Annotated in this window: 42 protein-coding genes and 1 tRNA gene; 5 read left to right on the top strand and 38 right to left on the bottom strand. The window is 70.5% G+C overall.

The window, feature by feature from the left end; all coding sequences use genetic code 11:
• Positions 1-1,450: Ig-like domain-containing protein (locus KY469_18670; protein ID MBW3665123.1), on the top strand; the 1,450-nt coding region annotated here is incomplete at its 5' end.
• Positions 1,451-1,465: 15 nt separating this feature from the next.
• On the opposite strand, the gene KY469_18665 is transcribed toward KY469_18670, so the two are convergent.
• The 10 genes from KY469_18665 to KY469_18620 all read right to left on the bottom strand — a co-directional run bounded on the left by KY469_18665 (position 1,466) and on the right by KY469_18620 (position 13,348).
• A tRNA-Ser gene (locus tag KY469_18665) sits at positions 1,466-1,557 on the bottom strand.
• A 57-nt stretch (positions 1,558-1,614) separates the two neighbouring features.
• Positions 1,615-3,054, bottom strand: a complete 1,440-nt coding sequence (locus KY469_18660) for a right-handed parallel beta-helix repeat-containing protein (protein ID MBW3665122.1) — start codon at positions 3,052-3,054, stop codon at positions 1,615-1,617.
• Positions 3,054-3,932 (bottom strand): carbohydrate ABC transporter permease, encoded by an 879-nt coding sequence (locus KY469_18655; GenBank protein ID MBW3665121.1) that lies wholly within the window; start codon positions 3,930-3,932, stop codon positions 3,054-3,056. Before KY469_18655 ends, KY469_18660 begins: the two co-directional genes overlap by 1 nt.
• A 16-nt stretch (positions 3,933-3,948) precedes the next feature.
• Positions 3,949-5,211: an ABC transporter permease subunit gene (locus KY469_18650; protein ID MBW3665120.1), complete on the bottom strand. Its 1,263-nt coding sequence runs from the start codon at positions 5,209-5,211 to the stop codon at positions 3,949-3,951.
• 104 nt (positions 5,212-5,315) lie between these two features.
• The gene (locus KY469_18645) at positions 5,316-6,704 is read right to left on the bottom strand and encodes an ABC transporter substrate-binding protein (protein ID MBW3665119.1); all 1,389 of its coding nucleotides are present in this window, start codon (positions 6,702-6,704) and stop codon (positions 5,316-5,318) included.
• A 61-nt stretch (positions 6,705-6,765) separates the two neighbouring features.
• Positions 6,766-7,971 carry a sn-glycerol-3-phosphate ABC transporter ATP-binding protein UgpC gene (gene ugpC / locus KY469_18640; protein MBW3665118.1) on the bottom strand — a complete coding sequence of 402 codons (1,206 nt, stop codon included), beginning with the start codon at positions 7,969-7,971 and terminating at the stop codon, positions 6,766-6,768.
• Between the two features lie 130 nt (positions 7,972-8,101).
• Positions 8,102-9,358, bottom strand: coding sequence for a hypothetical protein (locus tag KY469_18635; GenBank protein MBW3665117.1), 1,257 nt, complete (start codon positions 9,356-9,358; stop codon positions 8,102-8,104).
• Between the two features lie 96 nt (positions 9,359-9,454).
• Positions 9,455-11,092 (bottom strand): AMP-binding protein, encoded by a 1,638-nt coding sequence (locus KY469_18630; protein MBW3665116.1) that lies wholly within the window; start codon positions 11,090-11,092, stop codon positions 9,455-9,457.
• Between the two features lie 31 nt (positions 11,093-11,123).
• Positions 11,124-12,560, bottom strand: a complete 1,437-nt coding sequence (locus tag KY469_18625) for an aldehyde dehydrogenase (GenBank protein ID MBW3665115.1) — start codon at positions 12,558-12,560, stop codon at positions 11,124-11,126.
• Positions 12,561-12,571: 11 nt separating this feature from the next.
• Complete coding sequence (locus KY469_18620; GenBank protein ID MBW3665114.1) at positions 12,572-13,348, bottom strand: carotenoid biosynthesis protein; 777 nt, start codon at positions 13,346-13,348, stop codon at positions 12,572-12,574.
• Between the two features lie 200 nt (positions 13,349-13,548).
• Here KY469_18620 and KY469_18615 point away from each other — a divergent pair, with 200 nt between their 5' ends.
• Positions 13,549-14,535 (top strand): DUF2786 domain-containing protein, encoded by a 987-nt coding sequence (locus KY469_18615; protein ID MBW3665113.1) that lies wholly within the window; start codon positions 13,549-13,551, stop codon positions 14,533-14,535.
• Here KY469_18615 and KY469_18610 read toward each other — a convergent pair.
• The gene (locus KY469_18610; protein ID MBW3665112.1) at positions 14,528-14,998 is read right to left on the bottom strand and encodes a hypothetical protein; all 471 of its coding nucleotides are present in this window, start codon (positions 14,996-14,998) and stop codon (positions 14,528-14,530) included. The genes KY469_18615 and KY469_18610 overlap by 8 nt on opposite strands.
• Before the next feature lie 21 nt (positions 14,999-15,019).
• Between KY469_18610 and KY469_18605 the strand changes: the two genes are divergently transcribed.
• Positions 15,020-15,520 carry a hypothetical protein gene (locus KY469_18605; GenBank protein ID MBW3665111.1) on the top strand — a complete coding sequence of 167 codons (501 nt, stop codon included), beginning with the start codon at positions 15,020-15,022 and terminating at the stop codon, positions 15,518-15,520.
• A gap of 47 nt (positions 15,521-15,567) precedes the next feature.
• On the opposite strand, the gene KY469_18600 is transcribed toward KY469_18605, so the two are convergent.
• From KY469_18600 to KY469_18505, 20 genes are all read right to left on the bottom strand, one after another.
• Positions 15,568-16,782, bottom strand: coding sequence for an MCE family protein (locus KY469_18600; protein MBW3665110.1), 1,215 nt, complete (start codon positions 16,780-16,782; stop codon positions 15,568-15,570).
• Positions 16,779-17,870 carry an MCE family protein gene (locus KY469_18595; protein MBW3665109.1) on the bottom strand — a complete coding sequence of 364 codons (1,092 nt, stop codon included), beginning with the start codon at positions 17,868-17,870 and terminating at the stop codon, positions 16,779-16,781. Before KY469_18595 ends, KY469_18600 begins: the two co-directional genes overlap by 4 nt.
• On the bottom strand, positions 17,867-19,078 hold the full coding sequence (locus KY469_18590) for an MCE family protein (GenBank protein ID MBW3665108.1): 1,212 nt from the start codon (positions 19,076-19,078) through the stop codon (positions 17,867-17,869). Before KY469_18590 ends, KY469_18595 begins: the two co-directional genes overlap by 4 nt.
• On the bottom strand, positions 19,075-20,181 hold the full coding sequence (locus KY469_18585; protein ID MBW3665107.1) for an MCE family protein: 1,107 nt from the start codon (positions 20,179-20,181) through the stop codon (positions 19,075-19,077). The genes KY469_18590 and KY469_18585 overlap by 4 nt, the downstream gene beginning before the upstream one ends.
• Positions 20,178-21,356, bottom strand: a complete 1,179-nt coding sequence (locus KY469_18580; GenBank protein ID MBW3665106.1) for an MCE family protein — start codon at positions 21,354-21,356, stop codon at positions 20,178-20,180. Before KY469_18580 ends, KY469_18585 begins: the two co-directional genes overlap by 4 nt.
• Positions 21,353-22,429, bottom strand: a complete 1,077-nt coding sequence (locus tag KY469_18575; protein ID MBW3665105.1) for an MCE family protein — start codon at positions 22,427-22,429, stop codon at positions 21,353-21,355. Before KY469_18575 ends, KY469_18580 begins: the two co-directional genes overlap by 4 nt.
• The gene (locus KY469_18570) at positions 22,426-23,271 is read right to left on the bottom strand and encodes an ABC transporter permease (GenBank protein ID MBW3665104.1); all 846 of its coding nucleotides are present in this window, start codon (positions 23,269-23,271) and stop codon (positions 22,426-22,428) included. The genes KY469_18575 and KY469_18570 overlap by 4 nt, the downstream gene beginning before the upstream one ends.
• A complete protein-coding gene (locus KY469_18565; GenBank protein ID MBW3665103.1) occupies positions 23,271-24,173 on the bottom strand; it encodes an ABC transporter permease in 903 nt (300 codons plus the stop codon). The genes KY469_18570 and KY469_18565 overlap by 1 nt, the downstream gene beginning before the upstream one ends.
• A 204-nt stretch (positions 24,174-24,377) precedes the next feature.
• On the bottom strand, positions 24,378-25,973 hold the full coding sequence (locus tag KY469_18560; protein MBW3665102.1) for a peptide chain release factor 3: 1,596 nt from the start codon (positions 25,971-25,973) through the stop codon (positions 24,378-24,380).
• A 91-nt stretch (positions 25,974-26,064) separates the two neighbouring features.
• Positions 26,065-26,778: a spermidine synthase gene (locus KY469_18555; GenBank protein MBW3665101.1), complete on the bottom strand. Its 714-nt coding sequence runs from the start codon at positions 26,776-26,778 to the stop codon at positions 26,065-26,067.
• An 84-nt stretch (positions 26,779-26,862) separates the two neighbouring features.
• Positions 26,863-27,927, bottom strand: coding sequence for a hypothetical protein (locus tag KY469_18550; GenBank protein ID MBW3665100.1), 1,065 nt, complete (start codon positions 27,925-27,927; stop codon positions 26,863-26,865).
• 200 nt (positions 27,928-28,127) lie between these two features.
• The gene (locus KY469_18545) at positions 28,128-28,532 is read right to left on the bottom strand and encodes a MerR family transcriptional regulator (GenBank protein ID MBW3665099.1); all 405 of its coding nucleotides are present in this window, start codon (positions 28,530-28,532) and stop codon (positions 28,128-28,130) included.
• A gap of 76 nt (positions 28,533-28,608) precedes the next feature.
• Positions 28,609-29,529: a class I SAM-dependent methyltransferase gene (locus KY469_18540; GenBank protein ID MBW3665098.1), complete on the bottom strand. Its 921-nt coding sequence runs from the start codon at positions 29,527-29,529 to the stop codon at positions 28,609-28,611.
• A gap of 623 nt (positions 29,530-30,152) precedes the next feature.
• A complete protein-coding gene (locus KY469_18535) occupies positions 30,153-30,341 on the bottom strand; it encodes a hypothetical protein (protein ID MBW3665097.1) in 189 nt (62 codons plus the stop codon).
• A 209-nt stretch (positions 30,342-30,550) separates the two neighbouring features.
• Positions 30,551-30,802, bottom strand: coding sequence for a hypothetical protein (locus KY469_18530; GenBank protein MBW3665096.1), 252 nt, complete (start codon positions 30,800-30,802; stop codon positions 30,551-30,553).
• A gap of 128 nt (positions 30,803-30,930) precedes the next feature.
• Positions 30,931-31,149, bottom strand: coding sequence for a hypothetical protein (locus KY469_18525; protein MBW3665095.1), 219 nt, complete (start codon positions 31,147-31,149; stop codon positions 30,931-30,933).
• 34 nt (positions 31,150-31,183) lie between these two features.
• A complete protein-coding gene (locus tag KY469_18520; protein ID MBW3665094.1) occupies positions 31,184-31,933 on the bottom strand; it encodes an SARP family transcriptional regulator in 750 nt (249 codons plus the stop codon).
• Positions 31,934-32,045: 112 nt separating this feature from the next.
• The gene (locus tag KY469_18515) at positions 32,046-32,264 is read right to left on the bottom strand and encodes a hypothetical protein (GenBank protein MBW3665093.1); all 219 of its coding nucleotides are present in this window, start codon (positions 32,262-32,264) and stop codon (positions 32,046-32,048) included.
• Positions 32,265-32,324: 60 nt separating this feature from the next.
• A complete protein-coding gene (locus tag KY469_18510) occupies positions 32,325-32,516 on the bottom strand; it encodes a hypothetical protein (protein MBW3665092.1) in 192 nt (63 codons plus the stop codon).
• 147 nt (positions 32,517-32,663) lie between these two features.
• Entirely contained in the window at positions 32,664-36,239 is a 3,576-nt protein-coding gene (locus KY469_18505) for a DUF4157 domain-containing protein (protein ID MBW3665091.1), read from the bottom strand.
• 169 nt (positions 36,240-36,408) lie between these two features.
• On the opposite strand from KY469_18505, the gene KY469_18500 reads away from it, so the two are divergent.
• The gene (locus KY469_18500; protein MBW3665090.1) at positions 36,409-36,909 is read left to right on the top strand and encodes a hypothetical protein; all 501 of its coding nucleotides are present in this window, start codon (positions 36,409-36,411) and stop codon (positions 36,907-36,909) included.
• Here the strand turns inward: KY469_18500 and KY469_18495 are convergent.
• From KY469_18495 to KY469_18465, 7 genes are all read right to left on the bottom strand, one after another.
• Positions 36,898-37,938, bottom strand: a complete 1,041-nt coding sequence (locus KY469_18495) for an ABC transporter ATP-binding protein (protein ID MBW3665089.1) — start codon at positions 37,936-37,938, stop codon at positions 36,898-36,900. The genes KY469_18500 and KY469_18495 overlap by 12 nt on opposite strands.
• Positions 37,935-38,972 (bottom strand): ABC transporter ATP-binding protein, encoded by a 1,038-nt coding sequence (locus KY469_18490; GenBank protein MBW3665088.1) that lies wholly within the window; start codon positions 38,970-38,972, stop codon positions 37,935-37,937. Before KY469_18490 ends, KY469_18495 begins: the two co-directional genes overlap by 4 nt.
• Before the next feature lie 3 nt (positions 38,973-38,975).
• Positions 38,976-39,902, bottom strand: a complete 927-nt coding sequence (locus KY469_18485; GenBank protein ID MBW3665087.1) for an ABC transporter permease — start codon at positions 39,900-39,902, stop codon at positions 38,976-38,978.
• On the bottom strand, positions 39,899-40,843 hold the full coding sequence (locus tag KY469_18480; GenBank protein MBW3665086.1) for an ABC transporter permease: 945 nt from the start codon (positions 40,841-40,843) through the stop codon (positions 39,899-39,901). The genes KY469_18485 and KY469_18480 overlap by 4 nt, the downstream gene beginning before the upstream one ends.
• 4 nt (positions 40,844-40,847) lie before the next feature.
• Complete coding sequence (locus tag KY469_18475) at positions 40,848-42,371, bottom strand: ABC transporter substrate-binding protein (protein MBW3665085.1); 1,524 nt, start codon at positions 42,369-42,371, stop codon at positions 40,848-40,850.
• A gap of 221 nt (positions 42,372-42,592) precedes the next feature.
• Complete coding sequence (locus KY469_18470; protein MBW3665084.1) at positions 42,593-43,153, bottom strand: nucleotidyl transferase AbiEii/AbiGii toxin family protein; 561 nt, start codon at positions 43,151-43,153, stop codon at positions 42,593-42,595.
• Positions 43,150-43,380, bottom strand: a complete 231-nt coding sequence (locus tag KY469_18465) for a hypothetical protein (protein MBW3665083.1) — start codon at positions 43,378-43,380, stop codon at positions 43,150-43,152. Before KY469_18465 ends, KY469_18470 begins: the two co-directional genes overlap by 4 nt.
• 43 nt (positions 43,381-43,423) lie before the next feature.
• Here KY469_18465 and KY469_18460 point away from each other — a divergent pair.
• Positions 43,424-43,636, top strand: a 213-nt coding sequence (locus KY469_18460; protein ID MBW3665082.1) for a hypothetical protein, incomplete at its 3' end; no start/stop codon positions are given.

Genomic DNA, 43,636 nt, shown 5'->3' with positions numbered 1-43,636 from the left:
CACGGCGTGCACCAACGAGGACACCACCGAGCCGTCCTCCTGCGCGGCCGCGACCGGGCCGTCGGACACCGCGACCAAGACCTGGACCGCAGGACCGCCGACGATGCTGTCGCTGGCGCCCGAGACGTCGACCAACACGGTGGGCAGCGACCACACGGTGACGGCGACCGTGACCGACGGCTTCGGTAACCCCGTGCCGGACGCGACGGTGCGCTTCGAGGTCGACAGCGATGGTGATCCCACGCCGGTGTCGGGCACCGACACGACCGACGCCAACGGGCAGGCGACGTTCACGTTCACCAACGGCGTCGCCGGCGACGACACGATCACGGCCTGCACGAACAGCGACGGGTCCGAGCCCACGTCGTGTGAGACGGCGACCGGCCCGAACGACAGCGCCACGAAGACGTGGACGACAGCCACCGCGCCAGCGTCGATCACGCTGGAGCCCAGCACGGACGTCAACGGTGTGGCGGAGGACCACACGGTCACCGCCACCGTTCTCGACGCCGACGACCAGCCGGTTCAGGGAGCGGTCGTGCGCTTCGAGGTGACCGGCGATGGCTCGCCGGATCCGGCCGACGGCACGGCCGTGACCGACGCCGACGGTACCGCCACGTTCACGTTCACCAACGACACGCCGGGCCAGAACACCATCACCGCGTGTACGACCGCAGACGGCTCGGATCCCGGGTCGTGCGGTACCGCCGACCCGCAGCTGACAGCCACGGCTACCAAGACGTGGGAGCAGCGCGCCGCGACCGTGATCCTCGAACCCGACGCCGACGCCAACGCCGTGGGCACGGCTCACACGGTCACCGCCACCGTCCTCGACGGTGCCGGCCAACCCATGGAGGACGTCCACGTACGCTTCGACGTGTTCCGCGACCCGCCTGAGGGGTCTGCCCCCACCGGTACCGATCGGACGGACAGCAACGGGCAAGCCACGTTCACCTACACCGGCCCGACGGAGCCAGCCGATGACGTGATCTGGGCCTGCGTCCGGGAAGGCGCAACAGCAACTACCTTGCGCCCCTCCCATTGCACCGTGGACGACGCTGGCCAGCAGGCGCGCGAGGGCTTCATCACCGACACGGCCAACAAGGCCTGGGAGGTCCCTGCGCCCCAGACCTTGACCGTGACGCCGGCGAGCGACACGAACACGATCGGAACTCCCCACACCGTCACGGCCACGGTCCGCGATCAGTTCGGCAACCCCTTCGAGGGGGCGAACGTCCTCTTCGAGGTCACCGGAGACCCCGCCCCCGATCCGGACTCTGGCTCCGACACCACCGATGCCAACGGCGAGGCCACGTTCACGTTCACGAACCCCTTGCCTGGGCAGAACACCATCACCGCGTGCACGAACAGTGACGGGTCCCTGCCTGCGTCGTGCGGGGCCGCCACCGGGCCGTCAGGGACCGCCACCAAGACCTGGACCGTGACCTGACGCCACGATCACCGCTGGCGGAGGGTGAGGGATTCGAACCCTCGAGGGGCGTGAACCCCTACACGCTTTCCAAGCGTGCGCACTAGGCCTGACTATGCGAACCCTCCAGGAGGACCCGAGGCCCTCGAACCCCTCGCGGGGCGCGGCGAGGGTACCGAGTCACCTCACGCGGGCACCGGCTCGAGCGAGCGGTGAGCCCGCGAGAACGCCCCGAGCGCGCGGAGGACGATGACCAGCGCGATGACCTGGCCGGCCCAGACCGCGGTGTTGATGCCGAAGTGGAACCACACCAACCCGAGGTCGTCGCCGATGATCCCGGGCGCGACCTTGATCCCCAGCGCCTCGTGCTGGAACACCTTCGCGACGTGTTCGGCGAGGTGCCACGTTTGGATGGCCGTCGCGCCCGCGAACCATGACCACGCCCCGCCGCGGAGCAGACCGTCGCGTTCACGGACGATCAACCCGAGCATGAACATCATCACCGCGAGGTTGTAGGACAGGTGGACCCACTCGGTGTTGAAGGCCTGGCCGAGCAACCCCGCCCGTACCTCCGCATCCGCGACGTGGATCTGCCACACCTGCACGGCGTGCTCCGACATGTGCATCGTCTGGACCGCGAGTCCGGCCCCGAGCAGCGCCAATGCCCCGCCCTCGGCGACCGGTGCACCGCGGTGTCCGTCGCCGCGCCAGCGCCGGAGGCCGAAAGTGACCGCGAGCAGCACCGCCCCGGCCGCCGCGAGTGCGATCGGCAGGCCCGGGAGGACGCCGCCCCACCCCGGGGGCCAGATGCTGAGCGGGAAGCGTTCCACCTCCACCGACCCGTGGCGGAGCGTGATCGGCGTGGGCGCGGCGACGTCGGTGAAGGCGTTGCCGGTGTGACGCACGGTGGAGTAGTACCAGGTCACCGATCCGTAGCCGGCCTGGTTGGCGACGCCTGAGTCGTCGGACGCCACCCCGGCCACGGTGTTGTCGCGGAACTCGCAGTGCGACATGTCGCCGCAGAACAGCCCCGCCCCGACGACCTCGTGGATGCGGTTGCCGGCCGCGATCCCCTCGCTCATCTCGAGGATCGCGATCGCACGCACCCCGGTCGCCGTGACCTCGTTGCGCAGGAACTGCACCCGCGCGCTGTGAGCGACGATCCCCTCCTTGCCGCCCACGACCGAGCAGCCTTCCACGATGGTGTGCGGCCGCCCCGTCTGGTTGCGGATCTCGATGCCCTGTGCCAGCGGGTGACCCATCCCGGCGATGTGGCAACCCGTGATCGTCGCCGAAGCGTCGACGACCTCGATGCCGTGCATCCCGGCGCCACGGATCGTGACGTCATCGATCACCACGCCATCGACGTCGCGAACGAGCACGCCGGTGTCGCCACCGATGATCGACAGACCCTCGAGCCTCACGTCATCAGCAGCCACGATCACGGGCCCGCGCAGGAGCGCCCCGTCCTCGGCTCGGACGACCTGGCCGGACGTGTCCAAGGTGAGCGGACCGTGCGTGCCAGCGGACAGCACGAGCGGGTCGGTGCCACCTTGGGCGGCCCAGACCGACGCGACGCCTGTGACGACGACCGCAGCTGCGATGAGCAGCCAGCGGTGCCTCATCACTTCTGGGAGCCGGCCAGCAGGCCCTGCACGAAGTAGCGCTGGAACGCGAAGAACACGATCAGCGGCACGGTCATCGACAGGAACGCGGCCGGCGCGATGATGTTGATGTTCGAGCCGAACTGCCGTGTCTGCTGCTGGATGAACACCGTGAGCGGGGCGGCGTCCGAGCCGGCGAACACCAGGGCCACGAGCAGGTCGTTCCACGTCCACAGGAACTGGAAGATGGTCAGCGCCGCGATCGCCGGCAGCCCCAGCGGCAGCACGACGCGGAAGAACAGCCGGATCTCGGTAGCGCCGTCCAGCCGCGCGGCCTCGAGCAGTTCACGGGGGATGCCGCTGAAGAAGTTGCGCAGCAGGAAGATCGCGAAGGGCAGCCCGAAGCCCACGTGGAACAGCACCACTCCGGTGATGGTGCCGAACAGGCCGACGTTGCTGTATAGCTGCGCGATCGGGATCAGGGCGATCTGCAGCGGCACCACCAGCAGGCCCACGACCACCAGGAAGAGCGGATCGCGGAGCTTGAACTCGACGAACGTGAACGCGTACGCGGCCAGCGCCGCGAGGATGACCACGAGGACCGTGGTGGGGACCGTGATGTAGGCCGTGTTGAGGAACGAATCGATGATGGCGGGGTTGTCGAGGATGCTGCGGTAGGCGTCGGCGGTGAGCTGCGCCGGTGCGGTGAAGATGGTCCACCACCCGGTGTCCGCGTTGGCCGCCTCGGTCCGGAACGACGCGACGAAGAGTCCCAGCGTCGGCACCAGCCAGAAGATGCCGATGGCGATCAGGACCGTCGATACCGCGCCGCGCTGGAGGAACTCGACCAACCTCGAGGAGGTCGACGCGGGTCGTCCGGTCATCGTCGTGGCCGACATCAGCTCACCCTCTCCATCATCCCTCCTCCAACCGGAAGCGGCGCAGGTTGAACAGCATCGCGGGGATCACCAGGAGCAGCAGGAAGATCGCCATCGCGCTGCCGAAGCCGCGGTCGCCCACCTGGAACGCCTCACGCCACATCTGGAGTGCCAGCACGGTGGCCTCGTCCTGCACCGACCCCGGCGCGATGACGAGCACGAGGTCGAAGATCTTCAGCACGTTGATCATCAGCGTGACCAGGACGACCGTCAGCACGGGCCAGAGCTGGGGCACCATGATCCGTCGGAAGACCTGCCACTCGTTGGCGCCGTCGACGCGCGCCGATTCCAGCGTCTCCCGGGGGATGGCTGCCAGTCCCGCGCTGATGAGCACCATCGCGAAGCCGGCCCACATCCACACGAAAGCGGCGATGATCGCCGGCGTCACCAGGGTCGGACCGAGCCAGGTGTACCCCGCGGCGCCGGCACGGAAGTTGGACGCGGCGAGGCGGACCGTGTAATCGGCCCCCGGGTCGAGCCCGCTGAGGGTGAAGTTGCCGGCCTCGTCGGTGTCGGCCGTGGCGACGACGCGGCCCTCGCTCACGGCTTCGACGGTCGTACCCGGCAACGCCAGCTCGGTGGGATCGATCACGCCGGCTTCACCACCACCCCCGCGCGTGAAGTCGAGCCACACCGTGCCCGTTATGACGTCGTTGCCGGCGCCAGGAGGTGCGGCGGCTTCGACCGCATCGTCGGGGACACGGTCGGGGCGCAGCCGTGCCAGCCCGAGTTCGACCGTCGAACCCGCGGGCACGGTCTCGGTGGTGGCGAGCGCCCCCTCGCTGGTGCTCTGCAACTCGACGCCGCCCTGCGACGGCGCCGCACCGGCGTACTGGCCCGTGGACTCCCACAGGCCCCTGACCGATGTCACGACCGCGTTGGCGAGTCCGACGTCGGGGTTGTCCTGGTAGACGAGGCGGAAGATGACACCGACCGCGAGGAACGAGATCGCCATCGGCATGAAGATGATGATCTTGAACGCTCGCTCGAACGACACCCGCTCGGCGAGCACCGCGAAGACGAGCCCGAACGCGGTGACGATGCTCGGGGCGACGAGGACCCAGATGATGTTGTTCTTCAGCGCCGTCAGGGTGACGTCGTCGGTGAACATCTCCTTGTAGTTGTCCACCCCGATGAACGCGGCGTCGGCGCCCGCCCCGTAGAGGCTGCGGACGACCGAGAAGAAGATGGGGTAGACGACCCACACCCCGAGCAGGAACAGTGCGGGGAGTAGGAAGATCGCGGTGGTCCCGAACCGGCGCCAGTCGACGCCGGCCCGGGATGCACCGTCGGTGCGCGTCGGCGTGTCCGCTCCCGCCACGACCCGCTCCTTGCCTCAGGCGATCAGGCGTAGGCCGCCGCGGCCGCGTCCTCCATCTGCTGCTGGATGTCCGCGAACGAGGCCGGGTCGGCTAGGTAGTCCTGGAACAGTTTGAACAGGCCCTGGCCGACGGTGCCGCCGAACTCGCTGGGTACCGAATCCGACAGGTCGAAGCGGAACACCTCGGCGGAGGTGAGCTGCTCGGCGAGCTGCCGGCTGACCTCGTCGGGGTACAGCGAGGTGTCGACGTTCTGGTTCGGCGAGGCGAACCCGCCCTCGGCAGCCCAGATCTCGGCCGCTTCCGCTGTCGCCAGGTAGCACAGCAGCGCCTGGGTGGCCTCGTCATCGGTGAAGCCCACCGCTACGTCACCACCGCCCACGACCGAGGGCGGCGAGCCGTCGATCGTCGGGAACGGGAAGAACAGCGCGTCCTCGCCGACCGCCGCATCCGTCTGGTCGCTGATGACACCGGCGACGAAGTCACCCTCGTAGACCATCGCCGCGACCGGGCTGGCGCCGAACACCTGCGTCACCGAATCGGGGAACGCCACCTGCAGCGCGCCCGCGTTGCCCTGGGCGACGAACCCTTCGGGCTCGAACAGCTGGTTCAGCGTCTCGAAGGCCGAGGTCACGCTGGCATCGGTCCACGGGATCTCGTGGGCGACGAGCTGATCGTAGGCGTCCGGCCCGGCGACGTTGAGGTAGACGTTCTCGAACCAGTCGGTGAGCGTCCAGCCGTCCGCGCCACCGACCGAGATCGGGGCGATGCCGAACTGCTGGAGGGTGCCGGCGATCTCGACCCACCCGGCGAAGTCGCTGGGCGGCTCGACTCCCGCGTCGGAGAAGAGCGAGGTGTTGTACCAGACGGTCGACTTGTTGGCGGCCTTGAACCACACGCCGTAGAGGGTCCCATCCACGCTACCGAGGTCGGACCACACGTCGGCGAAGTTGGCTGCGACCTGCGACGACGCCTCGTCGCCGAGCGCGATGAGCGAGCCGTCTGCTGCCAGGCTCTGCATGAGGGCTGGCTGAGGCAGGACCGCGACGTTCGGCGGCTGTCCTCCCTCGACGCGCGGGCCGAGGAACGCGTTGATGTCGTCACCCGTCGACGTGAAACTGACGTCCACGCCGGTCGCCTCGGTGAAGCCGCCAAGCACGAGCTCGAAGTTGGTCTGCTCCGCGCCGCTCCAGACGCCCACGGCCTCGAGGGATCCCGACAGCCCCTCGGTCGGGCACTCCCCGGCGGCCTGACCGTCGTCGCCGGTGGTGGTGTCGGCACCACCCGTCGTGTCGTCGTCGTCACCACCGCACGCGGTCGCGGCCAGCGCGATCGCCGCGAGGGCGGCCGAGAGCTTGAGGGCACGTGAGCGCCCGGACCTGGTTCGCATCGGTGTTCCCTTCTCCACTCGCATCCGGCGCGACGGGTCACACGGAGCCGTCACTCGTTCCTACCTGATCTAGTCCCAGCCTGATCTAGTCCCAGACGGCGTCGCCGCTGTCAAGGTCGAAGAAGTGCAGGCGCTCGGTGTCCACCGCGACCCGGACCTCACCGTCCTCCGTGACGGCGCTATCGGGGTGGAACCGCGCGACGAAGATGGTTCGCTTCCCGCTCAGATCGGTCTCGACCATGGTGCCGGTCCCTCCGGCATCCTCGGCGAGTTCCTTCGTGTCCTCGGTCAGCACCGGCGGGGCGTCGATCCCGAAGTGGACGAGGACGTCGGAGCCGAGCGCCTCACGCAACTCGGCCTTCGACCTCAGCGTCCGCCCCTCGGGCACGTTGCCAGCCAGGGCCGCGTCGTCCATGTCCTCGGGACGGATCCCGAGCACGACGCTCGCCCCGTCGTAGTCGCGTAGCGCGGGGCGCTTCCCGAGGACCTCGTCGCCCACGACAAGTTCCTGGTCGCCGAACGTGACCGACGCCTTGTTGCCCTTGAACGACAGCGCGGCCTCGATCATGTTCATCGCGGGCGAGCCGATGAACCCGCCCACGAACAGGTTCACGGGCTGGTCGTACAGCTGCTGAGGCGGCGCCACCTGCTGGAGCAGACCCTTGCGCATCACGGCGACGCGGTCGCCCATCGTCATCGCTTCGACCTGGTCGTGGGTGACGTAGAGGGTGGTGGTTCCCAGGTCTCGCTGCAGCCGGGAGATCTCGGCGCGCATCTGCACCCGCAGCTTGGCGTCGAGGTTCGACAGCGGCTCGTCCATCAGGAACGCCTGGGGCTCGCGCACGATGGCGCGTCCCATCGCGACGCGTTGCCGCTGCCCACCGGACAGCGCCTTGGGGCGGCGGTGCAGCAGCTCCTCGAGGCCCAGGATCTCGGCGGCGTCCTTCACCCGCCGGTCGATCTCGTCCTGCGGCGTCTTGCGCAGCTTGAGGCCGAAGCCGATGTTGTCCTTGACGCTGAGGTGGGGGTAGAGGGCGTAGTTCTGGAACACCATCGCGATGTCACGGTCCTTCGGGGCGACGTCGTTGACGACCCGATCGCCGATGGACAGCTTCCCGCCCGAGATCTCCTCCAGGCCCGCGACCATCCGCAGGGCGGTGGTCTTGCCGCACCCCGACGGGCCCACCAGCACCACGAACTCGCCGTCCTGGATGTGCAGATCGAGGTCGGCCACGGCCTTGGTGCCATCGGGGTAGATCTTGGTGATGCCCTCGAGCTTGACGTCCGCCACTCGCCCGCTCCCGTCTCCGGCTCCCGTCTGCACGGCAGCTACGACCGTGGTCGCACCCTAGGGCGGTCGGCGCAGCGACGCCACCCCTACCACTGGAGCTTCCACGGAGAGGGCGAGGCGAACGGACCGGTCAGGTCGGGCAGTCCTCGGGGCGCGGTGCGTCGAGGACGAACGAGTCCTCGAACTCGGGTCCGAGGGAGAGCGGGACGCGGCACGGATCCCACGGATCGGTACCTCGCCCCGACTCGAGGTGCTCGACCTCGTCGAACGTCACGCGGAACAGCGAGTACGCCACGTTGTCCGAGGTGTCGCTCTCGAGGATGTAGCCGTCCGGGTCGGCGGTCATGCGCACGACGTACAGGCCGTCCTGGTTGAGCGCGAAGTCGATGTAGTTGCCGGGTCGGTCCCACTCGTAGTAGTCGGCCCAGCCGGGAAGCAGCCCGAAGCTGCCCGTGGGCCAGACCGGGTAGAAGCTGGTCCAGTCACGCAGCAGCTCGTTGCGGTGGGCGAAGCCCTTCCGCTGAGGCTCCCCCGCTGGGGCGAGTTCGCCGGTCTGCTCGTCGACCACCTTCAACAGCTCCATCCCGATGGCGTGGTCGTGGTGGTAGTGCAGGTGGCTGTGGTGGTAGTAGGCGTTGCCGGCATCCCGTGTCATCCGCCCGCCGTCGGAGTAGCGCACGTGCTGGATCAGCGGCCGGTCGCTGAACGCTTGGCCCGGTCCCACCTCCAGCTCGAGCGGGCCCAACCCGACGTTGGCGACGCCGTAGCTGACCCGGATGCAACGCACCGCGAGGTAGAGGGCCACCTCCTCCGGGTGGCACGCGACCCGCCCGGCCGGGAGGTCGAGACCGACCGACTCGCCCCCTTGGAGACCGTTGGTGACGGGGTAGCGGAACGAGAAGTCCCACGGCGGTAGCGGTCGCAGGTTCGGCGGCACGAGCGTGCGCTCGTCGGGCAGCAGGTCATCGGCGTCGAGTCCGACGCGGACGCGGTAGCGCGGCTCGGTGACGTCCTGCGCACGGACGGCGATCATGTAGGTGCCCAGCGTCGGAGTGGGATCGATCACCTCCGCCGAGTACAGGTCCACACCCGGCGACGCGCTACCGACGAACGCACCGTCCGGGTCGAACAGCGAGATCTGCCACACCTGCCCGATGAGCGGACGGTCGATCGCCGCACGCAGGCGGTAGCCCGGCTCGGTCAGCGTGACGCGGTACGACCAGCAGCCGGAGCCACAATCGGGCGGGGCGTCGGGTGGGCCCGTCCAGAAGGCGGCGGAGACGTCATCGTCGAAGGTGACGTGCCGGTCGTCGACCGCGACGTGATCGGCAGCGAGCACGGCGGCAGCCAGACCCGCCCCGACGACCAGGGCCAGGTGACGCCGCATCCCGTTCCACATGTCGGAGGTCTACGACATCACCGGGCCCTTCTCCTGCCCCAGGCGTGACGCCGCGCGTGCGGCGCTCGAGGTGTGGTCGCCGACCTAGCGCTGGCGCGTCGCCCGCACCCGGCGCAGCTCCTCGCGCTCGGTCGCGGTCATGCGCTGGAGCGCTCCGCGGCGGTCGGGGCGCCAGTAGACGGGATCGTCGGCGTCCCAGCCGCTCCGACGCAGAGCGGACCGGTCGATCTTGTTCGTGGCGGTCATCGGCATCTCGGCGACGACGCGGACGTAGCGCGGCGACCACTTCGTGCCCATGTCCCGCTGTTGGTCCAGGAACGCGTCGAACGACGGGGGGTCGAAGGTCGTGGGGTCGTCGACCTCGAGGATCGCGAGGACCTGGTCGTCGACCGTGCGCTCGTCGGGAACGCCGACGACGGCCACGGCGGAGGCGTGGGGGTAGCGGCTCAGGACCCGCTCAACCGGTGCAGCGGCGAAGTTCTCGCCGTCCACCCTGAGCCAATCGTTGGTCCGCCCCGCGAAGAAGAACACGCCGTCCTCGTCGCGGTAGGCGAGGTCGCCGGTCCAGTACCAGCCGTTGCGCGTTCGTGACGCCTCCGCCTCGGGGTTGTTGTAGTAGCCCTCGAAGCGCTCCAGGACGTTGCGACCCACGAGCTCGCCGATGGCCTCGTCGGGGTTGAGCATCCGGCCGTGCTCGTCGAACCGGGCACGGGGGCACTCCCTGAGCGTGTCGGGATCGACGACGGCCGCATCGGTCCCCTCGAGCGGCGTGCCGAGAGCACCCTCAGGCAGCCCCGGCTGGGGAGCCAGGATCACCGCGTTCTCGGACGAGCCGTAGCCGCTGACCGCGTAGCAGTCGAAGCGCTCCTGCAGCGCCGCCATGTCGTCGGGCGAGGACTCGGGCGTGAGCACGACGCCGAGGCGGTTGTCCGCGTCCTCCGGCGTCTCGGGAACCGCGAGGATGTAGCTCAGCGCACGCCCCACCGTCGAGAAGAACGTGACGCCGTGCGCGCGGACGTCGGCCATGAACTCGGAGGCGGAGAAGCGGCGCTTCATCACCAGCGTCGCGCCCGACCCGATGGCCGGGAGCACGGTCGACACCAGCGCGTTGCCGTGGAACATCGGCATCGCGCAGTACAGGACGTCGTCGGGCGAGAACCACATGCGCCGGGCGGTCGCCGCGGCGCGGCCCTGCGTCATGCGGACCGCCTTCGGGGCACCCGTCGAACCCGAGGTGAACAGCAGAAGGAGCAGGTCCTCGATCGTGACCGGGACCGGGGCGGCGGGGTCCGTCCCCGCCATCGCCTCCTGCCACGCTGCGTCCTCGACATCCCGGACAGCGTCGTGCGCGAGGCCGAGGTCGAGCCCGTCGAGCAGCGGGGCGTGGTCGGGCGAGGTGAGAACCAGCGCGCAATCCGTGTGGCGGATGTCGCGTTCGAGCTCCGCACCTCGTCGCGTAGGGTTGAGGCCGACGAGCACCGCGCCCGATAGCGCCGCGCCTCCGAGCAGGAACAGGAACTCGGGGACGTTGTCGAGCAGCACCCCGAAGTGGCGGGGCGCTCCGCCCGGGAGGAGCTCGGTCAGCAGGGTGGCGCGGCGCTGCATCTGGGTGACGACCTCGTCCCAGGTCCAGCTCGCACCTTCGAACCGCAGCCCCTCGGCGTTCTCGCCCGCGCGCTGGTCGATCAGGCCCGCGACCGTGTCGGCGCGGTTGTCGAGCACGCCCCGCCCGACGAGGTCGCCGGTGATGTCCTCAGCGGGCAACCGACTGCACCTCCAGGTACTCCTCGATCCCCTCGCGGCCGTACTCGCGGCCGATGCCGCTGGCCTTGAACCCGCCGAACGGCGAGCGGAAGTCCGGCGCGTACTTGTTGATCCCCACCGTCCCGGTGCGGATGCGGCGCGCGACCTCGAGACCGTGGGCCTCGTCCGCGGTCCACACCGACCCGGCCAGGCCGTACTCGGAGTCGTTGGCGATCGCGACCGCATCGTCCTCGTCGTCGTAGGGGATGACCACCAGGACCGGCCCGAAGATCTCCTCACGCGCGATGCGCATGCGGTTGTCGACGTCGACGAACACGGTCGGATGCACGTAGCAGCCGTGCTCGAGCCCGTCGGGGACATCCGGTCCGCCGGTGGCGATGGTGGCGCCCTCGTCGAGGCCGAGCCGGATGTAGCCGCGCACGCGCTCCTGCTGGCGGCGCGAGACCATCGGACCGACCTCCGTCGCCTCATCGGTGGGATCGCCGACCACGAGGCTCTGCGTTGCGGCGGCGATGGCCTCGGTCACCTCGGTGTAGCGCGAGCGGGGCGCCAGGACGCGGGTCTGAGCAGCGCAAGCCTGGCCGCTGTTGACGAAGCAGGCGAACCGCAGCGCGGGCAGCACCGCGTCGAGCTCGACGTCCTCGAGGACGATCGCGGCGGACTTGCCGCCCAGCTCCAGGCTGACCCGCTTGAGCTGCTCGCCGCAGATCGCGCCGATGCGCCGCCCCACCGCGGTCGAGCCGGTGAAGGCCACCTTGTCGACGTCGGGGTGGCGTACGAGGTGCTCGCCCACGTCGCCCCCTGCCGGGATGACGCTGACGACGCCTTCGGGTAGCTCGGCCTCCTCGAGCCAGCGCGCCATCAGCAGCCCGTCGATAGGGGACTCCGCCGCGGGCTTGACGACCACCGTGCAGCCCGCGACGAGCGCCGGGGCGAGCTTGGAGAGGATGGTGATCTGCGGGATGTTCCACGGGGCGATCGCGGCCACGACTCCGACCGGCTCGCGCCGGACCAGCGCGGGGGTGCCGATGATGCTGTCGCGGTCCTCCTCCCACGTCACCTCGTCAGCGACCTGGAGCGTCGTGTCGATCAGCGCCCATCCCGCCCACGCCTGACCGATGCGCGAGAACGCGATCGGCGAGCCGATCTCGGCGGTGATGAGGTCGGCCATCTCCTGCTGTCCCGCGAGGTAGCGGTCCGCGAAGCTGCGCAGCAGCGCCACGCGTTCCTTGGGGTGCAGGCGCGGCCAGGGCCCGTGGTCGAACGCCTCCCTCGCGGCGGCGACGGCAGCGTCGACGTCCTCGGTCGCGGCGTGGGGCGTGCGGCCGACGGGGCGACCGTCGTGGGGCGAGACCACGTCGATCGTCGCGTCGGTCGCCGGGGTGGTCCAGCGTCCGCCGATGTAGAGCTGGTCCCAGGTGTCCACGGCGTCCTCCGTCAGCCCGCATCCTGCCCGACGGCGCGGGCAGGGCGCGCCGCGCGCAGGTTGCTCCACGTCACCGCGGTCACCGCCGCAGCGGGCACCCACATCAGCAGCGCCGCCCCGCCCAGCTCGGTCTCGTCGAGCACGATCGCGGTGATGCCGAGCCACAGCAGTTGCGCGTGGTAGGTGACCAGCGCGATCACGTGGGGGTGATCGATCCAGCTGGCGACGGGGCGGTCCTCCTGGTCGCGGCCGAGCCACGTCAGCATCCCGACCAGGATCGCGGAGGTGAGCGTGAACCCGAGCTGGCTCGCCAGCGGCAGGCCGAACCAGAAGCCTGGCCCGTCGTAGGCGAACACCTCGCCGAGGAACCAGCGGTCGCCGAGCCGGGCGATAGGGTCGAACAGCCAGATGGCCCAGACGGCGAGCATCACGCCGAGCAGGTACTCGTGCCAGACCTTCCGTCCGCGCGTGCGCCACGGCCCACTCGCCAGAAGGCGCCCGCTCGCGTAGGCGAAGTAGCCCATGAACGCGTACGACAGCGCCACCATGAGCGGGGCGTCGCCGATGAACAGCTCCTCGCCCCGCAGCTCGGGGGCGAACTCGTAGCTGGTGTAGGGGATGCCGAGGTGCACCGACCCGTTCTCGGCCAGCGCCCCGACTCCCACCGCGAGCCCGAGGTAGAGCAGCGTCCGTCGCCAGCCGAGGTCGCGGACCGCGCGCCACACGAAGACCGCGCCGAGCAGCGTGACGTACCAGCGCCCCACGAAGGTGCCCACGACCTCGGTCACGCCTCGACTCCGATGAACCTGACGCCCGTGTCAGGTCACGCAGTCAACGCCACCGCGCCACACCCCGTCAACCTCGGCGCCGCGTTCCAGGTAGGCGGAACGACTCGTAGGCTGCGCCCCGAGCCGATGCCGAGGTCCCCGTGCCGCCACCGCCCGGTCCCGGTGCTCCCGACGAGCGCCGCGCCGCCGCCGCGGCGTTGATGGAACGGCAGGACTTCGCTCGACGACCTCGAGGCCGCCCGATGGTGGGACCCCTACCGCCCTTACCTCGTGCAGCTCGACGACTCTTGGGAGGTGACCGTTCTCACGGCGGTGCGGTCCTCGCGGTGCTCGAGCGTCTGCCGTCGCTCCCTCGGCTCGTCGATCCACCATCCGCGTGGAGCCGGACGTCGCCGGTCGCACTCGGATCGATGCCGACGAGCGTGCTCGCGAAGGTCCGGGCGCTGCTGGCCAAGGCCGAGGCGACCACCTTCGAGGCCGAAGCCGATGCGTTCACGGCCAAGGCCCAGGAGCTGATGGCCCGCCACCGCATCGACCGTGCGGTGCTCGCCGACGGTGGCCGCGACGAGGAGCGACCCGTCGGACGCCGCGTGGGCGTCGACGATCCCTACACCGACGCGAAGGCGGCGCTCCTCCACGGCATCGCGGACGCGAACGGCTGCTCCGCCGTGTGGTCCAAGGAGCTGGGATTCGCGACCGTGTTCGGCTTCGACGGCGAGCTCGACGCGGTCGACGAGCTGTACACCTCGCTGCTGGTCCAGGCGACCGCGGCGTTGCGTCGCGCGGGGCCCAAGCGCGACCGTGACGGCCGCAGCCGTACCCGCCGGTTCCGGCGCTCCTTCCTGGTCGCGTTCGCGGTGCGCATCGCCCAGCGGCTGCGGGCCACGGTCGAAGCGACCGTGACCGCTGCCGGCGCGGACACCTCGACCGCCCTCGTGCCCCTGCTCGCCGCCCGCGAAGAAGCCACGCGGGCGGCCGCCGCGGCGGCGTTCCCCGAGATGCGCGCGTTCGCCCCATCCGCGACCGACGCCGAGGGTTGGCACGCCGGCACCGTGTGCGCGGACCTCGCCGACGTGTCGCTCGCGGCGCCGCTCGAAGGCGAGGATCCCGCCGCGGTTCTGTCGGTCATCGCCGAGCAGAGCGGCACACCGACGGATCCTCACCCTCACAAGGCTCCGTTCAGGTGACCGCGACGGCGTCGACGCGCCAGCCGTCGGGGGTATCCACCAACGTCAGCTCGACACGAAGCTGGCGGGTCTGGGGTCCATCGACCTCGTTGGACCGCACCGTCTGCTCCACGACCGTGAAGGTCCGCGCCCGCGTGTCCTCGAGGGTCGCCAGCAGCGGCCCTACCGCGACCTCGCCCCGCGCGACCGACTCGGTCTCGATCAGCGCGGTGCGCAGCTCCGCCGCGCCGAACGTCTCGGCGTAGTCGTCGGCGAACGATCCCGTGGCCAGCGCGAGCACGGCGTCACGTTGCTCGTCGAGAGCGGCGTGGTCGTAGCTGGTGAGCGCGAGCACGAACCGTTCCGACACCGCCGCGACCTCGTCGCGCCGCTCGACCTCGCTGGGTGGCTGTCGTAGCAGGAGCACGCCGAGGAGCGCAGCCACGACCGCCAGGACACCGGAGATGGTCCAGAGCACGAGCACGCGACGGGTTACGGTGCGGCGGTGATCGCCCGCCTCGTCCGCCACCCCCTCGCCGCCGCCGCGGTGATCCTCGTCCTCGCCGGCGTCGTCACCGTCGAGGCCGTCGCCCTGGTCAGCGGGCCGGCCGAGCTTCCCGACGCCCCGCCCGCCAGCGTCGACCTCGTCGAGGAGTTCGCCGTCGCCGTCACGACCTTCGACTTCCGGCGGGTGGAGGACGACGTCACCCGGATCCTGTCGTTCGGGGACGCCGGTTTCGTCGACGAGTTCCGCGCCGCCATGGGGCCCGACTTCATCGACGACGTCCGCTCCGCCCGCCGCGTCAGCCTCGGGGAGATCACCGCAGGCCCCACCGTCCAGCGCGTCCTCGATGACCGCATCGTCTTCCTGGTCGTGGTCACCCAACAGGTCGCCTCCCTCAACGAGGACGAAGAACCGGGCGAGCCTCAGCTGGTCCGGGTCGGGATGCTGGTGACGGTCTCGGGTGACCCGTCACCGAAGGTCACCAGCGTCCAGGTCCTCTAGGAGGCCTGTGCGCAACTGTGGCGCACAGCCCTCCTAGCGCGACCACGCTAGTCACGGGTCGGGCAGTGGCGTCGGGCGGGGTCGTCCGCGCAGGCGGTGGCGAGGTCGTGGATCACCTCGGCGAGCAGGTTGTCGGCGTCACGCTCGCCGAGGGCGAGCGCGGCGGACTCCTCGGGACTCAGCAGGAACGAGGGGTTGGAGTCGCGGAAGTCCAACTCGACGCGACGGATCACCTCGGGCAGGTAGATCTTATCCAGGCGCAGCCCGTGCCCGGTCATCGGCAGGCTGTAGGTGGGGAAGTAGGGGATGTTCAGTCCCTGCGTCGACGACCACGCCGCGTTGTCATCGAAGGTCTTGCCGATCAGGGCCACCATGTCGGGCGTGTGGATCAGGATCTCGTGCACCTTGGTCGGCCGGACCGCGAGGGTGTGGGTGCTGGCGTCGAGGCCGGCGAGCAGCCCGTCGATGTCGTCCTCGATGGCGGCGAGCAGATCCGATCCGGAGGCACCGAGCCGTGCCGCCGCGGACAAGCCATCCCCGAGCGCCTGGCGGTGCTCCGCGAGGACGGTGGCCAGGTCGGCCCCGCCAGCGAGCGCACGCTCCAGGGCGTCGCGGTGGCTGCGCAGCGTGGCGGTGAGCCCAGCAGCCGAGGACAGCAGGTGGGCGTACTCGTCGCGTCGTGACTCGAGGACCGACCCGAGATCGCCCACACCCTCGAAGATGGTCCGCAGCTCGCCCTCCCGGTCCGCCAGCTCCGCACCCGCGTCGGCGACGACCTGCAGGTCGTCGGGGTCGATCGCCCCGAAGAGCCGGTCGGCGCGGCGCAGCAGGTCGCCCAGCTCCGGGGGTACCGAGGTCCGGTCGGCGGGGATGTGGGTCCCGGCCAGCTCGTCGCGTGCCACCGTCGGCGCGCCCGGCTCCACCGGCGATAGGTCCACGTAGGGCTCGCCGAGCGAGGTCTTCTGCCGCACGTCGGCGCGCAGGTCCCGGGCGACCGGACCGTCGGGTGCGACCGCCAGGGTGAGCTCAACCCCGTCGTCGGCGACGGTGGCCTGCTCGACCGAGCCGATGCGCACGCCGAGGTAGGTGACCTCGGCGCCGGGTAGCGCCCCGCCCGTCTCCGGCAGCGCAACGGTCACGGTGACGGGGTCGTCGCTGAAGGGTCCGACCTCCACGAGGTCGACCGCCATCCATCCGACCGCGACGACACCGAGCGCGACCACGACGGCGAGGTTGACCAGGCTCCTCCAGCGCAGCTTCACGGCCGACCTCCCGGTGAGGGCGACTCGGTCGGCGGGCCGGGGCTCGGTGAGTGCAGCGGGCGGGGCGGGTCGTCGAACGGGACGGCCCACTGCCCACCCATGTCGCGGCCGGTGCTGCCCTCCTCGGGGTCACAGTGGCCCGGCCCGTAGTCGATGCTGGCGGCCTCCGGGATGAGAACGAACGCCTGGTTGAGGTAGTGGCCGTCAACGATGCAGGCCCAGGACGCGTTGAAGTCGTACAGGGCCTGCGTGCCGCGAGCGATCTCGGGGAGGGTCTCAACCGCCTCGCCCAAGACCTGACGCAGCTGTGTCCCGAACGTCAGCAGAGCTGCCTCGTTGTGCTCGAGCACCTCGGAGACAGCGCTGGTCATCGCGCTCAGCTCGGTCGTGAAGCGCGCGAGGTCGTCACCGTGGCTGGCCAGCGTGTCAAGCCCGCCGACGGCGCGGTCTACCGCGTCGGCGAGGCGTTGGGTCCGCGGGGCGTAGGCGACGGCGAGGTCAGCGAGACGATCGATCGTCGCATCGAGGTCGGCGCCGACCTCGAGGTAGGCCCGTGCCGCCTCTCCGCCGCGGTCGATGAGCCGGCCCAAGGCGTCGGGGTCGGATCCGAACGCCTCGTCCGCCGCGTGGAGCATCCGGTTCAGGGTGTCGGTCCCCAGCGACGACGCGAACACCGAGCCCGACGAGACGATGGTCTCGAGGTCGCTGGCCCGACGGGTGCGCTCGAGCGGGATGGTCGTACCGGCCTGGAGCTGGCCCTCTCCCTCAGGGACCAGCTCCACGAACCGGTCACCGAGCAGGCTGGCCTGGCGGATGGTGGCGTGCGACGCGGCGGGGAGATCGATCCCGGCGTCAACGTGGAAGGTGACCCGCGCCGCGAGGCCGTCGAGCGCGACCTCGTCGACGGCCCCAACCACGACGTCGTTGATGCGCACGTCGTGACGCGGGACGAGCTCGGACGCGTCGGCGAAAAGCGCGTGGTAGGTCGTCGTGGGCTCGCGGCTCGATGACCACCACACGGTGGCAGCGATCGCCACGATCGTCATCAGCGCGCCCGCGATGAGCCGACGCAGCGTCGTCACGCTCATGGTGACTCCTTCCCGTCGTAGGGGTCGTCGTCGCCCGGGGCGTGATCACGGTCCGCGTCCTCCTCGAGGGTCTCGGCGCCGTCGGGGCCGATGCGCAGCGACGGCAGCAGCGGACCCGGGCCGGTCGGCCCGGTGAGGTCGAGCTCCCACGGCACCAGCGGGCGGGCCGGCGAGTCCTCGGTGTGGTAGATGCGGGGCAGCGGCTCCCACTCCGGCGACCCCGGCCCCGAGTTGGGCGGTGGGCCGTAGGGTTGGAACAGGATCCCGCGCGGCTTGTTGACCACGTACCAGCGGTCGCCCTCGTTCTGGATGGCTCGGATGAAGCCGTACGAGAAGAACGGGAGCTCGTCGACGACCACACCGAAGTCGTCCCGGTGCGCGTCGAGGACGTGGCCGACCCGGGCGAAGCGCTCGACGATGTCGGTGAGGACGTCGCCGTTGCGTTCGATGAACTGCGCGAGCTCGCCGAGCGTGGAGTCGAGCCCCTCGATCGCCGCCCCGAGCGCTCCCTCCTGGGCGAGCAGCGCTTCGGAGACGACCGCGGTGCCCTCGGCGAGCTGGACCAGCTGCCGGTCGCGATCGGCCAGCACGGTCACGATCCGGTCGAGGGCGACCAACGTGTGGTCGAGCTCCTCGGCGCGAGACGACACGACCTGGCTGACGCGCGCGAGGTCCTCGACGCCCCGCGCGATGACGTCGCTGCGTCCCCGCAGCGCGTCGGCGAACTCGCCGACCAGCCTCGCCATCGCGTCGGCGTCGATCTCGCCGGCCACTCGGTCGACCTCGGTGAGCACCTCGGACAGCTCGAGGGGCACCGCGACGGCGTCCCCCGACAGCGTCGCGCCATCCTCGAGCCGCGGCCCCTCACCCGTCCACGCGGGCCCGATCTCGACGTAGCGCTCGCCGATCAGCGACGCCAGGCCGACCGTGGCACGGGCATCAGCGGCCAGTGCCACATCGTGCAGCGTCAGCCGGACGCGGACGTGGTCGGGGCGCGTCTGCAGCTCGCTGACCTCGCCGGCGGCCACACCGTCGACCCGGACCTCGTCGCCTACGTAGAGCCCGATGGCGCGTGGCAGCTCGAGCACGACCTCGAGGCGGTCGGGGCGCAGCGGGTCGGCCCCGTCGGCGCCCTGCGTCAGGAGCAGCAGGGACGCGACCGCGGCGGCCACGAGGGTCGCGATCAGACGAGGGTTCAGCGCGCTCATCCGGGGTAGTCCTCCGGTGGCGGCGGCCCTTCGGGGTCGTGCCACTCCAGGCGCGTGCCCCCGACCTCCGTGTCCGGCGTGACGCCGGGGTCGTCCAGCCAGAAGTTCGGCAACCCGCCCTCGTCGCCGACGAGGACCGGCTGGGAGGGGTAGGGGAACGGGACGATGCCGACGAAGAACACGTTGATCCACGGTCCGTCGTCGGTCAGGTCGGTGAAGCGGCGCGCGAGGACGGGTAGCTGGTCGAGCGCGAGGTCGATGCGGCCACGCTGCTCGTCGAGCACGGTCACGACCGTGCGCAGGTCACCGAGCGCGGTGGCGAGCGCGTCCTCGTTCTCGTCCAGGAGCGGGGTGAGGTGCTCGTCGAGACCGCGGATGCCCTCCACCAGACCCTCGAGGTCGGCCCGCCGTTCCTCGAGCGCCCCGAACACCACCGCGAGGTCCTCGACGCTGCCGGCGAGCTCGTCGCGTCGGCTGTCCACGGCCGCCAGCAGCTGCTCCGAGGTCTCCATCAGCCGGTCGAGGTCCTGGGACCGCTCGGCGAGGACCTCGGCGAGCGCCCCGATGTCCTCGATGAGCGCACCCAGCTGGTCGCCGTGGCCCTCGAGCCCGCTCGCGAACGCGGACACGAAGCGGTTGATGGCGTCCGTGTCGATGGGTTGCGCGCTGCGGCCGAGGGTCTGCAGCAGCTGGTCGATGTCCACCGGGGTCTCGGTCCGGCTCAACGGCACGAGGCCGCCGTCGGCGAGCCGCGGCCCCTGTGCAGGGTCGGAGATGGCCACGTACTTGGCGCCCAGCAGGCTCCGGAGGCGGATCGACGCCGTCGCCGCCTGCGAGATGCCGACGTCGGAGTCGATGGACATCGCGACCTGCACCGTGCCGGCCTCGGGGATGCGCTCGATCGCCTCGACCTGTCCCACGCGGACACCCGCGACCCGCACCGGCGAGCCCACCGTGAGGCCCGCGCCGTCCGTGAACTCGGCGGTCAGGTCCCAGCGCGACTCGAACAGGCGCAGACCGCCGAAGCTGACCGTGATCGCCGTCAGCACGGCGGTGACGAGCAGGCCGATGGCGCCCGCGCGGCGCAGGTCGAGGTCGGTCACCGCTGCCCCCTCAACGGGTGGAGCAGCAGCTCGAGGCCGGACGATCCCTCGGGATCGTCACCACCGGGGTTGAGCGTGAGGGGGCCGACCTGAAGCCTCGGGACATCCGGCGCGGGGATGCGCGGCTGGCCGAGCAGGGGCTCGGGCGCGTCGGTGTCGTCGGGGCCAGCATCGCCGTAGTCGGGGCCGACGCGCGGCTCGGGCGTGAAGGTGTTGATGACGCCGAAGCCGCGGCCGTACACCTGGATCCAGTCGCCGTGGTTCGTCGCCCGGATCAGTCCCGCCGACGTCCAGGCCAGGGTGCGCAGTCCCTCCGACAGAGCGTGCTCCTCGCCAGCGAGCGTCCCGGCGACCTGTCCGACCTGGTCGACCACGACCGGGAGGTCCTCCCGGTTGGCCTCCAGCACGGTCGCGAACGTGTCGGAGAAGCGCCCCGCCTCGGCGATGGCGCGGCCGAGGTCCTCGCGTTGGCCGCCGATGTCCTTCGCCACCTCGGCGAGTGAGTCGAGCGCCGCCTCGATCTCGTCGTCGCGCTCGGCCAGCCCGTCCATCACCTCCGCGAAGCCGCTCACGATGTCGCCGATTCGGTCCGCGCGGCCTGCGAGCTGGTCGAGCAGCAACGAGGAGGCCTCGATCGCCTCGCCGACCTCGCGTTCGCGCCCCTCGAGCACGCCCGCGAGCGTTGCCGTCACCCGGTTGAGCGCCTCGGTGTCGAGGCTGCCGAGGACGGGCTCGGCCTCGTTGAGCAGCTCCGACAGGTCAGCGGTCTCGCCGGTGCGTTCGATCGGTACGTGGTCACCCGCGGCGAGACGCGGGCCGTCGGGAACGGCGTCGTCCGGTGGCACCACGTCCACGAAGCGCTGGCCGAGGACGCTCCGCCAGCGCAGCCGCAGCGTGGCGTCATCGGGGACAGCATGCGCCTCGTCGATCGCGAGCATGACCCGTGCCTTGCCCTCGTGGACGCGCACGTCGCTGACCCGACCGATCGCGACCCCGGCGAGGCGCACGGCGTCGCCGGGGAGCAGTCCGGTCGCGTCGCGCAGGTCCATCGTGATCGGGTACGTGGAAGCGAACATCCCGCCGGGCCCGCCGAGCTGCCCCACGCTGACGGCGACCCACGCGAGGCAGCCGAGGCCGACGATGGTCAGGAGGGCCAGACGGATCGCGAGCCTCACGGGGCGCCTCCGCCCGGCTGGTCCTCCGGCGGCGGCGTCTTGATGACCACGTGTGGCCCCGCCTCACGTCCGCCGTCGTCGTCGCCGCCGTGTCCGTCGAGGTGGGGCAGAACCACGAAGGTGTGCGCGACCTGGGCGTACAGGTGGTCGATGAAGGTGGCGCTGACCAGTCCCTCGAGGTAGACGGGGAAGGCGCGCAGGTACGCGGCTATGCGTCCCGGATGCTGTGTGACGATGTCGAGCACGACGAGGCCGTCGCGGACGGTCCGCGCGAGGCGCGGGTCCTCGACGAGCGTGCGCGCGTCGGCGAGCAGGTCGGCGTTGCGCTGCAACGCCACGGTGAGGTCGGTCTGGTGCTCGTCGATGGTCGCGAGCACCTGGGAGAAGCCCTCGGCCATGATGGTGACGTCCTCGGCGCGCTCCGCGAAGGTCGTCGCCACGTCGGGCAGATCGTCCAGAAGGCGGTGCAGGTCGTCGCGCGATGAGGCGGTGACGTCGGCGGCCGCCCCGAGCCCCGCTGTGGCGGACCGCAGCGAGGTGCCGTCTCCCAGGCCGTACGCGACCGCGTTCAGCGCTCCACCCAGAGCGGCGGCGTCGATCGAGCCGATGAGGGTGCCGATCTCGTCGAGCACCTCCTCGAGCTCGGCGACCGGCTCGGTGCGTTCGCGCGGGATGAGCGCCCCGTCGGCGAGCACGGGCTCACCGGGCGCGGCCGCATCGAGCTCGATGTACTTGTCGCCGAGCAGCGTCTTGGGCACGACGCGCGCCCCGCTGTCCGCGGCGATGCTCGTGCCGGGATCGAGCACCAGCTCGTAGCGGGCGGACAGGTCGCTGGGGTCCACCCGGATGGCCCGGATCTCGCCGACGGGCACGCCGCGGACGCGCACCTCGTCGCCCGCGCGGACGTTGAGGCCAGCGCGGTCGAAGTCGGCATGCACGATGGGGCCGAGCGGGTTCGCCGTCAGGGTGCGCACCAGGAAGACCGCGATGGCGACCGCGACGAGCCCGGCGCTCACGCGTAGGACGCGGCCGGGCTCGGCTGCTGCCGCCGTCAGGTCGGGTCCGCCGCTCATCCTGACAACCTCACCGAGCTGGTCCCGCTGAAGAACAGCACGGACAGGAAGAAATTCGTGACGAAGATCAGCGTGACCGACAGGCGGACGGCGCGGCCGACGCCCCGGCCGACGTCCTCGGGTCCGCCGCGGGCGTAGAAGCCGTAGTAGCAGTGGATGAACGTGACCAGGGTGATGAAGACGAGCACCTTGGCGAGGCTGAACAGCACGTCCTGGCGCGGCAGGTACAGCTCGAAGTACTGGTCGTAGATCCCCGGCGAGACGTCGAACAGGTGCACCGCAGTCAACCGTGTCGTCAGCAGTTGGATGTACACGCCGATGGCGTACAGGGGCAGCACCGTGATGTACGCGGCCAGCAGCCGCGTCGAGACGAGGTAGCGCAGGCTGCGTAACCCCATGACCTCGAGCGCGTCGATCTCCTCCGAGATGCGCTGCGCCCCGAGCTCTGCGGTGAACTGCGCCCCGATCTGCGCCGCGAAGATCATCCCGGCACCCAGCGGGGCGACCTCGCGGATGTTGGCGTAGGCCGCCACGAACCCGATCAGCGCCTCGGCGCCGATCAGCTCGAGGCCCTCGGTCGCCTCGAGCGCGACCTGGATGCCGAGGACCGCGGTCATGAAGATCATCACCATGACCGCACCCGCCCCGAGCAGGAACGCCCCCGTGCCGACCGCGATGGCGTTGACCTGCTCGACGATCTGGGCGCGGTGACGCAGAGCCGGCACGACCTGGCTGAGGGCCCGGACCGAGAAGAGCACGAACGAGGCGGTGATCCGCACGGGGAGGAGGGCCGGGCCGAGGACCTCCCGCAGCGACGCTGGCGCTCTCTCGGAGGTCGACATCAGCGGAAGGGGTTGGTGACGATGGACAGGTACCCGAAGGTCAGGATCATGTTGACCACGACCAGGGACAGCAGCGTGAACACGACGCTACGGTTCACCGCCAGCCCGACGCCCGCCGGGCCGCCCTCGGCGTAGAGGCCCTTCCACGCGGCCACGATCGCCGCGACGAGGCCGAACACGAACGCCTTGACGAGGGCGAGGTACAGGTCGGAGAGCTGGGCCAGCGTCGAGAACCCGTCGAGGTACGCGCCGGCGTTGGAGCCCTTGAGGACCACGGCGTAGAAGAACCCGCCGACGAGACCGCCGGCGATGACGATGCCGGTCAGCAGCATCGTCGCGATGCTCGCCCCGAGCACCCGCGGGACCACCAGCAACCCGATCGGGTCCACGCCCATGACCTGGAGCGCGTCGATCTCCTCGCGGACCTTGCGGCTGCCGAGGTCCGCGGTGATCGCGGTCCCCCCAGCGGCCGCCATCATGAAGGTCGTGCCGAGCGGCCCCGCCTCACGCACGATGGCCAGCACCATCGCCGCCCCCTGCGCCGACTCGGCGCCGATCTGGCGGGTGACGTTGTAGACCTGCAGGCCGATGACCAGCCCGAACGACAGCGTCAGCAGCACGGCGGGCAGCAGCGTCACCGACGCGATGAACCACGTCTGCTCGGCGACGGCCCGCAGGCGCCAGGGCCGGCGGGGGATGCGCACCGTGACGTCGGCGGCGAGAGCGAACAGCTGACCGGACGACTCGAGGAACCGTCCGGCCCGTTCGGCGCCTGCGCTGACGACGCTCACGCTCGCATCGCCGACGGCCCGAGACCGTCGCGCCTCGTCACCGGTGCGGAAGGGTCTGAAGGTTGTCTCCCCACACCGCCTCGCTCTCAGGTCGCAGCGAGGGCCGCCCATCGCGCCCGTCCCGCGCTCGCCCGTCTCCGTTCGGGCCGGCTGCGGCCCGGCCCCTCTCGTACCGCGAGCCTCGCCGTTCGCTACCACCCGCGTGTTCCGGTGCTCGGCCCGGAAGGTTGGCCATCGTTCGACCTAGGCCGAAGGGACGAGAGGTCGGAACGCGCCGAGGTGACCCGGGTCGTGGCGCCCTCACGGGGCCCCGGATCAGGAGGTGACGATGGTGTCGAAGGTGAGCTCGGGATGGTCGGCCTCGACCTGCTGGAGTTGCCAGCGGTCACGGAAGAGCGCCATCGGCGTACCGTCCGCGCGCCGGTAGATCCCAACGTCGCGCATCCGCGTCAGGGCCTCGACCGAGTCCTCGTCGGTGCGGCGAGCTTCTCGGTACGCGGCGGGGCGCAGCCGCAGCGGGGCGTTGAACTCGTGCTGCATCCGGAACTCCGCCACGTCGAACTGCAGCGCGCCGACCGCGGCCAGGATCGGCTCGACGTCGCCGAGGTCCTCGTCGCGCAGCACCTGGACCACACCCTCCTGGTCGAGCTGCTCGAGCCCGCGGCGGAACTGCTTGACCCGCGACCGGTCGACGGGCGTAGCCAGGCGGAAATGCTCGGGGGTGAACGTGGGCAGCGGTGGGAAGACGACTGGCTCGGCTTCGTACAGCGAGTCGCCGATCGCCAGATCCGCCGCGTTGACCAGACCGACCACGTCGCCAGGGAAGGCCTCCTCGACGGTGATGCGTTCCTGGCCGAACACCTGGTGGGCGTACTTGGCGGCCTGCCGCTTGCCCGTCCGCGCGCACTCCAGCGTCGTGCCCCGCTCGAAGCGCCCTGAGCACACCCGAACGAACGCGATCCGGTCGCGGTGGCGCGGGTCCATGTTGGCCTGGACCTTGAACACGAACCCCGAGAACGGAGCATCGAGCGCACGGCGACGCCCCTCGACATCGGCGCGTGGCTCGGGCGGCGGAGCCAACCGCTCGATCGCGTCGAGCAGCACAGGCACGCCGAAATTCGACAGCGCCGAACCGAAGAACACCGGCGTCGACTCGCCCGCCAAGAACCGCTTGCGGTCGTGGTCCTTGCCCAGAGCCGCCAGCAGCTCGAGTTCGTCGTCGGCCTGGCGCGCACCGGGGACGTCCGCGGGCCACTCCGCGAGCTCGTGGGCCGCCCGGGTCGATCCGTGCGCCACCGTCGTGTAGCGGTGGAAGGTCTGATCGCGTCGGTCCACGACGCCCAGGAACTCGTTGCCCGGCTTGACCGGCCAGGTCACGGGGTGCGCATCGATGCCCAGCGTGGCCTCGATGTCGTCGAGGATCGCCAGCGGCTCGGGTGACGGGCGGTCCATCTTGTTCACGAACGTGATGACCGGCGTCCCGCGCTGCCGGCACACCGCGAACAGCTTCTCGGTCTGGGCCTCCACCCCTCCCGCCGCGTCCAGCACCATCACCGCAGCATCGACCCCGGACAGCACCCGGTAGGTGTCCTCCGAGAAGTCACGGTGCCCTGGCGTGTCCAGCAGGTTGAACACCACGCCTTCGTGGTCGAAGCGCAACACGGCCGACGAGATCGAGATCCCCCGCTGCTTCTCCAGCTCCATCCAGTCCGACCGTGCCGTGCGCGCGACCTTGCGCGAGCGCACGGCCCCGGCCTCCTCGACCGCCCCGGCGTACAGCAGGAACTTCTCGGTGAGCGTGGTCTTGCCAGCGTCGGGGTGCGAGATGATCGCGAACGTCCGGCGCCGACCGGCCTCGGCCAGCACGCGCGCGTCGGACATCATCGGACTCCAGTTCGGATGAGAGGACATCGCAGCCGCCGAACAGGCCGCGAGCGGCCCGATGGCAGATCTGCCGTCACGCGAGGGTACGGCACCCACCGGCGCCGGGGGCGGCGTGCCGCTACCGCCGAGCCACGTACACCGTGCTGGCGGACTCGCTCGCGGTGTAGAAGTTGGGGAAGCGCACCACGTGCGCCTCGACGTCCGCGAACGCCGCCGTCAGGCGCCGCTCGAAGTCCTCGTCAGGCGGGTCGTCGGACCACAGCCCGAAGGCTCCACCTGGGCGGAGGTGGCGGGTCAGCCGCTTCAGCCCGGCCACCGTGTAGAAGCCGGCATGGCTCGGCGCCAGGACGTTGCGGGGGGTGTGGTCGATGTCCAACAGGACGGCGTCGACGAGCGGAGCAGGTCCGTCGGCACCCAGAAGGCGGTCGTCGTCCACCATCGTGAAGAAGTCGCCGTGGACCACGCGGACCCGTGGATCCGACGTCAGCACCTGGGCGTCGGGCAGCAGTCCGCGATCGTGCCAGGCGATGACCTCCGCCAGCGCCTCGATGACCGTCAACGACCGCACGCGGTCGTCCTCCAGCACCGCCCGAGCGGTGTAGCCCAACCCCAGGCCACCGACGACAACATCGAGATCCGTGCCGGACACCGCCTGGAGCGTCAGATGCGCCAGTGCCTCCTCGGCGACCGTGAACAGGCTCGACATCAGGAACTCGTCGTCGAGCTTGACCTCGTACACGTCCACCTGCCGTGACGCCTCCCACCGCCGCCGCAGACTGATCACTCCCATCGGTGTCTCGGCCCAGGCCAGCTCCTCGATCGGCGGGGGCATCTCCCTGGCTCCTGGCGACGGCGACGGACGCACGTCTGGCGATGCAAGCATGGCGTGGCGTCCGCCGACACACCGCATCCGGCGTCAGGAGTGCCGGACGGGGCCGACCCACGCGGCGATCAGCGCGAGGAGCGCCGCCACCGCGGGTCCGCCACCGGTCGTCGGCAGCGTTCCGGGGTCAGGCTCCCGTGACGGGCCGTCGGTTGCATCGGAGGCCGGATCCAGGCGCAGCACCTCGCCGCTGCCGTTGGCAGTGATGTAGAGCACGTCTGCCCCGTCGATGGTGAGATCGTCGAGACCCTTGATCACGGGGGTGCCGACGGTCGTGAGGTTGGCGACGAGTTCGATGGCGGTGGGGTCGTCGAGCCGGACGCGGTGCACTGGCGCCAGCGGGTCGAAGGTGGTCGACGCGTACAGCCACTCCTGCGCCGCGTCGATCGCCAGCCCGTTCGTATCGCGGATCTCAGCCCACCGCTGCGGCTCGCGGGGTGGGTCCGGCGGGACCATCGTGACGGCCGCATCGACCCCGATGGTGCGGCTGGTGAACGCCCGCCCGTCCGCCGCGAACACCAAGCCGTTGGGCATCGTGAGGCCATCAGCCCACGTCTCGCGCGCCCCGCTGCCCAACTCGATCCTCTGGATGGTCCCGTCGGTGCTACCGAGCAAGCCGGCCTGGAGGCTGTCGCCGGTGTTGGCGAACAGCACGCCAGCGATGACCCGCAGCCCACCGGGAGCGGGCACCCCCTCGAACGCGACCTCGACCGACCCGTCCGGCAGCAGCCGCTCGATCCGGCCCCGGTCGGTCGACGACAGCAGCATCCCACCGCGCCGGTCCGGTTCGAGGTTCTCGATCCGGCCGAGCCCATCCACCAGGCCGCGCACCTCCCAACCGACGCACGCGTTCGGGAGCGATCCGGTGAGCCGACCCCTCGTCCCACTCGTCCTGCTCGTGGCTGGCCTCACGGCGGTGGTGCCACTGGCGGTGCCGGCCTTGGCCTCCGAGGTCGTGGTCATCGAGTGCTCTCGGGGCGCGGCGACCTCGTCAGCGGCGGCGACGCCCTGGTGCAGCTGACGGCACCCGACGGGGCGTCGGTCGAGGACCTGGTGGTCACCGACGACGGCCGTGACGTCACCGACGGAACGCCGCAAGGCGCGGGGGGTCGGCCCCGACCCTAACAAGGCGGGGCGCCGCGCACCGTCGCGGTCCGTGCCCCGCTCTGCTCGGTCATCACCGACAGGACCGGTACACCGACCTGCGGGGCGCAGCGGGGAGGCAGGCCCAAATGTGTCGTCTGACCGGGTCGCCCATGATGCGGACGGGTGGGGCAGCCGATGACCGGCATCGGCCCTCAGCCGACCTGCTGTCGGTCACGAGCGTCGAGGTCGGCCTCGAGCTGGTTCGCCAACTGCTCGGCGGCACGCAACTGCGCGCGCAGCTCGTGGCAGCGTTCCCGAGCGTCTTCGGCGTAGCGACGCAGCTGTGCGAGCGCGCGCTTGCTGATGCCGTCGTCGGCTTGCAGCCGGCGGCGCAGGTCGAGCAGCTCGCGCATCTGATCGAGGCTGAACCCCAGCGGCTTGAGTTGCTTGATCAGCTCCAGCTGGGCGATGTCGGACTCGGTGTACAGGCGGAAGCCACCGGGGCTGCGGTCCGAGGGGGGGACCAGGCCGACTTCCTCGTAGTAGCGCATGGTGCGCAGGGACAGACCAACACGCTCGGCGACGTCGCCGATCTGGAAGATGTCCCGCTCGCCCACGTGGTTTTGGTCCGATCGCCAGCCCTTCAGGGTACGGGGGCCCAGCTGGGTGCGGGCAGGAGTCAGCACCGTACCGTTACGTCAGTGTTGCTTCATGTCCGTCCGGCAAAGGCTTGGTCACTCGGGCGATCAGGCCGGTGCCTGCGGGCTCCGATGCCACCGAGTGTGGACGCAGGACGATCGTGCCGAGCTGGTCGGCGGTGGGGGCGCTCGGGATGGTCCGGGTGCGCCGTACCAGGCGCCGTACCAGGGCCTCGACCGGCCCAGCGGCGATCGTGGCCCACAGGTGGTTGGCGACCCACTCGGCCAGCAGGCGGCCTCGTCGAGCGGTGAAGGGCCCACCGTCGAGATGCCAGATCTCCACATGCTGGCCCGTGGCCCGACGCAGCAGCTGGTGCAGGCTCGCGGCGTCCAGGCAACCGACGTGGGGCCGGTAACCCGAATCACCGAACGGATAGGCCGACTCGTCCGGGGTCGAGATCACCAGCTGACCGCCGGGACGCACGCGTGCGAACAACGTGGCGACGAAGCGGTGCTGGTCACCACGGGCGAGGTGCTCGACGACCTCCAGCGCGGTCACGAGATCAGCGGTTGGGGCCCGATCGATCCTCTCCAGCACCTGCGCGTCCGGGGCGGTGCGCGCCGCGATGGTGCGCATGAGCGGGTCCGTGTCGACGGCGGCCAGCGAGGCGTCGAGGCGGTCGGCGATCCAGGCCGCCAGCGCCCCGATCCCACAGCCGACATCGAGGTAGCGGTGCACACCCGTCGCGCCGGCCCCGAACCACGCGGCCACCAGGTAGTTGGCGACGTGGCGCTCCAGGTTGCGTCGCGAGCGCCAAGGGACGGGGTCGCCGCCGTGGGTGGCGGCCACGCGCCGGGCGCGGGCACGGGCCGCGCGCTCGACGTAGCCGAGGCTCTGGCCGACGGCAGCCGCCAGGTCGACCGGCGTGATCGAGCGCGGGTCATGCAGTCGTGCTGAGGCGGTCTGGACTGCCACGCCGCTCCTCGAGATGGGTACGCGCTCGGGCGCGACGCGCCGAGCCGATCATTGACGCACCCTACCCTCACGTGACGGTAGGGTTCCCCGGCGACTCGTCCAATCGTCCATCATCCGTTCGCACGACGCCCCGGGAAGTCCGGATAGGTCACCGACACTTCCACCGGTACATCGCGTCGTGGCCCCGAACGTTCTCCCGGAGCTCCCAGGCTCGGCCCAAGAGCAGGAACAGGGACCCGGCGTCAACCACGAGCCTCCAAGCAGTCGAGGATCTGCGTGACTGGCGCGGGGAACGCATAGTTCATCGATGGAGTCCAGGACCTCCTGACGTGTGACCTGTGACGAACGTCGCCCGGTCCGTGCCAGCCACTCCTCGACCAAGGGGCGTGCCACGAGCCGGGTTGCGTGGCGGCGCAGCAGCTCAGGGACGCTGATCCCGGCGTCCTCTGCTCGCCGCGCCAGCGCGGCGTAGACGTCCTCATCGAGATCACGGATCTGCACCGTCGGCATGAGACCCTACTGAGCATGCAGACACGCATCATGTCATGCAGGTTCGCATGTTCCCCCGTCGACGCCGATGCCGCACACCAGAGCAGGTCGATGGTGGTGCGTGGGCAGTACGTTCACCCGCGTCGGCCGGCGAGGTGCCGGACGGTCTCGTCGTAGATGCGCTGGATCAGCCCGTCCAGATCGGCCGCGACCTCGTCCAGGCGCAGCGACAGCTCGGGGTGCGCGGCGTGTTCCTGGCGGATGTCACTGACCTGGCGAGACAGTGCCGCCAGCCGCACCAGCAGGTCGCGTGGCAGCTGCACACTGCACGGGCGAACGACCGACGGTGCCGCCGGACGCTCCTCGAGGACGACCAGGGGCCTGGTCGCCGACGACGGCGCCAGGAGGGCGCCGGGCTCGCCGGGACGGTTGTCTGCGGACCGGTCTGTCACGGTTCGTGCCCTCGGCGTAGGTCGGTGCGGGAGGTCGGTGAGCGAGGTCGGTTGCGTACGCGGTTGACCACGCGGGGCGATCAGACGATCTCCGGCTCACGGGTCGAGATGGTCTCGATCTCGTGCACCACCTCGCTGCTGGCGATGTTCGCCCGGCGGCGTGAGGGACTGAGACTGCTCCAGAAGGCCACCGAGACCAGCAGCCCGACGATACCGACCACCATCAGGATCACGCCGGTCATGGCGAGGTCGATGCCCTCGACCGAGGTCTCCAGCGCGAACCGCAGGATGGCCCCGACGGCGATCAGGAAGATGCTCACACCGATGCGCATAGCACGCTCTCTGTGGACCTGCGAGCGGTCGTGGGACCGGCTGGCTCTCAGCGGCAGGTTCCGTTCCGATGGTGACGCGGTCACGTGACCACGGCGTGACGGTCGCGTGACGCCGTCCGGCCGACCGGTCACCCGCCCCCGTTGCCGCTCGCAGCGCCGACAGCTCGGCCGGTCTCCAGGAAGGTGCGCACGGCGGCCAAGACCAGGTCGATATCGGTGAGCGTCAGGGGGCGGCGGAACCCGCGCGACAGGTCGTAGGTCTGGCGGACATCGACCCGGAGCGGCTCGGTCGAGCCCTCCTCGGTCCACACCCGCAGCACCATGAGGCCGGTCTGCTGTTGTGTCATGCTGCCAGCGTGCCCGACGCCCGTGACGCCAGCGTCACCGACCCTGGTCGAGCAGAGCCCGCAACCGGGGTGTGGGCTCGAGCCCGAGCTCACGCATCAGGAGCTGGCGGTACCGCGCGAACTCCCGGATCGCGTCCGAGACGTTGCCTTCGGCCATGTGCACGCGGATCAGGGCCGCACGAGGGCTCTCCCGGAGCGGGTCGGCGTCGATGGCCGCCTGTGCGGCGGAGGACGCCTGCCCGAACGAGCCCTCGTTCCGCAGGTCGTCGGCCAGCGTCTCCAGTGCGTGGAGGCGCTGGAGGCGCCAGGCTTCGGCCTCCACGATCACCCAGTCCTCGTACCAGTCGGGGAGGATGTCGGACGAGAGCGCATCGACCTCAGCCGAGGACGAGCGGTCGACGGTCAACGACTCGTGGGGGCCCGCCAGACGACGTGCGAGCGCTTCGGCCTCCCACAGGTCCACCGTGATCCGGCCGGCGATCGCGAGCTGCGAGGCGGTGACGGCCAGCGCCGACCGCGCACCCTCGTCGAGGCGCGTCAGCGTGGAGCGCAGGCTGGAACTGGCCTGCTCCTGGCCGACGTCAGGCCACAGGGCACCGGCGGCGAGCGTGCGCCGCACCGGGCGCTTGCGCAGGGCGAGGAACGCGAGCAGCCGCTGCGGACCCTCCGCGATGGCGACGTCGACGCGTCCGTCCGAGAGGCCGAACCCTCCGAGCAACGAGATCCGCGGACCAGGGGAGCTCCGAGACTCGGCTCCGGCTGCGCGTTCGTCTCGCGCGTCCATGCCGTCTCCTCTTCCCCGGGGGGTCGATGGTGACACATCGTCGGCGCGAGGGCGGCCTCGAACGCGGCGCACAGCGCATCACCGGTCTGTTCGGAGCCGACCCGAAGTTGCGTCAGCGGAAGGGGTCCGTGACGCGGACTCCGGCGAAGTCCATCCCGTCCTGGAGGTCCTCCGTCAGAAGTACCGCACAGGCCGCGTCTCTCGCAGCCTCGACGACGGTGGCATCCCAGTACGAGATCTGCCATCGGCGGGCGGTCGCGAACGCATCCTGCATGAGTCGCACCGTCACATCGCGGACGTCGAACCGAAGCCACGCGTCGATGAGAGCCACCGCCTGGTCAGACGTGAGGCGCTCTGCCCGTGCCGGATGTGTTGCCTGGACGCGTTGGTGTCAACGAAGCGCATCGCGCCGATGGATCTCGTCGCGTGTCAGCCGGTCACCGGCCCGGAACGCCTGGATGGAGGCCAGTGTCTGCCTCTCCAGTCGCTTCCGCCGTTCGAACTCGGTCTGCTCGCCTGCGAACTGTGTCAGGAACTCGCGGACGGCAGCCGACACGGACGTGCCGACCTCGGCGGCTCGGATCCGCGCTCGTCGGTAGACCTCGTCATCGTCTTAGCTTCCCACGGCGGCATCGGGGATCGCCTACCCAGAGCGTCTCCTTTTGGAGACCGGCGCCACGGACGTGACTCGCCTCGGTGAGTACCAGAAACCCTGGGCGCACGGCCTGGGTCAGTGGGCGTGGCTCTCGATCTGCCCGGAGTTCCGCTCGAGGATGTAGCGCGCCAGCACCGCCTTGTGTTCGTTGGCCCAGTTCGTCAGGGTGCCGCGCCACCACGTGGAGTCGTAGGGGTGACCGAAGATCCGATCGATCTGCATCTCGAGGCGCCGGGCGGGATCGCCCTCGGCCTCGGTGAGGGCGTCACGGCGGGCCACCTCGTCGGCGCCCATCGACTGGCAGGAACCCCGCTGCTCCGGCCCCTTCGAGGGATCGCAGTCGCTGAGCCGGACCGCGCCGGCCTGCGCGCGTTTCCCGTCGGGTAGGACGATCTCGCGGCTCGGACCGCGGAACCGGTTCACCTGATCGATCTGCTCGCGGTAGTGGGCTGGCGTCACGGGCGCGTGCGTGTGGGCCGTGTGTTGCTCGGGTGTCTCGCCCGGGCACGGCGGTCCCGCGTGCGCCATGTGCTGCGCCGGCGTCTCACCTGCGGGCGTTCCCGCGTGGGCGGCGTGCTGCACCAGCGTCTCGCCCGGATGGACGGACGCCGCGTGGGCGGCATGGTCCGCGGCGGTCTCGCCGGGGGTGCACACCCCGGCGTGCTGGGCGTGACGCTCCGGGGTCTCGCCGGGCTGGTGCATCCCGGCGTGGACGTTGTGCTGTGCGCTGGTCTCACCCGGCTCACAGTCCGGTGTGAGGCTGCTCCGCACGATCTGCTCGATGCGGGACAGGTCGCCCGAGAGGAGGCGGGTGAGCTCGTCGTCGCCCTGGGTCTGGAGCCAGCGCCGAACCCGCGCGATCTCGGCGAGCAGCTGCGCCGAAGGCGCCGCCTCGCGCAGCAGCGCGACCAGGCCGCGGACGACGGGGCCGACGACGGGGCGCTGGGTCTGGAGGTTCCAGAGCGCGTCGGCCGCCTCGACGAGCGCCTGCACCGGCAGCGCGATCTCGCCGTGCCCCATGGCCAGCACGCGCTGGCCGGCCTGCCGGGTCTGGAGGAAGTGCGTGCGTCGCTGCCGGGCGAGGTCGCTCTCGCCTTCCCGCTCCTCGGCCCGTTCGACGGCGGGTTCGCCGGGCCGCTCGCGCTCCTCACGCAGCTCACCGACGTCGCCGCCGAGGCCGGCAGCTGGCCCGGTCTGACCTCGAGCCGCCCACGCTTGCTGGAGCGCCTGGACCAGCAGCGTGTCCGCTTGGTTGGCCGCCGCGAAGGCGGCCCCGAAGAACGGCGACGACGCGTGGTCCTTGGCCAGCTGGGAGTGCGACGGGCCCGGTTTGGCCCACTCTGGCAGGTTGTCGAACTGCTGGATCCGCTCGTTCAGCTCGCTGAAGTTCTCGCCGGTCTCCATGAGCCGTCGCTGCTCGACGCGGTCGAGGCCGCGGAGGAGCTGCTGGAAGCCCGCCCCCTGGAGGTAGGGGATGATCTCGCCGAGCGGGCGCTTCTCGATCAGGGCGATCGCCCGCTCCGCCTCCGGGCCGCTCGAGACGCGGCGGATGGCGTTCGCCATGTCCTCGCGCAGTTTTGGTAGGACCTCGTTACGGAGCCGTTCGACCTTCTTGAAGACGGGGCTCTCGCGCTCCGCTGCGTGAGGCGCGACCTCGCCGAGCGCCTCCATGAACTTGCCGACGGCGGTCTGCCAGGCGGCCTGGCCGAGCTGGCGGTACTTCTTCTTGAGGGCCTCCTCGGCCTTGACGAGCTGCGGCATGATGATGTCGCGCACGCGGTCCGGCAGCCCCTCCACGAACTGCTTCACCCCGTTCCACGCGGTCCCGATCGCGCCCCTGCCCTTGAGCACGAACTCGGCGACATCTACCAGCGTGGCGTTGCCGAGGACGCGGTTGACGATCGTCGTGGCCGCCCGACGCAGACCGTCCTTCCACGCGTCCCCGGCCCAGCCGACCGCCGACTGCGCTGCCCCGCCGACCAGGCGGGCGCCTCCGGCCAAGATGTCGCCCAGGCGTCCGGCACCGCCGAGCGAGCGCGCCCCCCGCTCGAGATCGTGAGCCACATCCTCGACCCTCCGGGTGATGGCCGCGTTGCTGGCGATGGCCTCCACCGACTGGATGACGATCTCGCCGAGGCTGCCCTCCTGCGCCGAGGTCTCAGCACGCCGCAGCAGCTCGATGGCGAGATCGAAGTACGCGGTGTCGGAGCCTCCGGGCGCGAACGGGTTGTGCTGGTCCAGGAAGTTGCGCGCCTCGTGCCGGATGGAGATGAGCGTGTCATGGCCGGGGTCACCCAGGCTGCCCGAGAACGTCCCGGTCGTGAGGATCGGTCGGGTGTCACCGGCAGCGGTCTGGACCTCGCCGGCGTAGGTCTCGATGGCCGGCAGACCGGCATCGCGCCGCCGCTTCACCTCGCGGGCGGCCTCGGCCTCCGGGCCGGGCCCGGCCAGGTCGAGGACCACCTTATCCTCCTCGATGAGCTTGCCCACGGCCATCTCCACCCAGTTCGAGTGCGCGAAGAGGTCCTGCACGGTGTGGGAGAGGTTGCCGAGATGGGCCAGGCCCGTCGGCGTGCGGCCCGCCGCGAGGGCCGCACGGGCCTGTTCGAGGATGTAGTCCTTCGAGCTGTAGATGTAGGCGGGCGTCCCAGAGGCGTCGAGACGCATCAGGTTGGCGATGTTGGCCGATGAGAGGTCCTCGGACTCGGTCGGCGAGCCTTTGTGCTCGGGTCCGCCTTCGAGTGGCAGCCGGCCCCGGCCCTCGATTTTCAGCGCCTTGCCGATCACGTCGTCGTTCGTCGTGCCCGCGGGGGCGTCGATGTGCTCGCGGCGGCTGTACTGCCCGAGGTCCTCGGGCGTCACACCGCGGCCGAACTTCATCTGCGCCATGACGTTGAGCAGCGTCATGATGTTCTGGGGGCCGAGGTACTTCCGGGCGGGCGGCACCATGAGCTGCGACACATCCCGGCACCAGTTGGCGAAGTAAGCCTCCTGTTGCTCCTCGTCGCTGAAGCCGGCGAGCTCCATGGCGTTCGTGAGCGTGGCCTGGTGCCACCGCGCCTCGAAGTAGTGGGGCCCCCGGGCGGATTTCAGGTCCGGCACAGGCCCACCGTCGAGCGCGGCCTCGGCCGCCTCGTCGGCTTCGCGTTCCGCGGCGGCCCGCTGCACGCGCGGCCCCGGTCGCGTCTGCTGGACGACGTGCGCCGCCTCGTGGGCGAGGATGACCTGGCCCCCGGTGGTCTCCGGCCCGGGCGCGCCCGGGGCGAGATGGATGTCGAAGCCCTCCGTGCGCGCGAGCGCGTCCGGGTTCTCCGCGATCGGAGAATCGCGGTGGACCCGGACAGCGGTTGCCGCTTCGCCGAGGACACGATGCGCGCCATCCGCCGTCACGGGCAGCGGCTCACCGCGCGGCGATCGCGCGTTGCGCTGCACCCACTCCGCGGCGGCTCGGTTCCCCGCCCGGCGCTGGAGAGCCAGCACGACCTCTGGCGGCGACTGGGGCGCTCGCGCCGCCGGAGCGACGTCCACAGGCGGCAGATCGAGCCCATCGAGGCCGGGCCCGTGCCTCTCCACGACGTCGTCGCGCGTCTGCGGTCGTGCTGCCGCCTCCCGCGGCGTCCCGAACTCGTCGTGCGTGCGGAGTTGGGACATGGCCGCATCCTACGAACGGTGGGCCGTGACGGCCCGGCTCCACAGCCAGACCTGCGGGTCGGCCACGTTGCACCGAAGGGCAACCGCAGCGCCTGACCTGGGACTTGGAAGCGGAGGGAGAGGGATCCGAACCCTCGAGACCCTTGCGGGCCTACCCGCTTTCGAGACGATGAGCGCAGATCACGGGGTCCTTCGGAGCCCTTCAACGCTGACCGAGGTGCTCGCCGGTCGGCGGGTGCTCGCCAGTGCCGTCGATCCGGGTGACGTGCGCCTGGCCGGCGCCGCCGACCTCTTCACCAGGGTCGCACAGGCCTGCAGCCTCACGAAGATCGTTGCGGTGCGCGCTCGATGGGTGGCTGCAACAGCCTCTGCCAACTCCTCTGATGGTGTCATGTATCCGAGGGTTCTGCGGGGTCGTCCGGGAACCGCGATCGCGGGCCTGGAGGACCACTACTTCTACGCCGACCACTGCGCGGGGTTCCTGCGCAGCTTCGGGTTCGATTCCGCGGGAGGTGCGGGGGCCGGGGCGATCACCGACGAGCGCGACTGGACCGAGCAGGTCGGGCCGATCGAGGGGGTGACGTCGTTCGGGCTCGGACCCGACGGCGAGCTGTACCTGACCCAGCGGGGCGCTGGCGGCCGGGTGCGGCGGTTGGGGTCAGCCGGTTGACGCGGAGGCCGTCCCGGCGTCGGGGTGGGCCGACGGCTCGACCTCCTGGCCGACCACGCCGTGGAGATGGCAGGCACAGCGGTGGCCACGGGAGAGCTCCTGGAGAGCCGGGTCGACGCGGTCGCAGGGCTCGAACACCTCCGGGCAGCGGGTCCGGAAGTTGCACCCGGAAGGCGGGTCCTGGGGGCTGGGCAGCTCGCCGTGCAGCAGGATCCGCCGCCGCTCGCGTTCCCGAGCCGGGCTGGGTACAGGGATCGCCGAGAGCAGCGCCCGGGTGTAGGGGTGCTGCGGGTCGCGGTGGACGTCCCGACGGTTGGCGACCTCGACGATCCGGCCGAGGTACATGACGGCGATGCGGTCGGAGAGGTGCTGGACCGCGGCGAGATCGTGTGCGATGAGCAGGTAGGTCAGGTCCAGCTCCCGCTGCAAGCGTTTCAGCAGGTTCATCACCTGGGCCTGGATCGAGACATCGAGTGCCGCGATCGGCTCGTCGGCGACGATGAAGTCGGGCTCCACCGCCAGTGCCCGCGCGATCCCGACGCGCTGGCGTTGCCCGCCGGAGAACTCGTGGGGGTAACGGTCGACGTAGTCGGGGTTGAGGCCGACCAGTTCCAGCAACTCGGCCACGCGCTCGCGCCGGCGGCCGGCGTGGAGGCCGTGGATGACCAGCGCCTCGCGGACGTTGTCGCCGATGGACATGCGCGGATCCAGGGAGGCATAGGGGTCCTGGAAGATCATCGCCATCCGGCGCCGCAGGTCCCGCAGCTCACCGCGCCCGAGGTCCGTGACGTGCGTACCGTCGAACACGATCCGGCCGCGGGTGGGCTCGACCAGGCGCAGCAACGCCAGACCGGTGGTCGTCTTGCCGCAGCCGGACTCGCCGACCAGCCCCAGCGTCTCTCCACGCCGCACCTCGAACGACACCCCGTCGACCGCGCGCACGGTCCCGGCCCGGCGGCGCACCAGACCCGGCCCGTGGACCGGGAAGTGGACGGTCAGGTCGTCCACCGAGAGGAGGGGCTCGCTCACCGCTGGGCCTCCGGCAGCTCGCGGACCTGTTCGCGTCCGGCGACCATGGCCGAGACCTCGTCCGGCACCTGGTAGAAGGAGCGGACGCGGTGCCCCTCGCCGATGTGGCGCAGGTCCGGATGCTGCGCCTCGCAGCGCTCGTCGTCGCGGAACGAGCACCGCGGGTAGAACGCGCAGCCCGGTGGCATCGCAGTCGGGTCGGGAGGCAGGCCCGGGATGGTGGTCAGCTCACCGGGATCCTCCTCGCCGAGCACCGGCAGCGACCCGAGCAGCCCGACGGTGTAGGGGTGGCGGGGGGCGCCATAGAGCTCGTCGACTCCCGCCTGCTCCACGATCTCGCCGGCGTACATCACCATCACGCGGTCCGCGATGCCCGCGACGACGCCGAGGTCGTGCGTGATCCAGATCACGCCCATGCCGAGCTCGTCCTGCAACCGCCCGACCAGGTCGACGATCTGCGCCTGCGTCGTCACGTCGAGTGCGGTCGTGGCCTCGTCCGCGACCAGGACCTGGGGATCGCAGGACAGGCCGATCGCGAGCACCACCCGCTGACGCATGCCCCCGGAGAACTGGTGGGGATAGTCGCCCAGACGGTTGCCGGCGTCGGGGATCCCGACGAGGTCGAGCAGCTCGACGGCACGGTCCCGAGCCTGCTCCTGTGTGATCCCGAGGTGGTGGCGCATCCCTTCGGTGAGCTGCTTGCCGATCGTGTGGACCGGGTTCAGCGATGTCATCGGGTCCTGGAACACGAAGCCGATGCCGTTGCCGCGGATCTTGCGCAGGGCGTCCTCGGGCAGCGCCACGAGCTCCTGGCTGTCGAAGTGGACCTCCCCCTCGATCCGACCCGGCGGCACCGGGATCAGCCTGGCCAGGGCGAGCGTGGACACGGACTTGCCGCTCCCGGACTCGCCGACCAGCGCGAGCGTCTCGCCGGCGTGCAGGTCGTAGGTCGCGCCCCGCACGACGTGGGCCGTTCCGCGCCTGGTCCCGAACCGGACGTGGAGATCGCGGACGGACAGGACCGGGTCGGACACGGCTCAGGCCTCCTGACCGCGGGACTCGATGACCGACCGCTGCTTGGGATCGAGGGCGTCACGCAGCCCGTCCCCGACGACGTTGAAGGCCATCACGGTGACGAAGATCGCCAGCCCCGGGAACACCCCCATCCACCAGGCCAGGTCGATCACGCCCCGACCGTCCTGGAGCATCAGGCCCCATGCCGGCTCGGGTGGCTGGACGCCGACCCCGAGGAACGACAGCGCCGCCTCGGTCAGGATGGCGAACGCGAACGACAGCGACGTCTGCACGATGATGGGCGCGGCGACGTTGGGCAGGATGTGGCGGAACACGATGCGCAGGTCGCTGGCTCCCAGCGAGCGCACGGCCCGGACGAAGACCTCCTCGCGGACGGACAGGACCGACCCGCGAACGACGCGCGCGAAGATCGGGGTGAACACGATCCCGATGGCGATCATCGCGTTGGTCAGGCTGGGCCCCAGGACCGCGACGATCGCGATCGCGAGCAACACCACCGGGAAGGAGAACAGCACGTCCATCGTGCGCATCAGCACGCTGTCCAGCCAGCCGCCCCGATACCCGGACACCAGGCCGATCAGCGTCCCGAGGACCAGCGAGATCCCTACGGCGACGGCGCCGACCCTCAGCGAGGTGGACGCCCCGATCAGCACGCGGCTGAAGACATCGCGGCCCTTGTCGTCGGTGCCGAACCAGTGGTCGTTGCTCGGCGCCTCGAACCGTGCCTGCAGGTCCTGCTCGTTGGCGCCGAACGGAGCGAGCTGGTCCCCGACCAGCGCGGCCAGCAGCAGCAGCGCCAGGACCACGAACCCGCCGAGCGCCAGCCGGTTGGACGCCAGGGCCGATGTCGTGCGGCGCCACGGCGGCTGGCGCCGGCCGACGAGGGGCCGGCCCTCACCGGCCTCGGCGTCCACCGGGGTGGCGCTCATCCGTAGGTGATCCGGGGGTCGAGCCTGGCGTAGAGCAGGTCGACCAGCAGGTTGATCAGCAGGAACCCGGCGGCGATGACCAGCACGGCCCCCTGCATCATCGGGTAGTCACGACTCTCGACCGCGTCCAGAGCGAGCCTGCCCAGGCCCGGCCATGCGAACACGACCTCGACGACCACGACCCCGCCCAGCAGCGTGGCGAGCTGCAGCCCGGTAACCGTGACGATCGGGATCCAGGCATTGCGCAGGACGTGCTCGCGCAGGATGGTGCGCTCAGGAAGGCCCTTGGCACGCGCCAGCCGGACGTGGTCGGCGTTCATCGCCTCGAGAACGGATGAACGCGTGAACCGCGTGAGGATCGCACCGGTCACCACGCCGGCCGTGATCGCCGGCATGACCAGCCGCCGCAGCCACTCCACCGGGTCGTCCAGCAGCGACTCGTACCCGGAGGGCGGCAGCAGGCCGAGCGTGGCCGCGAAGACGAGGATCATCAGGATCCCGTACCAGAAATCCGGGATCGAGACGCCGATCTGGCTCAGGGACGTCGCGACGTAGTCGATCGGCCTGCCCTGACGGACCGCGGAGACGATGCCGGCGGGGATCGCGATCACCAGCGCCACCACGAGCGAGGCGACCGCCAGCGTCGCCGTGGCCGGCAGCCGGTCCGCGATCGCGCTCGCCACGCTCTGGCCGGTCCGGAAGCTCACCCCGAAGTCCCCGGTCAGCACCCCGCCGAGCCAATGGAGGTACTGCACGACCAGCGGCTGGTTCAGCCCGGCACGTTCGCGCAGCGCCTCGTAGGTCTGCTGGTCGAAGCGGGTCCCCAGTGCGGTACGAACCGGGTCGCCGGGGACCAGGTGGAGCAGCGCGAAGACGATGATCGAGACGCCGAGCAGCGCCAGCAGGGCCTGGAGCACCCTGCGGACGACGTACCCGCTCACGGCCTCAGCCCAGCGACGTCTCGACGAACCTCACCGCGTTGTCCGCGCGGGTCTCGTACCCCGAGACGCGCGGCACCCACGCGTTGATGATGTCGGGGTTGTAGAAGTAGATGTAGGAGGCATCGTCGACGATCAGCTCCGCGGCCTGGTCGTAGATCTGCTTGCGCGCGTCCCGGTCGGTCTCGCGACGGCCCTGGTCGAGCAGCTCGTCGACGTCGGGGTTGCTGTAGCCGTGGAAGTTGAACCCGCCTTCGGAGTGGTGCTGGGCGTAGTAGAAGTCGTCCGGGTCGATGTTGCCGAGCCAGCCCAGCATGAAGCTGTCGAAGTTGCCCTGCCCCTGCTCGTCGAGCCACGTCGAGAAGTCGAGCGTCCGGATCTCGACCTCGATCCCGACGTCGGCCAGCTGGGTGGAGATCGCCTCGGCGGCGTCGATGGTCTCCGGGAACTCGTTGGTGACCATGACGTCCATCGTGAACCCGTCACCCACGCCCGCGTCGTCGAGCAACTGCTGGGCCTGCTCGACGTCCCGTCCGTACGGGGCGTGGTCGAAGTACCAGAAGCTGGTCTCCGGGATCGCGGTCTCGTTGGGCGTCGCAGCGTCGAACTTCGCCGCCTGGGCGACGTCCGCCGGGCTCAGGGCGAAGGCGATCGCCCGGCGCACGTCACGGTTGTCGAACGGTTCGCGGGCGATGTTCGTCGCCATGTACCAGTAGTCGTTGCCCGCGACGCGTCCGACCACCACGTCGTCGTCGCCCTCGAGCTGCTCGAGTCGTTCCGGCGGGACCGTGTCGATCCAGTCGACGTCGCCGGACTGCAGGTTGGTCAGCTTCACCGACTCCTCGGGGATGAACCGGAACTCGACGCCGTCGAGCCGGGGCAGGCCCTCCTGCCAGTAGTCGGGGTTGGCGGCCAGAACGATCGAGTCTCCGGAGGTGAACGACTCGAGGGTGAATGGCCCCGTGCCGTTGGCCTGCTGGTCGAAGTCGAACCCGTCGGCGATGTCGTCGCTGTCCAGGATCGCCATGCCCTTGAAGGACCCGATCGAGGTGAGCAGGTTGGGAGCGGGGCGGTTGAGCACGATCTCGAGCGTCTGGTCGTCGACCACGACGACCTCGTCCACGGCGCTGAACCGGAAGGCGTTGTTCAGCTCCTCGTCGATGATCCGGTCGTAGCTGGCCTTGACGTCCTGCGCGGTGAACTCCGCGCCGTTGTGGAACGTGACGCCCTCGTGAAGCGTGAACGTCCAGGTCAGCAGGTCGTCGGAGATCGTCCAGTCCTGGGCGAGCGCCGGCTCCATCTGCAGGTCGTCACCGGGCTGGACCAGCGTGTCGTAGACGTTCTCGAGCACCTTGAACGAGAACGACGACGAGGTCGCGTGAGGATCGAGCATGTCCGGCTCGCCACCGAGGGCGGCGACCAGCGTCCCGCCCTCGGCCTGTCCGCCACCGTCGTCGTCGTCATCGCCGCCGCAGGCGGTGGCGACCAGGGCGAGTGCGGCGAGCAGGGCGAGGGTGGCGCGCAGCCTCATCGGTGTCCTCTCGGGTGCGGGCTGGTCGGTGCGTTCACGTGGGGCGCGTGACCGTGGCCACGCGATCGAACGACAACGACCACCCTAATACGATGACGCCAGCGCGGGCGAGCTCGCCAAAGTCGCCGTGCAAGCCGGCGTCTACGCCTCGATGTTCGCCGACCGGCTACGCGAGAACCCTCGAGACCCTTGCGGGCCTACCCGCTTTCGAGGCGTAGGGCTCATGCAGGAGGCAAGAGACGCCGTAGCCGGTCCAGACCCTCAGGGTCCTCCTTCAACGTGAGTAGAGGTGTCAGCTCTTCGACGACGAGCTCGACGTCCAGCGCAGCGCCTTGAGCGGCGATGACACCCTCGACGTCGGCCCAGTCCTGGTTCCGACCAGCGAAGACCTTCATCACCACGAGATCCTCAGCGCTGCAGGTCGGCGCAGTGAACCCGCCGAAGTCGAACTCCGATGATCGCTCCATCAGCCGCTCCTCGTACGGAAGCGCACCGAACGAGACGTCGAGCGGCACGCCGTTCGAGGCAGACAGGAGCAGCACGCGGTTCCTCGTCACGAAACCGACTGGATCCTCAACCCGTGGCGCGAAGTGCTCCAGGAGAGCGTTGGCCGCCCCGACCTCTCCACCGAAGCCGGTGAGTACGGTGGCGTCGACGTCCCGCGTCGCTCGGGGATCTCCCCACCGCAGGTACGCCAGGCCGCCGATGATGCAGAACCGCCAGCCCTCCCGCCGGCAGAACGAACTCAGCTCTGAAGCCGCATCATGCAGCGGGCTGGTCACGCACGCGCCCGCGCGAGCAACCGCTGCATGGCGATCAGGCCCGATCGGGCAGGCGAGGCCCCCGACGCCTCGGTCGTGACGACCGCCAGGACGGCTCGGATGGCCTCCCGGCGCTGCGCCGGCGTCATGGAGCGCAGACGTTCGCGTCGCTCTTCCTCGAGGGCCTCGCCAGCTGATCTCCACGCCGCGATCCACTCGAGAACCTGCTCACGCTCCTTCACATCCATACAGAGAGGGTAGGCCCCTCTAGCGTCGATCTCGGGGTTCGGCATGTGGATCGGCGACGAATTGGTCGAGGCCGACATCGTCGAGAAGCAGCGGGCCCGCGAGATTTACGAGACGATCCTCCGCGAGCGGCGCGACCCGGGGCTGCTGGAGTGGACCGGCGGCAACATCTTCAAGGCGCGGATCTTCCCCATCGAGGCCCATTCGGAGAAGCGGATCAAGATCACCTACACGCAGGTGCTGCCGCTTGAAGGGGAC

The sequence above is a fragment of the Actinomycetota bacterium genome, from assembly GCA_019347575.1.
In the GTDB taxonomy this organism is placed as follows: Bacteria; Actinomycetota; Nitriliruptoria; order Nitriliruptorales; family Nitriliruptoraceae; genus JAHWKY01.
Note: the sequence above shows the minus strand (reverse complement) of the source record. Positions and strands in the feature narration are given on the sequence as shown.

What these genes read in the sequence shown, in the direction of transcription:
- KY469_18660 (MBW3665122.1), bottom strand. Translation starts at nt 3,054, where the DNA reads ATGAGGCACCGCTGGCTGCTCATCGCAGCTGCGGTCGTCGTCACAGGC.
- KY469_18655 (MBW3665121.1), bottom strand. Translation starts at nt 3,932, where the DNA reads ATGTCGGCCACGACGATGACCGGACGACCCGCGTCGACCTCCTCGAGG.
- KY469_18645 (MBW3665119.1), bottom strand. Translation starts at nt 6,704, where the DNA reads ATGCGAGTGGAGAAGGGAACACCGATGCGAACCAGGTCCGGGCGCTCA.
- KY469_18635 (MBW3665117.1), bottom strand. Translation starts at nt 9,358, where the DNA reads ATGCGGCGTCACCTGGCCCTGGTCGTCGGGGCGGGTCTGGCTGCCGCC.
- KY469_18615 (MBW3665113.1), top strand. Translation starts at nt 13,549, where the DNA reads ATGGAACGGCAGGACTTCGCTCGACGACCTCGAGGCCGCCCGATGGTG.
- KY469_18595 (MBW3665109.1), bottom strand. Translation starts at nt 17,870, where the DNA reads ATGAGCGTGACGACGCTGCGTCGGCTCATCGCGGGCGCGCTGATGACG.
- KY469_18590 (MBW3665108.1), bottom strand. Translation starts at nt 19,078, where the DNA reads ATGAGCGCGCTGAACCCTCGTCTGATCGCGACCCTCGTGGCCGCCGCG.
- KY469_18575 (MBW3665105.1), bottom strand. Translation starts at nt 22,429, where the DNA reads ATGAGCGGCGGACCCGACCTGACGGCGGCAGCAGCCGAGCCCGGCCGC.
- KY469_18570 (MBW3665104.1), bottom strand. Translation starts at nt 23,271, where the DNA reads ATGTCGACCTCCGAGAGAGCGCCAGCGTCGCTGCGGGAGGTCCTCGGC.
- KY469_18565 (MBW3665103.1), bottom strand. Translation starts at nt 24,173, where the DNA reads ATGGGCGGCCCTCGCTGCGACCTGAGAGCGAGGCGGTGTGGGGAGACA.
- KY469_18560 (MBW3665102.1), bottom strand. Translation starts at nt 25,973, where the DNA reads ATGTCCTCTCATCCGAACTGGAGTCCGATGATGTCCGACGCGCGCGTG.
- KY469_18555 (MBW3665101.1), bottom strand. Translation starts at nt 26,778, where the DNA reads ATGCCCCCGCCGATCGAGGAGCTGGCCTGGGCCGAGACACCGATGGGA.
- KY469_18530 (MBW3665096.1), bottom strand. Translation starts at nt 30,802, where the DNA reads ATGCGCATCGGTGTGAGCATCTTCCTGATCGCCGTCGGGGCCATCCTG.
- KY469_18525 (MBW3665095.1), bottom strand. Translation starts at nt 31,149, where the DNA reads ATGACACAACAGCAGACCGGCCTCATGGTGCTGCGGGTGTGGACCGAG.
- KY469_18520 (MBW3665094.1), bottom strand. Translation starts at nt 31,933, where the DNA reads ATGGACGCGCGAGACGAACGCGCAGCCGGAGCCGAGTCTCGGAGCTCC.
- KY469_18505 (MBW3665091.1), bottom strand. Translation starts at nt 36,239, where the DNA reads ATGTCCCAACTCCGCACGCACGACGAGTTCGGGACGCCGCGGGAGGCG.
- KY469_18500 (MBW3665090.1), top strand. Translation starts at nt 36,409, where the DNA reads ATGAGCGCAGATCACGGGGTCCTTCGGAGCCCTTCAACGCTGACCGAG.
- KY469_18485 (MBW3665087.1), bottom strand. Translation starts at nt 39,902, where the DNA reads ATGAGCGCCACCCCGGTGGACGCCGAGGCCGGTGAGGGCCGGCCCCTC.
- KY469_18475 (MBW3665085.1), bottom strand. Translation starts at nt 42,371, where the DNA reads ATGAGGCTGCGCGCCACCCTCGCCCTGCTCGCCGCACTCGCCCTGGTC.
- KY469_18465 (MBW3665083.1), bottom strand. Translation starts at nt 43,380, where the DNA reads ATGGATGTGAAGGAGCGTGAGCAGGTTCTCGAGTGGATCGCGGCGTGG.